The sequence below is a fragment of the Sphingobium sp. 15-1 genome (assembly GCF_013375535.1).
Taxonomy (GTDB): Bacteria; Pseudomonadota; Alphaproteobacteria; order Sphingomonadales; family Sphingomonadaceae; genus Sphingobium; species Sphingobium aromaticivastans.
The window spans coordinates 2157894-2212181 of the sequence record NZ_JABXJG010000001.1; the positions used below are offsets into that span (position 1 = coordinate 2157894).

The 54288-nt window shown below is 64.4% G+C and carries 60 protein-coding genes (1 of these 60 cut by a window edge); 22 read left to right on the top strand and 38 right to left on the bottom strand.

Annotation, left to right across the window (positions count from 1 at the left end):
- On the bottom strand, nucleotides 1–476 hold the 5' end (the start) of the coding sequence (locus HUK72_RS10205) for a sigma-54-dependent Fis family transcriptional regulator (protein ID WP_176596690.1). Its footprint begins 796 nt before the window's first position; only the first 476 of its 1272 coding nucleotides appear in the window; it begins with the start codon at nucleotides 474–476; its stop codon lies off the left edge, out of view.
- Nucleotides 477–814: 338 nt separating this feature from the next.
- Between HUK72_RS10205 and HUK72_RS10210 the strand changes: the two genes are divergently transcribed.
- The 3 genes from HUK72_RS10210 (at nucleotide 815) to mdoH (ending at nucleotide 5349) form a co-directional block, all read left to right on the top strand.
- Complete coding sequence (locus HUK72_RS10210) at nucleotides 815–1648, top strand: flagellin (protein WP_176596691.1); 834 nt, start codon at nucleotides 815–817, stop codon at nucleotides 1646–1648.
- A gap of 250 nt (nucleotides 1649–1898) precedes the next feature.
- On the top strand, nucleotides 1899–3383 hold the full coding sequence (locus tag HUK72_RS10215) for a glucan biosynthesis protein (RefSeq protein WP_176597816.1): 1485 nt from the start codon (nucleotides 1899–1901) through the stop codon (nucleotides 3381–3383).
- A 73-nt stretch (nucleotides 3384–3456) separates the two neighbouring features.
- Complete coding sequence (gene mdoH / locus HUK72_RS10220) at nucleotides 3457–5349, top strand: glucans biosynthesis glucosyltransferase MdoH (protein WP_176596692.1); 1893 nt, start codon at nucleotides 3457–3459, stop codon at nucleotides 5347–5349.
- Nucleotides 5350–5495: 146 nt separating this feature from the next.
- Here the strand turns inward: mdoH and HUK72_RS10225 are convergent, their stop codons facing one another.
- The 8 genes from HUK72_RS10225 to HUK72_RS10260 form a co-directional block, all read right to left on the bottom strand.
- The gene (locus HUK72_RS10225) at nucleotides 5496–6233 is read right to left on the bottom strand and encodes a sigma-70 family RNA polymerase sigma factor (protein WP_176596693.1); all 738 of its coding nucleotides are present in this window, start codon (nucleotides 6231–6233) and stop codon (nucleotides 5496–5498) included.
- A gap of 12 nt (nucleotides 6234–6245) precedes the next feature.
- Nucleotides 6246–8366: a flagellar biosynthesis protein FlhA gene (gene flhA, locus HUK72_RS10230; RefSeq protein ID WP_176596694.1), complete on the bottom strand. Its 2121-nt coding sequence runs from the start codon at nucleotides 8364–8366 to the stop codon at nucleotides 6246–6248.
- Between the two features lie 9 nt (nucleotides 8367–8375).
- Nucleotides 8376–9197, bottom strand: coding sequence for a lytic transglycosylase domain-containing protein (locus HUK72_RS10235; protein WP_176596695.1), 822 nt, complete (start codon nucleotides 9195–9197; stop codon nucleotides 8376–8378).
- 285 nt (nucleotides 9198–9482) lie between these two features.
- On the bottom strand, nucleotides 9483–9791 hold the full coding sequence (locus HUK72_RS10240) for a hypothetical protein (protein ID WP_176596696.1): 309 nt from the start codon (nucleotides 9789–9791) through the stop codon (nucleotides 9483–9485).
- Nucleotides 9792–9795: 4 nt separating this feature from the next.
- The gene (gene flgM / locus HUK72_RS10245; protein WP_176596697.1) at nucleotides 9796–10077 is read right to left on the bottom strand and encodes a flagellar biosynthesis anti-sigma factor FlgM; all 282 of its coding nucleotides are present in this window, start codon (nucleotides 10075–10077) and stop codon (nucleotides 9796–9798) included.
- A gap of 46 nt (nucleotides 10078–10123) precedes the next feature.
- Nucleotides 10124–10672 carry a flagella basal body P-ring formation protein FlgA gene (locus HUK72_RS10250; RefSeq protein WP_176596698.1) on the bottom strand — a complete coding sequence of 183 codons (549 nt, stop codon included), beginning with the start codon at nucleotides 10670–10672 and terminating at the stop codon, nucleotides 10124–10126.
- A 224-nt stretch (nucleotides 10673–10896) separates the two neighbouring features.
- Nucleotides 10897–11382, bottom strand: coding sequence for a flagellar motor protein MotB (locus tag HUK72_RS10255; RefSeq protein WP_176596699.1), 486 nt, complete (start codon nucleotides 11380–11382; stop codon nucleotides 10897–10899).
- Nucleotides 11379–12047 carry a MotA/TolQ/ExbB proton channel family protein gene (locus HUK72_RS10260; RefSeq protein WP_176596700.1) on the bottom strand — a complete coding sequence of 223 codons (669 nt, stop codon included), beginning with the start codon at nucleotides 12045–12047 and terminating at the stop codon, nucleotides 11379–11381. Before HUK72_RS10260 ends, HUK72_RS10255 begins: the two co-directional genes overlap by 4 nt.
- Before the next feature lie 261 nt (nucleotides 12048–12308).
- On the opposite strand from HUK72_RS10260, the gene flgB reads away from it, so the two are divergent.
- The 6 genes from flgB (at nucleotide 12309) to flgG (ending at nucleotide 16392) form a co-directional block, all read left to right on the top strand.
- Nucleotides 12309–12677: a flagellar basal body rod protein FlgB gene (gene flgB, locus HUK72_RS10265; RefSeq protein WP_066554657.1), complete on the top strand. Its 369-nt coding sequence runs from the start codon at nucleotides 12309–12311 to the stop codon at nucleotides 12675–12677.
- A 2-nt stretch (nucleotides 12678–12679) separates the two neighbouring features.
- Nucleotides 12680–13090, top strand: a complete 411-nt coding sequence (flgC, locus tag HUK72_RS10270; protein ID WP_013848511.1) for a flagellar basal body rod protein FlgC — start codon at nucleotides 12680–12682, stop codon at nucleotides 13088–13090.
- Nucleotides 13087–13743 (top strand): flagellar hook assembly protein FlgD, encoded by a 657-nt coding sequence (locus HUK72_RS10275; RefSeq protein WP_176596701.1) that lies wholly within the window; start codon nucleotides 13087–13089, stop codon nucleotides 13741–13743. Before flgC ends, HUK72_RS10275 begins: the two co-directional genes overlap by 4 nt.
- 64 nt (nucleotides 13744–13807) lie before the next feature.
- A complete protein-coding gene (locus tag HUK72_RS10280; RefSeq protein ID WP_176596702.1) occupies nucleotides 13808–14650 on the top strand; it encodes a flagellar hook-basal body complex protein in 843 nt (280 codons plus the stop codon).
- A gap of 149 nt (nucleotides 14651–14799) precedes the next feature.
- Nucleotides 14800–15540 carry a flagellar basal body rod protein FlgF gene (locus tag HUK72_RS10285; protein ID WP_176596703.1) on the top strand — a complete coding sequence of 247 codons (741 nt, stop codon included), beginning with the start codon at nucleotides 14800–14802 and terminating at the stop codon, nucleotides 15538–15540.
- Nucleotides 15541–15603: 63 nt separating this feature from the next.
- A complete protein-coding gene (gene flgG / locus HUK72_RS10290; protein WP_176596704.1) occupies nucleotides 15604–16392 on the top strand; it encodes a flagellar basal-body rod protein FlgG in 789 nt (262 codons plus the stop codon).
- Here flgG and HUK72_RS26985 read toward each other — a convergent pair.
- Nucleotides 16376–16561, bottom strand: coding sequence for a hypothetical protein (locus HUK72_RS26985; RefSeq protein ID WP_218036146.1), 186 nt, complete (start codon nucleotides 16559–16561; stop codon nucleotides 16376–16378). The genes flgG and HUK72_RS26985 overlap by 17 nt on opposite strands.
- Here HUK72_RS26985 and HUK72_RS10295 point away from each other — a divergent pair.
- The 7 genes from HUK72_RS10295 (at nucleotide 16560) to HUK72_RS10325 (ending at nucleotide 23145) form a co-directional block, all read left to right on the top strand.
- A complete protein-coding gene (locus tag HUK72_RS10295) occupies nucleotides 16560–17174 on the top strand; it encodes a flagellar basal body L-ring protein FlgH (RefSeq protein WP_255325661.1) in 615 nt (204 codons plus the stop codon). The two genes, HUK72_RS26985 and HUK72_RS10295, sit on opposite strands and share 2 nt — an antisense overlap.
- Nucleotides 17174–18427: a flagellar basal body P-ring protein FlgI gene (locus HUK72_RS10300; protein WP_255325662.1), complete on the top strand. Its 1254-nt coding sequence runs from the start codon at nucleotides 17174–17176 to the stop codon at nucleotides 18425–18427. The genes HUK72_RS10295 and HUK72_RS10300 overlap by 1 nt, the downstream gene beginning before the upstream one ends.
- A complete protein-coding gene (locus HUK72_RS10305; protein ID WP_176596706.1) occupies nucleotides 18427–18741 on the top strand; it encodes a rod-binding protein in 315 nt (104 codons plus the stop codon). Before HUK72_RS10300 ends, HUK72_RS10305 begins: the two co-directional genes overlap by 1 nt.
- Nucleotides 18738–20072 (top strand): flagellar hook-associated protein FlgK, encoded by a 1335-nt coding sequence (gene flgK, locus HUK72_RS10310; protein WP_176596707.1) that lies wholly within the window; start codon nucleotides 18738–18740, stop codon nucleotides 20070–20072. The genes HUK72_RS10305 and flgK overlap by 4 nt, the downstream gene beginning before the upstream one ends.
- 17 nt (nucleotides 20073–20089) lie before the next feature.
- On the top strand, nucleotides 20090–20935 hold the full coding sequence (locus tag HUK72_RS10315; protein WP_176596708.1) for a flagellin: 846 nt from the start codon (nucleotides 20090–20092) through the stop codon (nucleotides 20933–20935).
- A gap of 287 nt (nucleotides 20936–21222) precedes the next feature.
- Entirely contained in the window at nucleotides 21223–22086 is an 864-nt protein-coding gene (gene motA / locus HUK72_RS10320) for a flagellar motor stator protein MotA (RefSeq protein ID WP_176596709.1), read from the top strand.
- 3 nt (nucleotides 22087–22089) lie between these two features.
- The gene (locus HUK72_RS10325) at nucleotides 22090–23145 is read left to right on the top strand and encodes a flagellar motor protein MotB (protein WP_176596710.1); all 1056 of its coding nucleotides are present in this window, start codon (nucleotides 22090–22092) and stop codon (nucleotides 23143–23145) included.
- Between the two features lie 382 nt (nucleotides 23146–23527).
- Here the strand turns inward: HUK72_RS10325 and recA are convergent, their stop codons facing one another.
- The 6 genes from recA to dapA all read right to left on the bottom strand — a co-directional run bounded on the left by recA (nucleotide 23528) and on the right by dapA (nucleotide 29695).
- Nucleotides 23528–24601 carry a recombinase RecA gene (gene recA / locus HUK72_RS10330; protein ID WP_176596711.1) on the bottom strand — a complete coding sequence of 358 codons (1074 nt, stop codon included), beginning with the start codon at nucleotides 24599–24601 and terminating at the stop codon, nucleotides 23528–23530.
- A 99-nt stretch (nucleotides 24602–24700) separates the two neighbouring features.
- Nucleotides 24701–25060 carry a response regulator gene (locus HUK72_RS10335; protein WP_176596712.1) on the bottom strand — a complete coding sequence of 120 codons (360 nt, stop codon included), beginning with the start codon at nucleotides 25058–25060 and terminating at the stop codon, nucleotides 24701–24703.
- Nucleotides 25061–25153: 93 nt separating this feature from the next.
- A complete protein-coding gene (locus tag HUK72_RS10340; protein ID WP_176596713.1) occupies nucleotides 25154–27580 on the bottom strand; it encodes a PAS domain-containing sensor histidine kinase in 2427 nt (808 codons plus the stop codon).
- A 48-nt stretch (nucleotides 27581–27628) separates the two neighbouring features.
- Nucleotides 27629–28222, bottom strand: coding sequence for a DUF2062 domain-containing protein (locus HUK72_RS10345; RefSeq protein ID WP_087575969.1), 594 nt, complete (start codon nucleotides 28220–28222; stop codon nucleotides 27629–27631).
- The gene (gene smpB, locus HUK72_RS10350) at nucleotides 28222–28704 is read right to left on the bottom strand and encodes an SsrA-binding protein SmpB (RefSeq protein ID WP_176596714.1); all 483 of its coding nucleotides are present in this window, start codon (nucleotides 28702–28704) and stop codon (nucleotides 28222–28224) included. The genes HUK72_RS10345 and smpB overlap by 1 nt, the downstream gene beginning before the upstream one ends.
- Before the next feature lie 112 nt (nucleotides 28705–28816).
- Nucleotides 28817–29695, bottom strand: coding sequence for a 4-hydroxy-tetrahydrodipicolinate synthase (dapA, locus tag HUK72_RS10355; protein WP_176596715.1), 879 nt, complete (start codon nucleotides 29693–29695; stop codon nucleotides 28817–28819).
- A 157-nt stretch (nucleotides 29696–29852) separates the two neighbouring features.
- Between dapA and HUK72_RS10360 the strand changes: the two genes are divergently transcribed.
- Together HUK72_RS10360 and greB are read left to right on the top strand one after the other, a co-directional pair.
- Entirely contained in the window at nucleotides 29853–31889 is a 2037-nt protein-coding gene (locus tag HUK72_RS10360) for a transglycosylase SLT domain-containing protein (protein WP_369805986.1), read from the top strand.
- 106 nt (nucleotides 31890–31995) lie between these two features.
- Nucleotides 31996–32481, top strand: coding sequence for a transcription elongation factor GreB (gene greB / locus HUK72_RS10365; protein WP_176596717.1), 486 nt, complete (start codon nucleotides 31996–31998; stop codon nucleotides 32479–32481).
- A 385-nt stretch (nucleotides 32482–32866) separates the two neighbouring features.
- On the opposite strand, the gene HUK72_RS10370 is transcribed toward greB, so the two are convergent.
- The 5 genes from HUK72_RS10370 to aspS all read right to left on the bottom strand — a co-directional run bounded on the left by HUK72_RS10370 (nucleotide 32867) and on the right by aspS (nucleotide 38730).
- Complete coding sequence (locus HUK72_RS10370) at nucleotides 32867–33052, bottom strand: hypothetical protein (RefSeq protein ID WP_176596718.1); 186 nt, start codon at nucleotides 33050–33052, stop codon at nucleotides 32867–32869.
- A gap of 133 nt (nucleotides 33053–33185) precedes the next feature.
- Nucleotides 33186–34514, bottom strand: coding sequence for a methyl-accepting chemotaxis protein (locus HUK72_RS10375; protein WP_176596719.1), 1329 nt, complete (start codon nucleotides 34512–34514; stop codon nucleotides 33186–33188).
- A 73-nt stretch (nucleotides 34515–34587) separates the two neighbouring features.
- Nucleotides 34588–35373, bottom strand: coding sequence for a polyphosphate kinase 2 family protein (locus HUK72_RS10380; RefSeq protein ID WP_176596720.1), 786 nt, complete (start codon nucleotides 35371–35373; stop codon nucleotides 34588–34590).
- Nucleotides 35370–36749 (bottom strand): APC family permease, encoded by a 1380-nt coding sequence (locus HUK72_RS10385; RefSeq protein WP_255325664.1) that lies wholly within the window; start codon nucleotides 36747–36749, stop codon nucleotides 35370–35372. Before HUK72_RS10385 ends, HUK72_RS10380 begins: the two co-directional genes overlap by 4 nt.
- Nucleotides 36750–36945: 196 nt before the next feature.
- Nucleotides 36946–38730 (bottom strand): aspartate--tRNA ligase, encoded by a 1785-nt coding sequence (gene aspS, locus HUK72_RS10390; RefSeq protein ID WP_176596721.1) that lies wholly within the window; start codon nucleotides 38728–38730, stop codon nucleotides 36946–36948.
- Nucleotides 38731–38857: 127 nt separating this feature from the next.
- Here aspS and rnd point away from each other — a divergent pair, with 127 nt between their 5' ends.
- The 3 genes from rnd to HUK72_RS10405 all read left to right on the top strand — a co-directional run bounded on the left by rnd (nucleotide 38858) and on the right by HUK72_RS10405 (nucleotide 40942).
- On the top strand, nucleotides 38858–40024 hold the full coding sequence (gene rnd, locus HUK72_RS10395) for a ribonuclease D (protein WP_176597819.1): 1167 nt from the start codon (nucleotides 38858–38860) through the stop codon (nucleotides 40022–40024).
- 12 nt (nucleotides 40025–40036) lie between these two features.
- The gene (locus HUK72_RS10400) at nucleotides 40037–40327 is read left to right on the top strand and encodes an I78 family peptidase inhibitor (protein ID WP_176596722.1); all 291 of its coding nucleotides are present in this window, start codon (nucleotides 40037–40039) and stop codon (nucleotides 40325–40327) included.
- Between the two features lie 222 nt (nucleotides 40328–40549).
- A complete protein-coding gene (locus HUK72_RS10405; RefSeq protein WP_176596723.1) occupies nucleotides 40550–40942 on the top strand; it encodes a DUF1801 domain-containing protein in 393 nt (130 codons plus the stop codon).
- Between the two features lie 88 nt (nucleotides 40943–41030).
- Here HUK72_RS10405 and HUK72_RS10410 read toward each other — a convergent pair whose 3' ends face one another.
- The 3 genes from HUK72_RS10410 to lepA form a co-directional block, all read right to left on the bottom strand.
- Nucleotides 41031–41714 (bottom strand): hypothetical protein, encoded by a 684-nt coding sequence (locus HUK72_RS10410; protein ID WP_066562040.1) that lies wholly within the window; start codon nucleotides 41712–41714, stop codon nucleotides 41031–41033.
- A 171-nt stretch (nucleotides 41715–41885) separates the two neighbouring features.
- Nucleotides 41886–42272: a PH domain-containing protein gene (locus HUK72_RS10415; protein WP_176596724.1), complete on the bottom strand. Its 387-nt coding sequence runs from the start codon at nucleotides 42270–42272 to the stop codon at nucleotides 41886–41888.
- Nucleotides 42273–42358: 86 nt separating this feature from the next.
- A complete protein-coding gene (lepA, locus tag HUK72_RS10420; protein ID WP_176596725.1) occupies nucleotides 42359–44164 on the bottom strand; it encodes a translation elongation factor 4 in 1806 nt (601 codons plus the stop codon).
- A 188-nt stretch (nucleotides 44165–44352) separates the two neighbouring features.
- On the opposite strand from lepA, the gene HUK72_RS10425 reads away from it, so the two are divergent.
- On the top strand, nucleotides 44353–45123 hold the full coding sequence (locus tag HUK72_RS10425) for a CsgG/HfaB family protein (protein ID WP_176596726.1): 771 nt from the start codon (nucleotides 44353–44355) through the stop codon (nucleotides 45121–45123).
- A 176-nt stretch (nucleotides 45124–45299) separates the two neighbouring features.
- Here the strand turns inward: HUK72_RS10425 and HUK72_RS10430 are convergent, their stop codons facing one another.
- The 14 genes from HUK72_RS10430 to rplN all read right to left on the bottom strand — a co-directional run bounded on the left by HUK72_RS10430 (nucleotide 45300) and on the right by rplN (nucleotide 54202).
- A complete protein-coding gene (locus HUK72_RS10430; protein WP_176596727.1) occupies nucleotides 45300–46337 on the bottom strand; it encodes an acyltransferase in 1038 nt (345 codons plus the stop codon).
- A 476-nt stretch (nucleotides 46338–46813) separates the two neighbouring features.
- On the bottom strand, nucleotides 46814–47353 hold the full coding sequence (locus tag HUK72_RS10435; protein ID WP_176596728.1) for an ATPase: 540 nt from the start codon (nucleotides 47351–47353) through the stop codon (nucleotides 46814–46816).
- Nucleotides 47354–47447: 94 nt separating this feature from the next.
- The gene (locus HUK72_RS10440) at nucleotides 47448–48104 is read right to left on the bottom strand and encodes an adenylate kinase (RefSeq protein WP_176596729.1); all 657 of its coding nucleotides are present in this window, start codon (nucleotides 48102–48104) and stop codon (nucleotides 47448–47450) included.
- 47 nt (nucleotides 48105–48151) lie between these two features.
- Nucleotides 48152–49516 carry a preprotein translocase subunit SecY gene (gene secY / locus HUK72_RS10445; protein ID WP_176596730.1) on the bottom strand — a complete coding sequence of 455 codons (1365 nt, stop codon included), beginning with the start codon at nucleotides 49514–49516 and terminating at the stop codon, nucleotides 48152–48154.
- Between the two features lie 190 nt (nucleotides 49517–49706).
- Nucleotides 49707–50243: a 50S ribosomal protein L15 gene (gene rplO, locus HUK72_RS10450; RefSeq protein ID WP_046761667.1), complete on the bottom strand. Its 537-nt coding sequence runs from the start codon at nucleotides 50241–50243 to the stop codon at nucleotides 49707–49709.
- Between the two features lie 151 nt (nucleotides 50244–50394).
- A complete protein-coding gene (gene rpmD, locus HUK72_RS10455) occupies nucleotides 50395–50574 on the bottom strand; it encodes a 50S ribosomal protein L30 (protein WP_150291172.1) in 180 nt (59 codons plus the stop codon).
- 6 nt (nucleotides 50575–50580) lie between these two features.
- The gene (gene rpsE, locus HUK72_RS10460; RefSeq protein ID WP_176596731.1) at nucleotides 50581–51294 is read right to left on the bottom strand and encodes a 30S ribosomal protein S5; all 714 of its coding nucleotides are present in this window, start codon (nucleotides 51292–51294) and stop codon (nucleotides 50581–50583) included.
- A gap of 2 nt (nucleotides 51295–51296) precedes the next feature.
- On the bottom strand, nucleotides 51297–51650 hold the full coding sequence (gene rplR, locus HUK72_RS10465) for a 50S ribosomal protein L18 (RefSeq protein ID WP_176596732.1): 354 nt from the start codon (nucleotides 51648–51650) through the stop codon (nucleotides 51297–51299).
- A gap of 1 nt (nucleotide 51651) precedes the next feature.
- Entirely contained in the window at nucleotides 51652–52185 is a 534-nt protein-coding gene (rplF, locus tag HUK72_RS10470; protein WP_046761671.1) for a 50S ribosomal protein L6, read from the bottom strand.
- On the bottom strand, nucleotides 52185–52580 hold the full coding sequence (gene rpsH / locus HUK72_RS10475) for a 30S ribosomal protein S8 (protein WP_176596733.1): 396 nt from the start codon (nucleotides 52578–52580) through the stop codon (nucleotides 52185–52187). Before rpsH ends, rplF begins: the two co-directional genes overlap by 1 nt.
- Before the next feature lie 12 nt (nucleotides 52581–52592).
- Nucleotides 52593–52898 carry a 30S ribosomal protein S14 gene (gene rpsN, locus HUK72_RS10480; protein ID WP_007707881.1) on the bottom strand — a complete coding sequence of 102 codons (306 nt, stop codon included), beginning with the start codon at nucleotides 52896–52898 and terminating at the stop codon, nucleotides 52593–52595.
- 52 nt (nucleotides 52899–52950) lie between these two features.
- The gene (gene rplE / locus HUK72_RS10485; RefSeq protein ID WP_176596734.1) at nucleotides 52951–53523 is read right to left on the bottom strand and encodes a 50S ribosomal protein L5; all 573 of its coding nucleotides are present in this window, start codon (nucleotides 53521–53523) and stop codon (nucleotides 52951–52953) included.
- Nucleotides 53523–53834, bottom strand: coding sequence for a 50S ribosomal protein L24 (gene rplX / locus HUK72_RS10490; protein ID WP_046761674.1), 312 nt, complete (start codon nucleotides 53832–53834; stop codon nucleotides 53523–53525). The genes rplE and rplX overlap by 1 nt, the downstream gene beginning before the upstream one ends.
- A complete protein-coding gene (gene rplN, locus HUK72_RS10495) occupies nucleotides 53834–54202 on the bottom strand; it encodes a 50S ribosomal protein L14 (protein WP_007686569.1) in 369 nt (122 codons plus the stop codon). The genes rplX and rplN overlap by 1 nt, the downstream gene beginning before the upstream one ends.
- Nucleotides 54203–54288 lie beyond the last annotated feature (86 nt).

Genomic DNA, 54288 nt, shown 5'->3' on the forward strand with positions numbered 1-54288 from the left:
CGAGTCACGCGGCCGGACTGGGCGTGGAGGAAGCGCGCCATGCCTTCCTTGCCGGTGCCGGTGTCGCCCTGGATCAGCACGGTGGCGTCGCTGCGCGCCACGCGCCCGGCCAGCGTCATCAGGCGGGTGCTGGCATTGTCTCCCACCGCCGGCACGGCGACGGGGCGGGCCAGCTCCGCGATCAGCGCGAAGGCGAAGCCCATATCCTCCAGGCCGAACGCCACGCGGGCGGGCAGGCCGTTGGCTGCGGGCACCAGCGAAGGCGCGCCGTCGACCAGGTTGATCAAAATGTCGCGATGGGTCGCATGGCCGATCTCGGTCGCCAGCAGGATGCGCCGATTATCCCGTTCAGCGCCCTCGCGCTCACGCGGGCTTTGCGCGTCCACGATGCGCACGGAATAGAACGCATTCTCCAGCCAGTGCTGCAGGCCCGGAACGAGCGCGCAAACTCCTCGGCTCACGTCCAGCGATGACATGAACTTTGTCCCCATGATTTGGCAGGATTGTGCCCCCGCACTCCCCCGACCCCTTCGATGGTTTGAAACTGCCGGACTGTGGTTAGCATATGGTTAATGCGGCAAACCCCTTGCCGCATAACGGCAATTTTTTTCCGCCTTGCCGGAACTTTTCTCGTTCCGCCGCCGTAGGACGCGCCCGCGAAGGTCGATTTACCCGCGCATTTCCGGGCTTTCCGGAAAAATGTCAGAAAAAATCACGCCAGCTCTAAAAGCTTTTTTCGCCGCGCCGTTATCCCCTTTCGAGGCCGCAAGCAGCCTGATGGCAGCGACCTGATAGTGAACGGAAAGGGATTATCATGACTGTTATCGGAACCAACTCCTCGGCGCTGCGCGCTCAGAACGCTTCGGCCATGGCCAACAAGGCTCTGGGCACCGCGATGGAACGCCTGTCGACCGGCAAGCGCATCAACAGCGCGAAGGACGACGCCGCCGGCCTCGCCATCGCCTCGACCATGACCTCGCAGATCCGCGGCATGACTCAGGGCATCCGCAACGCCAATGACGGCATCTCGCTCGCCCAGACGGCGGAAGGCGCGCTGGGCGAAGTCAGCAACATGCTGCAGCGTATGCGTGAACTGACGGTCCAGGGTCTGAACGGCACCAACGACACCAAGTCGCAGGGCAACATCAAGAATGAAATCGACCAGCTCGGCAAGCAGATCGACTCGGTGCTGAGCAAGACCGAATTCAACGGCAAGAAGCTGTTCTCCGCGGCCGCCCCGGCCACGATCGACATCCAGGCCGGCGCCGGCGGCACCGACACGGTTTCCATCGCCCTGGGTCAGCTCGACCTGTCCGCCGTCGCCACCGCGGCCGGCGGCGCGCTGAGCGGCACCGTGGCCGCCCCCGCCTTCGCAGCGGCCGACCTCACCGCCTATGACACGGCGCTGGCGACCGTGGCGACCAAGCGCGCCGATCTCGGCGCGGCGCAGAACCGCCTCGAATCGACCGTCAACAACCTGACGGCCAACGTCACCAACCTGACCGACGCCCGCAGCCGCATCGAAGACGCCGACTTCTCGGCCGAAACGACCGCGCTCGCCAAGCAGCAGATTCTGAGCCAGGCTTCGACCGCGATGCTGGCCCAGGCCAATCAGAGCCAGCAGGGCGTGCTGAAGCTGATCAGCTAAGCTGCGATACAAGATTGATCGGCTGGGGTCTTGGTCACCCCGGCCGGTCATGCCGCCCCCGGCACATTATCAGTCCCCACCGTGCCGGGGGCAAAGACTTCGATGAAACGACCAGCTCAACGAAGCCTCCGTCCCCCCGGGCGGAGGCTTCATCGCATTTGTCGATCGGCCATTTTCCAGTCAATGCGGGATCGAAACACTTGCATTGGCGGTTGTCGCACCCATGATGCCCACCATGACCAAGGCTTTCATGACCAAGATGGACCGCCGCGCAATGATCGCCGCCTCCGGCGCAGCCTTGCTGGTTCCCCGCGCCCTTTTCGCCCAACCCCGCGGCGATGCCTTTTCCTGGGAGATGGTGATCGGGCGGGCGCAGCGGCTGACCCGCGCGCCCTTTGCCGTGACGCCCTTTTTCCCTGGCGCGGACAAGATCGGCTATGACGCCTTCAACCAGGCCCGCTTCCGCGACGAGCGGACGATCTGGAACGATCTGGGCGGCGACACCGGCATCCGTCTATTCCCGCTGAGCGGCACGGTGCAGCAGCCGGTCGAGATCGCGCTGGTGGACAGGGGCCGGGCGACGCCGCTCCGCTACGATCCCGACATGTTCGACGCCCCGCCGGGCAATGCGGTGCGCAATCTGGGCCCCGATGCGGGCTTTTCCGGCTTCCGCATCATGAACGAAGCGCGGGACGGCGACTGGCTGTCCTTCCTGGGCGCGACCTATTTCCGGGCGCCCGCCGAAAAGCAGTTCGGCCTGTCGGCCCGCGCCGTCGCGATCAACACCAGCATCGCGGGCAAGGAGGAATTTCCCCGCTTCACCCATTTCTGGCTGGAGCGCACCGGGCGCAGCAGCGTCACCGTCTATGCGCTGATGGACAGCGCCTCGCTGACCGGCGCCTTCCGCTTCGCCAACGAGCTGACGCCGCAGGGCGTGCGGCAGGATGTCGACGCCGTGCTGTTCGCGCGCAAGGCGATCACCGAACTGGGGCTGATGCCGATGACCAGCATGTTCTGGTACGATCAGGCCGACCGGGCCAAGCGCACCGACTGGCGGCCGGAAATCCATGACAGCGACATGCTCTCCATCGCCAGCGCCGACGGCACCGCCCATTGCCGCCCGCTGGTCAACCCCTCCGCCCCCCGCGTCGACGTCTTTGCGGAGCGCAATCCCAAGGGCTTCGGCCTGCTCCAGCGCGACCGCGATTTCGATCATTATCAGGATGATGGCGTCTTCTACGAACGGCGGCCTTCCCTGTGGGCGACCAGCCGCAAGCCGCTGGGCGCGGGGCAGGTCCGGCTCTACGCCTTCCCGACCGACAGCGAATATACCGACAATGTCGCCACTTATTGGACGCCAACCGCCCCGACCCGCGCAGGGAGCCGGATCGAAGCAAGCTATCGGCTCGACTGGTCGGCGGCGCGGGCGCCCGCCTCGACCGGTCTGGCCATAGTCGAGAATATCTGGATCGGACAATCGGGAGAAGCCGGGGTCGACCGCTTCCTCGTGGATTTCGCTGGCGTCCCGGCAAAGGCGACTCCCGACATCTGGGTCGACCTGGCGGGCGGCACGCTGGTCAAAAAGGCGGGCTATCCGGTGCTTCACCAGAAGGACATGTTCCGGATGGTCCTGGATATTCGTCGGGACCGGGGCAAGCCGACCGACATCCGCGCCCAACTCAGGGCTGGCAATCGCCCGTTCAGCGAATATGTGCATTACCCGCTGGGCGCCTGAGAGCGGGCAAAAAGGGAACCAGCCGGCGATGAGGCGGTTCTGGTGACGGGTTCGAATCCAAAATGGGTCAGGCATGAAGGCGACGGGCGGCGTGCATAGCGATAAAGCGAGCGGATCGACGCCCAGCCGGGCGTTCGAGCATCTGCCGCCGGAAAGGCGGCTGGCCATGCTCGCGCAGGATTTCGCCGCGGCCCCCCGCGACCTGCCCCATCGTCCCTTCAACATCGACCTCTGGGCCAGGCGGACGCTGGTCGTGCTGCTCGCCTTGCTCCCCGCCTCCATGGCGGCGCATGAGATGCGGCGGTCCATCGGTCTGGACGGCATTTCGACCTGGGAGGGGGTCTATCTCGCCCTGTTCATCCCGCTTTTCGCCTGGATCGCCTTCGGTTTCGCGACCAGCCTGATCGGTTTTCTGCTGCTGACCATGGGCAGGGTCCAGGGCGTCCGCCCCTATCGCGCGCGCACCGCGCCGCCTCTGCGCGGACGGACCGCCGTGCTGCTGCCGGTCTGCAACGAGGATTTCCAGGGCGTGCTGGGCCGCCTGTCGATCATGGAGCGCTCCTTGGCGCAAGTGATGGGCGGGGAACGCTTCGAATTCTTCATCCTGAGCGATTCCAACGCCGACAATGGCGAGATTGAGCGCACCGCCTATCTGAAAATGCGCAAGGGCTTCTCCCGCCCGGTCCATTACCGCCGCCGCGCCCTCAATATCGGCCGCAAGCCCGGCAATATCGCGGAATGGGTCGAACGCTTCGGCGGCGCTTACGACACTATGATCGTGCTGGATGCCGACAGCGTGATGAGCGGCCAGACCATGGCGCGCCTCGCCTCCGACATGGAGCGGCACCCCCATGTCGGGCTGATCCAGACGGTGCCGTCGATCGTCGGCGCCACGACCTTCTTCGCCCGCTGGCAGCAGTTCGCCAGCCGGCTCTTTGGGCCGATCTCCGCCGCCGGGATGATCTGGTGGGCGGGGTCGGAGGGCATGTTCTGGGGCCATAACGCCATCCTGCGGACCAAGGCCTTCGCGCAAAGCTGCGGCCTGCCCGAACTGCCCGGCCGCGCGCCCTTTGGCGGGCATATCATGAGCCATGACATGGTCGAGGCCGCGCTGCTGCGCCGTCGCGGCTGGGACGTGCATATCGTCATGGCCGACGACAGTTTCGAGGAATTTCCGCCCTCCCTGCCTGATCTCGCCACCCGCGACCGGCGCTGGTGCCAGGGCAATATCCAGCATGTGCCGCTGTTGTCGAAGATCAAGGGCATGCACCCGGTCAGCAAGTTCCAGCTTTTCGTCGGCGCGTCGGCCTATTGCACCTCGCCGCTGTGGCTGGCGCTGATGCTGGTTGTGCTGGGCGGCGCGGCGGCGGGCGTCTGGCCGCCCAGCGCGATCCTACCCTCGGGCAGCCTGCTGGCGCTGACCGCCGTGCTGCTGTTCGGGCCGAAGCTGCTGGCGCTGCTCTGGGCGCTGGCCGATCCGGCGCGACGCATCGGTTTCGGCGGCGGCGTGCGCATGGTGCGGGGCGTGCTGGCCGACATTGCGCTATCGATCCTGATGGCGCCGGTCAGCATGCTGACGCAGACCATCAACCTGTTCGGCATATTGATGGGCCGCAAGAGCAGTTGGAATGGCCAGACCCGCGACCGCGACGGCATGGCGATACTGCCCGCCATCTGGCTGTTCAAATGGCATATCTTGCTGGGCGCGGGGCTGACTCTGCTGGCGGTCAAGTCCGGCACCTCGCTCGGCTGGATCATGCCGGTGGCGGCGGGATTGGTGTTGGCGCCCTTCTTCGCGGCCTTCACGGCGCGCAAGGATTGGGGCAGCCATGTCGCGAAAAGCGGGCTGTTCCAAGTGGCGGAGCCCTGGTGGCGGATGCAGAATTATCAGAAGACGCGCTATCGGCAGCTTCAACTCGACAATGCGCCGATCAAGGACTTTTCCAACGCCGCGAATGATAGTTGAGCCGCAGAACAATGATAGTTAGGCGGCAGAACATCGTGTTCCTGCGAAGGCAGGAACCCAGTTCCGCCGCCATTCATTTACGCAACGCCTGAACTGGACTCCTGCCTTCGCAGGAGCACGGCACGCCTAAAGGAAAGCAAAGGGATTCAATCCCAATCCCGCAATTTCTCGCGCAGCTTGTCGAGCGCCGCCTTCTTGATCTGACACACCCGCGCCGCGCCGATGTCCAGCGTGGCGCCGATTTCGTCGAGATTCAGTTCCTCGACAAAATAGAGCTGAAGCACCAACGCCTCCCGCTGCGGCAATTCCCCGATGCACTTGGCGAGCGCGGCTTTAAGCGACTCCCGTTCCATCACATCGTCGGCGCGGTCCTCGACATCGGCAAACCACATGGACTGGTCGGAATAGACCTCGTCCATGCTGGTATGCTGCACCATCTCGCAACTATCCGCCACCTCACGATAGGCGGAGGCGTCCAGCCCCATCTCCACGGACATTTCCGCTTCCAGCGGCGCCCGGCCGAGCTTCTGTTCCAGCCGGTTGCGGATGGCCCCCAATTGCTTGCGCTGGGCCATGGCGGAACGAGTCATGGTCGCATGGCGGCGCAGATGGTCGATCATCGCCCCGCGCACGCGCATCTGCGCATAGGAGGCGAAGCCCAGGCCCCGATCTTCGAACCCATTGGCCGCCTCCACCAGCGCGACCATGCCGATCTGGAGCAGATCCTCGATCTCGATCGCGCTCGATACCCGGCCATGGACATGCCAAGCGGTCTTGCGCACCAGCGGCATATATTGCCGCGCCAGCCGTTCGGGCGAATTGGCATGGGCGGACCGGCCATAGGTGTTGGTATCGGAACCGGCGGCGACCCTATTCATGAACATTGGTCAGGCTCCTCAGGCAACGCGTTCGCGAGCAGGCAGGGGGTCGTGGCGCGGCGCGGGCCGCTGCTCGCCGCCGACCACCGCGACGACTTCCACGCCCTTGCCATCGGGAATTTCCAGGAAGGACAGCACCGGCGTTTCCGGCAGATGCGGCTTGAACAGCCGCGCCAGCGCCCGCCGCGCCACCGGCGAAGTGACGATGGCGAAGTTGCGCGCCTGACCCAGCAGAGGACGAGCGGCGGTCACCACCGCCTCGATGATGCGGTTGGCGAGCGCGGGCTCGATCGGGTGACGGGCATCGCCCGCAACGCGCATGGCCTGCGCCAGCAACGCTTCCAGATCGCCGTCCAGCGTGATCACCGGCAGCGGCATCTTCACCGGCACCAGCCCCTGGATGATCAGCGAACCGATCCGCTGGCGCACCGCTTCGACCAACTGGTCGAGGTTCATGTCCGGACGAGCCGCATCGACCATCGCCTCGCAGATGCGGCGGAAGTCCTTGAGCGGGATGCCCTCCGCCAGCAGGGCGCGGCAGAGCGCGCTGATCTGCGTCAGGTTCAGCAGGCCGGGCGTCAGGCCATCGACCAGTTGCGGCGCGGCGTCCTTGAGGTTGTCGAGCAGCTTGCGCGCTTCGTCCAGGCCGAACATCTCGCTCGCGTTCATCGCGATAAGCTGGTTGAGATGGGTGGCGACGACCGTCGGCGGATCGACCACCGTATAGCCCGCGACCACCGCTTCGCTGCGCTTGGCGGGCGAAATCCAGACGGCATCCAGGCCGAAGGTCGGGTCTTTCGCCTCGCGGCCGGACACCGTGCCCTCCAGCGCGCCGCTGTCGAGCGCCAGCAGATCGTCGGGGAAAATCTCGTCCTCGCCCACAACGACGCCGGCGATGGTGATGCGATATTGGTTCGGCTCCAGCGCCAGATTGTCCTTCACGCGGACCATCGGCACGACAAAGCCCAGTTCCTTGGACAACTGGCGACGAATGCCGGTGATGCGGGCCATCAGCGGCGCGCCCTTGCGTTCGTCCACCAGGCCGATCAGGCCATAGCCGATCTCCAGCCCCAGCACCGCGCCGTCGGACACGTCGTTCCATTCGATGAGCGCCGGGTTGGGCGGCGGCGCTGCGGGTTCAGGCTCGGCGGCCTTGCGCTGGCTCGACTTGCGCAGATGCCAGGCGATTCCGCCCGCGACCGCAGCGGCGGGCAGGATGATCATGTGCGGCATGCCCGGCAGCACGCCCAGGAAAGTCAGGATCGCCGCGACCGGCATCCATGCCTTGCCCGAACCGAACTGGCTGGTGATCTGGTTCGACAGATCTTCCTCGCTGCCGACGCGGGTGACGATGGCGGCGGCGGCGATGGAAAGCAGCAGCGCCGGAATCTGGGCCACCAGCGCATCGCCGATGGCCAGGATGATATAGGTCTGCGCGGCCTCGCCAATGCTCAGCTTATGGCTGACCACGCCCAATATGATGCCGCCGACGATGTTGATGGCCAGGATCAATATGCCCGCGACCGCGTCGCCCTTCACGAATTTCGACGCACCGTCCATGGAGCCGTAGAAGTCGGCTTCCGTCGCGACTTCGCGGCGGCGGACCTTGGCCTCTTCCGGGGTCAGCAGTCCGGCATTCATGTCGGCGTCGATCGCCATCTGCTTGCCGGGCAAGGCGTCCAGGGTGAAGCGCGCCGACACTTCCGACACGCGGCCCGCGCCCTTGGTGATGACCACCAGATTGATGATCATCAGGATCGCGAAGACGAAGATGCCGACGACATAATCGCCGCCGATCAGGAAGTGGCCGAACGCCTCGATGACATGGCCTGCCGAATCCGTCCCTTCATGCCCGTTCACCAGCACCACGCGGGTGGACGCCACGTTCAGCGCCAGCCGCAGCAGGGTCGCGAACAGCAGCACCGTCGGGAAGCTGGAGAAGTCGAGCGGTTTCGCGGCGTTCAGCGCCACCATCAGCACGGCCAGCGAGATCATGATGTTGGTGATGAACCCAATATCCAGCATGACCGCGGGCACCGGCACCATCATGAACAGCACGACCATCAGCGTTGCAAAGGGCAGCACCGCCCCCTTGGCGGCGCTCATCCAGATCTTCGCTTTGACTTGGGCAGGAGTCATTGTCGGCCGTTACCTTCCGAGGGTGGCGAGCATGAGATAGGCGAGGCGCGCCGTCTGCGGTTCCGGCCGGACGGTGACGTCGGCGGCGGTCGCAAGGCGCTGGGTTTCGATCCGCACATAGTCGGCGGGCTGCACGGTCTTCGCGCCGGAGGGCAAAGACGCGTCTGCATATTGAATGTCGCCGCCGCCGACCGAATCGAAGCCCTTCTGGAGCTTCGCGGCAAAGCGGTCGCGGATTTCGGCAAAGCTGCGGGCGTTGCCCTGCCTGTCGTAGAAGATGGACCGGTTGGCGCGGGCAGCGGCCGGGAACATCGACGCCGCCGTGGCATCGGGCGCGCGGTCGTTCATCGACAGGAATTTGCTCGCCCCACCGACGCCCAGAAAATGGGCCATATAGAGGTCCACCGGCTCGGCTTCGCGGCCAAGGCGCTGTTCCAGAGTGGCCTTGTTGTCGGCGGCATGCTCGGCCGCCATGACGGAGGCGGTTTCGGGATGCTTGCGCAGGTCGAGTATCTGCTGACGAAGATCGGGGTCGGACACATAATAGCGGCCGTTGCTGCCCCGGCTGATCGCGTCGGCGGCCCAGCCCAGGCCATATTCGCTGCCATGCTGGTCGATGACCGCCAGCCAGCTCTGGTCGACAAACTGGTACAGCCCGGTCGCGGAGGAGGTCGTCGCGCGGGCGGTCGGGTTCAGGCTGCTCTCGATCTTGGCCTGCCCCAGCAGATAGGCGAAGTCCACGCCCGTCCGACGGCTGGCCATGGCGATCGCGTTGGTCACGCGATCGCCCGCCGAAGCGCCCGTTGCTCTGATGTCTGCGAATGCCGACACTGGTTCGATCAATCCCCGTTGGTACCGGGGGTCATTAGAGCAAGCGACGTGCCAAGATTTGGTTAACGCGCGCTCATAATTTGCTTTTTTGAGGGTGGCAGTCTGGATCGCATCAGGGCGCGACGTGCTCCTGCGAAGGCAGGAGTCCAGTCCAAACGGCTGTGCAATAAGCAGCGGCGGCACTGGGCTCCTGCCTTCGCAGGAGCACGGTATCGCCTAGGATTTCCAATAGAACGCAAAAAGGGCGCCACTAGGGGCGCCCATATAATTTGAGGGATCAGGCTTTTAGCGGCCGTAAACCAAAGGCGCCGTTTCCGCGCCCTGCGCCGCCAAGATGGCGAGCCGCTGATTCGCATGGTCCGCGAGCAGGTTGGTGCGAATCCGCGCCGATTCCATCAGCGGTTGCAGCGCCTTCAACCGCTCCTTCACCGCTTCATCCGATCGCCACACGCCGATAGCGCGCACGGCGGACGCCGCTTTGGCGATCCGCCGGCTTGCCGATTCGATCACCGCCGGGTCCACGCCGTCCAGCGCGGCGCGCAGCTCTTCGAAAGCCGCGCTCAGTTCGTCCAGCGCTGCAAGACCGAGAGGCATGGGTTCAGCCGGCCGTCGGCAGATCGAGCGCCAGCATGCGGTCGGCAATGGCCGCCGGATCGACCGGATAATTGCCCGATGCGATGGCGGCCTTGATGGCCGCGACGCGATCCATGTCGACCGGCGCGCCTTCCGCCGCCATGCGGGCAGCGGGGCTGGCCGAACCGGCGGATGCGGACGCGCTGGCGGTCGAACCGGTCGCCGCGCTGCGCGTCGTCTTGCCGCCTTCCTTCAGGCGATTCGCCTCTATGGCGGCGCTGATATTCTGGCCGACAGACTTGATCATCGTTTCAATCCTTCATTCGTCCCGCACAGTCTATATACGGCCGGGTTCAAAAATTATTAAATCCCGGAACACGAACTATTCCCATGTCCACGACCTGCGCCAGAATCGGCGCGGCCTTCTTGTCCTCGCGCACGCGGATCGTCTGACCCACGGCGCCGTCCTCGTCCGCAACCATCATGCGCGAGACGCTGAAACTGGCATTGCCCGCCATCAATTGGACGGGGTCGCCCTTCTTCACGACGGCTTCCCTGGCGATGGGGCGTACAGCAGGCGCGTAGCGCGGAACCGGCCCGGAAGCCGCCGCGGCGCCCCCCGAGCCCAAAGGCACGCGAATCCGCCAGCCCAGTGCATCGCATTTGACGATGGCCGCGCCAAAGACCGGCCCGTCGACGCTGGGCGTCGTAGGGCAGGCGGCCAGCCGCAACCGCCGGTCCACCGGCGCGATCGGGCCGCCCGGTTCGCCCATATTGGCGCCGACGGTCATGGCGACCAGACTGTCGATACGGTCCAGATTCTCGAACTTCTGCTGCGCCAGCGCAGGATCGGATGCCGATATGGACAGCGCCAGAAGGAGGATCTTGGGCAAATTCGTCACGGTGTCTCTCCGATGATGCGGACAGGGTTAACCATGAGCTACGCAATATTCGTGCCACGTGTGTGGGGGGCTGGAGATGGAGGCGTGAGGCACGCCCAAAAACAACATCGTCATGCTGAACTTGTTTCAGCATCCATTTCTCCCCACGCGCCGAGGCTCTTGGGGCACGATGGATGCTGAAACAAGTTCAGCATGACGGAGTAGGTGTAGGGGAAACTTTCGCCCTAACGCCCCTGCGCTATCAGGATCACTTGCCCTTTGCCGCTATCGCCATCCAATTGGTCCAGCCCTCGCAACACCAGCCGGTCGCCGCCTATCCCATCCGCCTTCAGCGCCCGCGCCACCGCGCCCAGACGCGCCGCCGACAAGTCCCAGCCGTCGAAACGCTGACGCGCACCGTCCGTCCCGCGGCTGCTCACCTCCAGCCGCTCCCGGCTCAGAGCATAGCGATCCGACACAGCCTTCAGTCGCTTCCGGCCTTCCTCGGTCAGCAGCGCCTCGCCGGGCAAGAACAGTTCGGCCGCCCGCATTTCCGTGGCCTTGGCAATCGTCCGGCCGCCAAATTGCTGTCGCACCTGCGCCAGCATCGCGTCCCGGCGCTGTCCGCTGGCCTGCAGCATCACGAAGAAGCCCAGCAGCAGCAGCAGCAGATCGGCAAAGCTGAGCGCCCAGCGGCTGCGCCGGACGCCGGAGGATGTCAGGATGCTCATGCGACCTCGCGGATCGAGGCGCGGCGCATCGGCACATTTTCCCGCCGGGCAATCGCCGCCATGCGGTCCGCCGCTTCCTTCTGCCAGGCCAGTTCACGCTCCGACAGATCGGCCAGCCGCGCCGCGATGGGGGCGGCCACGATATTGGCGATCACGACGCCATAAAAGGTGGTGAGCAGGGCCAGCGCCATGGACGGCCCCAGCGTGGCCGGATCGTCCATGCCCGCGAACATGCCGACCAGCCCGATGATCGTCCCCGCCATGCCCAGAGCGGGCGCCGCGTCGGCTATGGAAAGCCAGACGTTCCGGGCGCTCGCATGCCGCTGCGCGCGGTCGACCAGGGCCTGCGCCGCCCATAGTTCGAACTGCTCGGTCTTCTCGCAATTGGCGAGCTTGCGCGCCGCCTGGGTCAGAAAGGGATTGGCGGTCTTCACCCGGTCGGTGCAGGCCAGGCCGCGCAGTTGCGCCACCTGATCGATCTTCAGCAACGCCGCCCGCGCCGCGTCGCGATCCTTGGCCGGATCGGCGCTCCACAAAGGCTGCAACGCCGCGAAGGCGCGGCCCAGCGCCCGTCCGCCATTCTGGAACAGCGCCACGATGCCGATACCCGCCACCATCGCCAGCAAGGTCAGGGGATCGAACAAATGCGCCAAGATTCCGACCATATCACCGTCCCCAAATCGCCCGTCCGGCCATGCGGCAAAGCCCTGCCACCGACCGGCAAATTTCTGCCGCCCTTGCCGCCACGCCCATGCGAACCCCCGGATTTCCGCGATTTCTGCCCTGCCGATGCGTCACCCACGCAAATTGGCACGGCTCTTGCTAATATCAGGCTGGATCACCCGCAGTTCACGCCATCAGGCCTCAGAACGGCGGCGGGATCGGAAGTTTTAGGCCCGCCGGGCGGAAAAACGGAAAGATTTGACATGTCGCTGGAAGACGGATTGTTCGGGATACATGGAAAGGCGCTGGCGCTTCGTTCGCAGCGCCTGTCCCTGCTCGCGTCCAACATCGCGAACGCCTCGACGCCCGGATACAAGGCGCGCGACATCGATTTCGAGTCCGCCCTCAAGGAAGCCACGACGCAGCAGAGCAAGTCCGCCGCCGACGTGTCGCAGGCCGTCGATGACTCGATGGGCTATCGCGTGCCGCTTCAATCCAGCCTGGACGGCAACACCGTCGAACTCAGCACCGAACAGACTTTGTTCGCGGAAAATGCCGTCAAATATCGCACGACCCTCTCCTTCCTGGAGGGCCGCATCAACACCATCACCCGCGCCTTGAAGGGAGAATGAGCATGAGCGGCTCCGGTCCCATGAACGTCTTCGACATCGCCGGCCGCGCCATGAGCGCGCAGCTCGTGCGGCTGAACGCCACCGCCTCCAACATGGCGAACGCCGGCAATGTCACCGGCAGCGCGGCGGAGGCCTATCGCGCGATCAAGCCGGTGTTCCAGTCGGTCACCGACAGCCCCGGCGTCTCGACCGTCAAGGTCCAGAATGTCGTCACCACCAATGCGCAGCCGACCAAGCGCCACGATCCCAACCATCCGCTGGCCGACAAGAATGGCGATGTCTGGGAAGCCGCCGTGGATAGCAGCGCGGAGCTGGTCGACATGATCGAGACCGCCCGCATGTACCAGAACAACGTGCAGGTGCTGAACACCGCCAAATCCCTGATGATGGAAACCATAAGGATCGGCAAATGACGACCACGACCGCCACCGACGGCGCGGGCCTGTCCGTCTATAACCCCTATGCCAATGTCGGCACGGGCAAGTCGGAAATGGGCCAGGCGGATTTCCTGCGCCTGCTGACCGCGCAGATGCAGACGCAGGACCCGTTCGAACCGATGGATAACGCCCAGATGGTCTCGCAGATGGCGACCATCACCAACAGCAGCGGCATCGCGGAAATGAACCAGACGCTGAAAAATCTGGCGTCGCAACTGACCGGATCGCGCCTTGGCGACGCGGCGAGCTGGATCGGCAAATCGATGCTGATCCAGAGCAACATCGCCGCGCCCGATGCAGCCGGCCAATATATGGGCCAGGTCAGCTTTGCCGACGCCACCAGCGGCGCCAGCGTCGACCTGATCGACGGCAGCGGCAATGTCGTCAAGACGATCGCGCTGGGCGATCAGCCCAAGGGCGACGTCAATTTCTATTGGGACGGCAAGGATGAGGCGGGAAACACCGTCGCCACCGACGCCCTCAGGATCAAGGTCAACGGCGCCAACCCCAGCCGCGTCGCGAGCTGGGCAACCATCGCCGCCGTCCAGTCACCCGCGGACGGCAGCTCGTCCAAACTCATCACCGCGCTCGGCACCTATTCGCCGTCCGACGCCATTTCCCTCGCTTAAGCCAAGTCCTTTTCACCCCCAAATCCTTTTCACCCCCAAATCCTTTCACCCAAGGAGCAACGCCATGTCCTTCTACATCTCGCTTTCCGGCCTGAAGGCCGCACAGACCGACCTGTCGACCACGGCGAACAACGTCGCCAACGTCAATTCGACCGCCTTCAAGAAGAGCAAGGCCGTGTTCGGTGACATCTTCGCCGCCGCGCCGATGCAGACCACGACGCAGGTCGCGGGCCAGGGCGTGCGCACCCAGGGCATCAGCCAGCAATTCACCCAGGGCACGATCGAAACCACCGACAAGACGCTGGACCTCGCCATCACCGGCGAAGGCTTCTTCACGGTGAAGCGCAGCGCCGACGATCAGATCGGCTATACCCGCAACGGCGCCTTCTCGGTCGAGGAGGACCGCTATGTCGTCGACACCACCGGCGCCCGGCTTCAGGTCATTCCGCTCGATCCGACGACCGGCGCGCCCACGGTGACCGGCACGCTGACCCCCACTTCGCTCACGGACCTCAAGATCCCGACCAACTGGCCCGACGGCGGCACCGGCAACCAGCTCACCAGCGTGGGCGTATCGGAAGAAGGCAAGATCACCGGCGTCTACGCCGATGGTTCCACCGTCTATCTGGGCGCGACCGCGATCGCCGCGTTCAACAGCCAGGAAGGGCTGCGCCAGAGCGGCGACGCCCACTGGACCGCCACCAACGCCAGCGGCGCGCCGATGCTGGGCACCGGCAATAGCGGCCTGTTCGGCTCGGTCCGCTCCGGCGCGCTGGAACGCTCCAACGTCGACATCACCGAGGAGCTGGTGAACCTGATCTCCGCGCAGCGCAACTTCCAGGCGAACTCGAAGGCGATCGAGGCGGCGAATACGCTGTCGACCACCATCGTCAACATGCGGACGTAAGCTTCCGCATGAATTGAACCGTCATTCCCGCGAAAGCGGGAACCCATCTCCCGACCTCGCACAAAGCGGCAACGCTGGGAGATGGATCCCCGCCTCCGCGGGGATGACGGAAATAAATCAGCGCCCGCAGTCAACAACAGGACACCCCCATGGACCGGCTCGTCAACACGGCACTCACCGCGATGCGCGGCGCGATGGCGCGGCAGGCGGCGATCTCCAACAATCTGGCGAACGTCAACACCACCGGCTTTCGCGCAGAGATCGCCAATGCCGAGACGCGCTGGATCAAGGGCGACGGCCTCAACACGCGGGCGCAGGCGTCCGAACAGGTGATCGCCGCCGACATGGCGCAAGGCGCGGTCACCGAAACCGGCAATCCGCTGGACGTGGCCATGAACGGCGATGCGATGCTCGCCGTTCAGGCCCCGGACGGCGGCGAAGCCTATACGCGCCGCGGCGACCTGAAGGTCAGCGACAGCGGCCTGCTCACCACCGGCGACGGCCTGCCCGTGCTGGGCGAGGGCGGCCCCATCACCCTGCCCCAGATGGACAGCGTGTCCATCGCGAAAGATGGCAGCATATGGGGCGTGCCGCAAGGCGGCGACCCCGCCAATCCCCAACAGATCGATAAGCTGAAGCTCGTCAGCCCGGTCGGCTCCAGCATCGCCAAGGGCACGGACGGGCTGTTCCGCGAAGTCAATGGCGGCGCCCTGCCCGACGACCCGCTCGCCAGCGTGACCGGCGGTTCGCTGGAAGGGTCGAACGTCAACGCCACATCGGCCCTCGTCCAGATGATCGAGGCGAGCCGCGCCTGGGAAACCCAGGTCAAGATGATCGACACCGCCAAGCAGTTGGACGACGGCGGCGCTTCGCTGATGCGCCTGGACTGATGGCTGATCTGGCACGGCTCTTGCTTATCATGATGCCATGAGCCTGCCTCACGGAGATAGACGATGACCAACGCCGCCCTTCATGTCGCCCGCACCGGCCTTGACGCGCAGAACACGAAGATGCGCGTGATCGCCAACAACCTGGCGAACGTCAACACCACCGCTTTCAAGCGCGACCGCGCCGATTTCGAGACGCTGGCCTATCAGCAGATCGTGGCGGCGGGCGCGAACAGCGACAGCGAGAACAAGTTCGCCACAGGCCTGAACCTGGGCTCGGGCGTCGCGATGCAGGGCACGGCCAAGATCAACACCCAGGGCACGCTGAACCAGACCGGCAACGCGCTGGACATGGCGATCGAGGGTTCGGGCTATTTCCAGGTGCAGCAGCCCGACGGCTCCATCGCCTACACCCGCGCAGGCAATTTCACGACCACGGCCGAAGGCGTCGTCGTCACCAGCGACGGCCTGCCGCTGATCCCGCAGATCACCGTGCCGGAGGGCGCGACCAGCGTCACCGTCGGCAATGACGGCACCGTGTCCGCCACGCTTCAGGGGCAGACCGAACCGACCCAGCTTGGCCAGATCGAGCTGGCGAGCTTCATGAATCCTGGCGGTCTTCAGGCGGTCGGCGGCAATCTGCTGAAGGAAAGCGCCGCCAGCGGCACGCCGCAGGTCGGCGTTGCGGGTCTGGACGGGCGCGGCGTCGTCCGCTCGGGCTATCTCGAAACCTCCAACGTCAACGTCGTGGAAGAGCTGGTCGACATGATCGAAACCCAGCGCGCCTATGAGGTCAATTCCAAGATGATCAAGGCGACCGACGAGATGCTCCAGTACGTCAACCAGCAGTTGTGAGCCGGATGATGCCTAACCCCACAAAGCCGTTCGCCCTGAGCTTGTCGACCCGAAGGGCGGCGGCAGCCAACGGCTTCTCTTCTTCAAAGAAGAAAAAGGCTTCGACAGGCTCAGCCCGAACGGTGGTTCTTGGCTTGGCTGTGCTCAGCTTCGCCGCCTCCCCGGCCATGGCCGGCAAGAAGCGCGATGCCGAGCGGCAATTTTATGCCCCCTCGGTCGTTGCCGCTCCTGCCGCTCCGGCGGCGAACGGCTCGATCTTCCAGGCGTCGATGGGCTATACGCCGCTCACCAGCGGCGCGCGGGCAACCAGCGTGGGCGACATCATCACCATCGTGCTGGTCGAACGGACCCAGGCGACCAAGAGCAACAGCGCCGACACCAGCCGCGATGGCAGCATCGCGCTGACCCCGCCCAGCACCGGGCCGCTCTCCAAGCTCTTCTCCGCCAGCGACATCGGCTCCAGCGGCAGCAACGCCTTCACCGGCAAGGGCGCCGCCACCCAATCCAACGCGCTGAACGGCGAGATCACCGTGACCATCGCGGCGACCTATCCCAACGGCACGATGCTGGTGAAGGGGGAAAAGGCGCTGACGCTCAACCGCGGCGACGAGTATATCCAGATCAGCGGCCTCGTCCGCCAGGCCGACATCGGCCCGGACAACCGCATCGCCTCGACCCGCGTGGCCGACGCCAAGATCATCTACACCGGCAAGGGGGAAATCGCCCGCGCCAGCCGCCAAGGCTGGTTGCAGCGCTTCTTCTCTATGATCAGCCCCTTCTGATGGACATGCACGCCATGACCCGCATGACCCGCTTCTTAAGCTTCGTCATTCCCGCGAAGGCGGGAATCCATCTCCTGCCGCATCCCCAGTCGATGGGTCTGGAGATGGATTCCCGCCTTCGCGGGAATGACGTTGGTGTGTGGGGCAAGCGTCCAATCCAGCGCGCTATTCTCGCCCTTCTCACCGCCCTCACCTTCCTCGCCGCCCCCGCCCATGCGGAGCGGATCAAGGACCTCGGCACCTTCCAGGGCGTCCGTCCCAACCAGCTCACCGGCTACGGCATCGTCGTCGGCCTGGCGGGCAGCGGCGACGACAGCCTCGACTATGCGACGCAGGGCATGAAGGGCGTGGTCTCGCGCTTCGGCCTCACCTTGCCGCAGGGGATCAACCCGGCGCTCAAGAACGCGGCGGCGGTGCTGGTCACCGCCGACCTGCCCGCCTTCGCCAAGCCCGGCCAGCGCCTCGACGTCACGGTCTCGGCGCTGGGCAAGGCCAAGTCGTTGCGCGGCGGCACGCTCATCCTGACCCCGCTGCGCGGCGCGGATAATGAAATCTACGGCATGGCGCAGGGCAATCTGGCCGTCGGCGGCCTGGGCGTGTCCGGCGCGGACGGCAGTCAGGTGTCGGTCAACATTCCCTCGGCGGGCCGCATTCCGGGCGGCGCGACGGTGGAGCGCGCGGTCGCGACCGGCTTCGACACGGCCCCTACCCTCACCTTCAACCTGTCCGAAGCGGACCTCACCACTGCCCTCCGGGTAGCGGACGGCATCAACCGCACCTATGGCGACCATCGCGCCAAGGCCGTGGACGCCGTGTCGGTCACGATCGACGCCGCGCCGGGCGCTTCAGACCGCATCATGATGATGGGCATGATCGAGAATATCGAGGTTTCGCCCGCCGACGCCCCCGCCAAGGTGATCGTCAACGCCCGCACCGGCACGGTCGTCATCAACGGCGCGGTGAAGATCCATCCCGCCGCCATCGCGCATGGGAAAATCACGGTCAGCGTCAATGAATCGCCCCGCGTGGTTCAGCCCGCCCCCTTCTCGCAAGGACAGACGGCGGTGGAGCAATCCAGTTCGATTTCGATCGATCAGGAAAAGAAACCGATGATTAATTTTAAAGGTGGAGCCTCTCTGGCCGATATAGTCAAAGCGGTGAACGCCATCGGCGCCTCCCCCGCGGACATGGTCGCGATCCTCGAAGCGCTCAAACAGGCGGGCGCGCTCAAGGCTGAACTGGTGGTGTTGTGATGCAGATTGGTGCGACTTCGGGAACGACAGCCCAGACGGGCGGAACCCAGAGCAAGGCGTCGCTGGAAAAAGCCGCGCAGCAGTTCGAGGCGATCTTCCTGCGCCAGATGATGGGCGCGATGCGCTCGGCCAGCCTGGCCGAGGGCATCAGCGATTCCAGCGCGACCGACCAGTTTCGCGACATGGCCGACGCCCGCACCGCCGACAGCATGGCGAGCCGGGGCACGCTGGGCATCGCGGACATGCTGATGCGCCAGTTCGGGGCCAAGGTCAGCGCAAACCCGCCCGCCAGCCCCGCGGATAAGGCCGAATGAGCGATCTCTTCATCATCGGCGCCTCGGGAACGAAGGCATATCGCACGGCGATGGCGGCGGTTTCCGAGAATATCGCCAATGCCAGCACGGAGGGCTATTCGCGCCGGTCGGTGACGACGGTGGAATCCGGCTCCTCCACCGCGACCATGGCCGTCTATATCTCCCGCGCCAATTTCGGCGGCACTGAGGTCAAGAGCGTCAACCGCTCCACCGATCCCTATCTCGACGCCACGGTCCGCTACACCAACATGCAGCTTGGCAGCGCCGTGGCGCGGATGCGCTGGCTGACCGATTCGGAAACCGCGCTCAACGACACGGAAACCGGCGTCGGCCAGCTCATGACCGGCATGTTCCAGAATATGGACAAGCTGGCGGCCAGTCCGAACGACAATTCGCTGCGGGTGACGACCCTCGACAGCATCAGCCGCGTCGCCCAAGCGTTCCAGCAGACGGCGGCGGACCTGACCCAAGTGTCGAGCGGCATCGCGACCGAGGCGCAGGCGTCGGTGACGACGATCAACCAGGCGATCTCCGCCCTGGCCGACATCAACAACAGCCTGCTGCGCGCGACGCCGGGCACGTCGGCCTATGCGCAACTGCTCGACAGCCGGGACGCGGCGCTGGGCACATTGTCGTCCAATCTCAATATCGACATCAGCTTCGGCGTCCATGATCAGGCGCAGGTCACGCTGAACGGCCAGACGCTGGTGCAGGGCAGCAGCGCCACGACCCTGGCGCTCACCAGCAACGCCAACGGCACGCTGGCGCTGGCGACGAGCGGGGGCACCGCGCTCGCCGCGCCGACCAGCGGCACGTTGGGCGGGCTGTTTTCGGCTGCCAATACCGTGGCCGACCGGCACGCCAGCCTCGACACGGTGGCGCAGCAATTCGTCACCGACATGAACGCCTGGCATGCCCAGGGGCGGACGGATGCGAACGCCGCCGGCGCCCCGCTGCTGTCCGGAACCACCGCCGCCAGCGTCACCGCGCTGATCAGCGATCCGGCCCAGCTTGCCGCGAAATCGCCCGACGGAACGCCGAACGGCAATCTGCTGACGGTATCAACGGCGCTGCGCGGCAATGGCAGCGTCGAACAGGGCTGGACCGCGCTGATCGCGACCCACGCCAACCTCCTCTCCTCCACCAAGGCGGAACAGACCACGGCGCAGAGCCGCAGCGACCAAGCCGTGGCCGCGCGCGAGGCGGTGAGCGGCGTCGACCTGGACATGGAGGCGGCCGACCTGCTGCGCATCCAGCAGGCCTATTCAGGCTGCGCGAAGATCCTTCAGGTCGCGAAGGAAACCGTCGACGCGATCCTGCAGATCATCTGAAGGCAAGGAACCGGACCATGGTAGGCATCACCAACAAGATCCTTCTGGCGGAAATCCGTCGCCAGCAGCAGCTATCCCAGGGCATCGTCGACGGCCAGACCGCCATTTCGACCGGCAAGACGCTGACCAAGCCGTCGGACAATGCGCTCGCCTGGGTGCAGGTGTCGGACATCGGCCGCGCGCAGGCGCAGCAGGCCGCCTGGCAGTCCAATGTCAGCACCGGCACCACCCGCGCCGCCACGGCCGAATCCAATCTCCAGGAGATGAACACGCTGTTGACCCGCGCACAGGAGCTATTGACGGCCGCGCGCAACGGATCGCTGAACGACGCCAGCAAGACCGCGATCGTCGAGGAAATGAAGACGATCCGCACGACGGTCGATTCGCTGCTCAACCAGAAGGATTATAACGGCATCCCGACCTTCGACGATGGGCAGAGCGTGCTCGTCCCGGTGAGCCGCGGCCTTAATCTCGCGGTGGTCGGCACCCGGCAGGAAGTGTCCGAAGGGATCGACGTGAACGGCACGCCGATGACGCTGGACGCCATATTGGGCCAGAGCATCACGGCCTTGCAAAGCGGCACCGACGCCGATGTCGTCGCCGCGCTGGACGCGATCAAGGCGGGGCAGAACCATGTCGTCCTGGAACAGACCAAGCAGGGCGTGCGCGGCGACCGGCTGGACGTGATCGGGACGCGCCTTACCGACATCGACCTCGATCTCAAGGAACGGCGGGCCGATCTGGAATCGACCGATCTGACGGAGGTGATTTCCTCGGTTTCCGCCAAGCTGCTCCAATTGGACGCCGCGCAATCGGCCTTCGCCCGGATCAACCAGCAGACGCTGTTCGACCTGATCAAATAGGGTAAGCGGCGCCCGCAATTCCCCGTCGTTCCCGCGAAGGCGGGAACCCATCTCCTGACGCTGCGCCGAGCGCATTCTTGTGAGAGATGGATCCCCGCCTCCGCGGGGATGACGAGAATAAGGATCCACCGTCCAAAACCGCGCCTTTCCGGACAAAAACATCCTTACCGTTTTTTCGACGGGCGCCCTAAATCACAAGATAACCAAGCCGTATTAACCAATCGAGAGCGTCTTCATGCGATGCTTCGATCAAGACGGCGCCTTCGGGCAGAATTTCGGGGATAATCATGTTCGCAATCATCGGCCTGGTCGTGCTGCTCGCCATGGTGTTCGGCGGCTTCATCTTTACAGGCGGCGACATCGGCCCGGTTCTGCACGCCCTGCCCCATGAAATGATCATCATCGGCGGCGCGGCCGTCGGCGCGCTGATCATCGGCAATTCGGGCTCGGACCTGAAGGCGCTGGGCGGCGGGCTTGGCAAAGTGTTCAAGGGGCCGAAATATAAGAAGCAGGATTTTCTCGACTGCATCTTCCTCGTCTCCAAGCTGATGAAGACGCTGCGCGTCGAGGGACCGGTGGCGCTGGAACCGCATATCGAGGACCCGGCCAGCTCGACCATCTTCTCCGAATATCCGCGCCTGATGGGCGACAAGACCCTGATCCACCTGATCAGCGACACGCTGCGGCTGGTGGTCGTGTCCTCCGGCACGCTCGATCCCCATGCGGTCGAGGAGGTCATGGATAATGCGCTCAAGACCCATCATCATGAATCGCTGAAGCCCGCCGACAATCTTCAGGGACTGGCCGACGCGCTGCCCGCGCTGGGCATCGTCGCGGCGGTGCTGGGCGTGGTCAAGACTATGGGTTCGATCGACCAGCCCCCGGCGATCCTGGGCGGCATGATCGGTTCGGCGCTGGTCGGCACCTTCCTGGGCGTGCTGCTCGCTTACGGCATGGTCAATCCCTTCGCCAATCGCTGCCGCGCAGTGATCGAGGCAGACGGCTCCATGTACCATGTCGTCAAGCAGATCATCGTCGCCTCGCTGCACGGCCATCCGCAGCCGCTGGTGATCGAGGCGGCGCGCTCCAGCCTCACCCATGCGAACCAGCCGGCCTTTGCCGAAGTGTTCGACGGCATGCGGGGCAAATAAGCCATGGCCGAGAAGAAACGCGGGGCGAACGAGCCTGAACCCCGGCCGATCATCGTCAAGAAGATCATCGTCGAGGGCCATGGCGGCCATCATGGCGGTGCGTGGAAGGTGGCCTATGCCGACTTTGTGACGGCGATGATGGCCTTCTTCCTGCTGATGTGGCTGCTGGGCGCGACCACGGAAAAGCAGCGCAAGGGGCTGGCGGACTATTTCACGCCGACGCTGGTGCAGATGAAGGAGAATTCGGCCGGCTCCAACGGCATGTTCGGCGGCGACAGCATGATGGGCAAGGAAAATTACCCGACCACCGGCGGTCAGGGGAACCTGGCCATCACCATGCCGCGCGACGCGTCGGGCACGAAGGATCAGGGCGGCAAGGCCACCAAGGCGGCCGACCGCGCCAAGTTCGAATCGATCAAGAAGGAGCTGGAGGCGCGCATGGCCCGCCGCCAGGGCATCAACAAGCTGCGCAAGAATGTCCGCTTCACAGAAACGCGCGAAGGGCTGCGCATCGACCTGATCGACGAGGCCGATTTCGCCATGTTCGCCATGGGGACCGACCGGCTGCTACCGCAGGCCCGCGAACTGGTGGACGAGGTGGCGAAGACGATCCAGACCATGCCCAATCCGCTGATCGTGCGCGGGCATACGGACGGGCTGCCCTATAGCTCGGGCCAGACGATGAACAATTGGATGCTGTCCTCCGCCCGCGCCGAAGCGACCCGCAAAGCGCTCGCCGCGAGCGGCATCGGCAACGACCGCTTCGCCCGGATCGAGGGGGTGGCCGACCGCGAGCCTTTCGCGAAGGGCGACGTCTACGACCCGCGCAACCGGCGCATGTCGATCATCCTTGGATGGAGCCGTGGCGCAAGCGATGGCGATGCCGATGAACAAGCCGATGCGGAGACCAGAGCGGCGATCAAGGAACGCGACAATCCGGTAACCGTCGCTCACAGCGAAGCGCGCAAGCTCGACATGGGCGGAACCGGCCTGCCGACAGGCGCGCAGTTGATCAACCCCACGGCAAAGGGCACGTCCAGCAAACCCGGTAAGCATTAAAGGGGGCAAGTGGCGGCTGCGGGTGGGGAGCGGACGGTCTGCTTCGCACTGCTTTCCTTAAAACGCACCGTGCTCCTGCGCAGGCAGGAGCCCAGTTCAAACGGTGCGATGATCCATAGACGGCGGGACTGGGCTCCTGCCTGCGCAGGAGCATGGTGCGCTTAACGGCTGAGAATGACCGCAACTGGCCATTCCCTCCCCATATTTCTCCCACCATATCGTTTCACACCGCCAGAATTCCGACGCCTGCCGCCGCCACACCCTCCAACGGTAAAAGGCCCGCTGCGCCAGTCGCGCAGCGGGCCTTTTCAGTGCGTGAAGCAACAGGCGGGCTGTATCGCGCCAAGGCTTCCGGTTGATCTGGCCGGAAAGCCGTCAGCGCTTATTCGCCATCATCCTCCGCTTCGGGTCCGACCATCATCCCTTCAGCGACCTCCTCGGTCTTGCCGCGGATCGCCTTTTCCAGCTTGTCCGCCATTTCGGGATGTTCTTTCAGATAGGTTTTCGCATTCTCGCGACCCTGGCCAATGCGGACCGAGTCATAGGAGAACCAGGCGCCCGATTTCTCGACCAGACCGGCCTTCACGCCGATGTCGAGCAGTTCCCCGATCTTGGACACGCCCTCGCCATACATGATGTCGAATTCGACCTGCTTGAACGGCGGGGCGACCTTGTTCTTGACCACCTTCACCCGGGTCGCGTTGCCGACGATGTCCTCGCGGTCCTTGATCTGACCGGTGCGGCGGATGTCGAGACGGACCGAGGCGTAGAATTTGAGCGCATTGCCGCCGGTCGTCGTTTCCGGATTGCCGTACATGACGCCGATCTTCATGCGGACCTGGTTGATGAAGATCACCAGGCAGCGCGAGCGGGAGATGGAGCCAGTCAGCTTGCGCAGCGCCTGGCTCATCAGGCGCGCTTGCAGGCCGACATGGCTGTCGCCCATCTCGCCCTCGATTTCCGCGCGCGGCACCAGCGCGGCGACCGAGTCGATCACCAGCACGTCGATCGCGTTCGAGCGCACCAGCGTATCGACAATCTCCAGCGCCTGTTCGCCCGTGTCCGGCTGCGACACGATCAGTTCGTCAATGTCGACGCCCAGCTTCTTCGCATAGACCGGGTCGAGCGCATGTTCCGCGTCGACAAAGGCCGCGATGCCGCCGGTCTTCTGCGCCTCGGCAATGGCGTGCAGCGCCAGCGTCGTCTTGCCCGAGCTTTCCGGGCCATAAATCTCCACAATGCGCCCGCGCGGCAGGCCGCCAATGCCGAGCGCGATGTCCAGCCCCAGCGATCCGGTCGAGATCGCTTCGATCTCAAGCTTCTCGCGGCTGCCCAGCTTCATGGCCGAACCCTTGCCAAAGGCACGGTCGATCTGGGAAAGGGCCGCTTCCAATGCTTTCTGTCTGTCCATTGTCCCCGTCTTCTTGGAATCGATGAGTGAGAGCATTGCGGTCATCGGCCTATCCCCTGTCAAGCGGAACACGCCGATCGAAGTGGCGCGTGGCCACCATGTATCCTGTTTGTTCTAATGGAACAAGAGGGGAACGAAATTTTCCTATCGGACCCCCAGGGCCTTGTTCAAGGCCCGTTCGACCGCGCCGATGGTGAAAGGCTTGGCCAGCGTCGGCCGGTCCGCATGGCCGGTCGGCAGGTCGTCCGCCATGCCGCCCGTCGCAAAGACGAAGGGGATGCCGCTCTGCGCCAATATGTCCGCCACCGGCCAGCTTTTCTCGCCATGCAGATTGCAGTCGAGCAGCGCCGCGTCGAAGCCGCCCTCGCGCGCCTTGACGCAGGCTTCATCGACCGATTCGGCAATGGCGTGCAGCCGGTATCCCAGCGTGTCGAGATAATCCTCCAGCATCATGCCGATCATTGCTTCATCCTCGACGATCAGGATGGTCTTGCCGTCAGACATGCTTGCGGTCCCCAATAATGCCCATCGCTAACCCCGAATGCGATTTCCGACCAGCATAATTCCCCGGCGGCGCAGAAGTTCATTCCCTGGAACTCACTCCGGCGCCGGCCGCAACGCCAGTGCATCCCGCGCCGCTTCCGCCAACTGACTGACGGAAAAGGGTTTCGGCAGAAAAGCCACATTGGCGATGTCGATCGATTTGCGCAACTGTTCCTCGGCATAGCCCGACATGAACAGCACAGGCAGGTCGGGATGAGTGGCCCTGGCCCGCGCCACCATGGACGGGCCGTCCATGTTCGGCATCACCACGTCGGAAATGAGCAGGTCGATCTTCTCGTCCCCGTTCAGCACCTCCAGCCCCTGTTCGCCGTCATTGGCGGTCAGTACCTTATAGCCCTGCCGCGTGAGCGCCCGCTCGGCAACGGCGCGCACCATATCCTCATCCTCCACCAGCAGCACCGTGCCGGTGCCCCAGGTTTCGCTGCGGCGGACCGGCGCCTTGGGCTGGGCTGCCTGCTCCACATCGGCGCCGTGATAGACTGGCAGGTAGATGACGAAGCTCGCCCCGCGCCCCAGTTCGGACTCCGCGAAGATGAACCCGCCCGACTGCTTGACGATGCCGTAGACGGTGGAAAGGCCCAGCCCCGTGCCCTTGCCCAGTTCCTTGGTGGTGAAGAAAGGCTCGAAGATCTTCGAAAGAATATCCGGCGGAATGCCAAGCCCGGTGTCCGACACCCGAACCGCCGTATAGTCGGCCAGCGGCATGATGTCGTTGCGCATTTCCCGCACCTTGGCGGCGGGCACGGCATAGGTCTGGATGTTGAGCGTGCCGCCATCGGGCATGGCGTCGCGGGCGTTGACGGCCAGGTTGACGATCACCTGCTCCAACTGGCCGGGGTCCGCCCGGACCGCGCCCAGATTGCGGCCATGGGTGACTTCCAGCTTCACACTCTCGCCCAGCAGCCGCTTCAGCAGGTTGGAGACGTCCGCGACGATGTCCGGCAATTGCAAGATCTGCGGCCGCAACGTCTGCTGGCGCGAAAAGGCCAGCAATTGGCGCGTCAGCCCTGCCGCACGGTTGCTGTTCGACTTGATCTGCTGGATGTCGTCATAATCGCTGTCGCCCGGCGTATGGCGCATCAGCATCAGGTCGCAATGGCCGATGATCGCGGTCAGGATATTGTTGAAATCGTGCGCCACGCCGCCCGCAAGCTGGCCGATAGCCTGCATCTTGGTCGCTTGCGCCACCTGCCGCTTGAGCTTGCTCTCCTCGCTATTATCCTTGAGGGAGAGCAGCACCGCCGCTTCGCCCAGGCCCCGCACGCCCGCCAGGCTGAGCGCGATCGGCTCGTCCGGCTGCTCGCGCATGCGCACGGCGACGTCGCCCGACATTTGCGGGCCGACGGCGAAGCGCCGCACCGCGTCGGCCACCGCCGCCTGATCCTCCCGCACGACCAGATCGCCCGGATAGCTCGGCTTGTCGCCTTCCTTGAGGCCCGCCGCCCGCGAAAAGGCCTTGTTGAGAAACAGCACCCGTCCGTCGCGATCCGCCATGGCGAGACCGAAGGGCAGCAGCGACAGCAAAGTCTCTATATAGGAAAGCGCCGAAGTGCCGCCCGCATTGCCCGCCGGCTCATCGATCAGCAGCAGCAGCATCGGCCCGTCCTGCGCGCCCGATTGCGCACCGACGGGCTGGACGGCGCGCTTCAGCGGCACTTGCAGCAGGCGCAGCGGAATGCCGCCTGATTCCTCCCGCGCCAGGAACAGCCGCGCCTTGTCGTCCACCCGCATATGCGCGGCGAAATCGCGCCCAGTGATATTGGCGTCGATCCGCCCAGCGGCGCGCAGCAGGAAAGCGCCATTGGCCGCCCGGATGCGCCCTTCGCCGCCGATCATCACCGCCATGATGCCCGCTTCGCCCAATTGCCGCCCCGCCTCCCCGGTCAGCAGGCGATGGACGTCATCCAGCGCGCTCGGCTGGCGCACCGGGGAAAAGCGCCACAGCAGATAATCTTCCGACCGCCCCGTGCGCCCGATGAAGGCGTCCAGCCGCAGCGCGCCCTGCACAATCCCCTCGACCCGCGCCTCACCGTCGCGCCAAGCGGCGCGGGCGGCGTTCCCCAGGCTGTCGGACAGGGCATTGTCGCCGGTGATGTGCGGCGGCGTGGGGAAGCCGGGAAACCATTCCCCGAACAGATCACTGGCGCAGACCAGCCGCCCGGCGCGGTCAGTGACGGCGATCGCCATGTTGGACGCATCCGCCGCAGCCCGCGCCACCGTCCAGTCGGGCACGGCCTCGCCCACCGCCACTTCCTCCGGATGGAGCTTGCGATACCAGCTCAGTAGCGCCGCCCCGGCCAGCACCGCCGCGCCGAAACCGGCGCCCAGCGCCCAGTTCCCGGCGGCATAGACGACCAGCCCCGCCGAAATCAGCGCCAGCAGGATCAGCAGAGGCAGGATCAGAGGCGACGGCCGGTCAGCCGCCCAAGCGTCTCCATCCCTGATCACACGCGCGGACACGGCCCGGCTATCCCCCTGCATTCACAATGGACTTGCCGCCCCTGCCCGTCAGGCCGAAGCGACTTCCTCCAATGCGCCGCTTTCGAGTGCCTTGCCAATCCTCAATTTGCGCGCATGCCATTTCCGGCCCATGCGATGGCGCCAGATCCAGTCGGCCAGGAAATAGCCCACCACCGCGAAAGCGAGGGAAATCAGCGCCAGCCCCAGCAACATCGCCGGCGCCGCTTCGGAAAAGAGCCAGGCGCACCAGTCGCGGATCGAGGCATGTTTGTCGACCAGCGCCATGAAGCCCGATGCGTCGGCCGTCCGCCCCAGCATCCAGTTGCCCATCCACACCGACGCCATCAGGAACAGCGGCGTCGTCGCCGGATTGGAAAGGAAGGTCATCGCCGCAGCCAGCGGGATATTCGCCCGAAACGGCAGCGCCAGCAGCGCCGCACCCGCAATCTGCACGCCGGGGATCAGCAGGAAGATGCCAACCAGCAGCCCCAGCGCCACGCCGCGCGGCACCGATCGCCGGGTAAAGCGCCACAAGGACGGCTCCAGCACCCGATGCGCCACCGGGGCCAAGAAGCGGTTATGTTCCAGCGACTCACGGGTCGGGGCATTGGCGTGCCACCAGCGGCTGAGTCTATTGTCCATCAGCGGTGCGCCTTCATGATGCGCTGCTGATCGCGCTTCCAGTCGCGTTCCTTGATCGTCTCGCGCTTGTCATGGGTCTTCTTGCCCTTGGCCAGCGCCAGTTCGACCTTCGCCTTGCCCCGGCTGTTGAAATAGATGCTCAAGGGGACCAAAGTCATGCCCTTGCGTTCCACCGCGCCGTGCATGCGGGCGATCTCCCGCTCGTGCAACAGCAGCTTGCGGGGGCGTTTCGGCTCATGGTTGAAGCGGTTGCCATGGCTGAACTCAGGGATGTTGCTGTTGACCAGCCACACCTGCTCGCCCTTCACCTCGGCATAGCTTTCCGCGATATTGCCCTCGCCAAAGCGCAGTGACTTGACCTCGGTCCCCTGCAGGGCGATGCCCGCCTCGAACACATCCTCCAGGAAATATTCGAAACGCGCGCGCCGGTTCTCGGCAACGATCTTCTTCTTGTCGAAGGCTTCGGGACGGGGGCGGGCCATCGGTCTTTTCTAAACTTCCATTCGTGTCGGGCGCAGCATCCTATACGCGCCGCGGCCGGTCCTTATTCCGGGCACGCGGCCCGAAAGGAGGGAATATGGGGTCGGCGCGGCCTTATACCAGTCCGGCGATCTCCAAGGCCCGGTCGACAGCGGCGCGGCTCGATTCCGACGGCCAGGTGATCGGCAGGCGGACGTCGCCGGGCATGTCGGGACGGACCCGCGTAAGGGCGTATTTAACCGGTCCGGGTGAAGAATCGCTGAACAGGGCATCATGCAGCGGGTAGAGACGATCCTGAAGCGCCAAGGCACCATTCCAATCGCCATCGGCAATGGCTTTCTGGAATTCGGCGCACAGGCGCGGCGCGACATTGGCCGTGACCGAAATGCAGCCCTTGCCGCCCATCGCATTGAATCCCAGCGCCGTCTCATCATTGCCGGAAAGCTGACAGAAATCGGCCCGGCAGGCGAGCCGCTGCGCGGTGACCCGCCCCAGATTCCCGGTAGCGTCCTTGATGCCGACGATGGTCTGATATTCTTCCGACAGGCGGTGGATCACCGGCACGCCGATGTCGGTGATGGTACGGCTGGGCACATTATAGAGGACGATCGGCAGCGAACAGCGCTCCGCCAGATAGGCGAAATGCTGATAGACGCCGTCCTGATTGGGCTTGTTGTAATAGGGCGCGACCACCAGCGCCGCATCGGCGCCCGCCGCCTGCGCCGCGAACATATGCTCCAGCGCGATTCGCGTATCGTTGGAGCCGCAGCCCGCGATCACCGGCACCCGGCCCGCCGCCTGGTCGACGCAGATGGCGATCACGCGGTTATGCTCCTCGACCGTCATGGTCGCGCTTTCGCCGGTCGTGCCGCAGGGCACCAGCCCGCTGCTGCCCTGCTCGATCTGCCAGTCGACGAAGGCGCGGAAAGCCGCCTCATCCACCGCCCCATCGCGGAAGGGCGTGATCAGCGCCGGAATCGACCCGGAAAACATGCAACAAACTCCTTCAATTCACCGGGATTCCGGGGCATCATAGCGTGAAACACGCGAACGGCGCGCTATAGCGCGTCATTCATGGCCTGATAAGGATGCAATTGCGATCATGTCTAGTAGGCTGTCGCCCTCCTGTTCTGAAACTGTCATGGTTCGTATGCCCCTGATCGCCCTTCTGCTTTTCACCGCCGGCGCCAGCGCCCAGACGGAAACGCCCGCGCCTCCGCCCGCTTCGGCCTATCCGGCGGGCGCCGTGGTGCAGCCGCTTCCCCGCTCCACGGAGCCGAGTCCCTGGCAGCAGGCGCAAAGCCGAATCGGCGTGGCGAGCGATCCCGCCATCTCCGGCACGATCAGCCAGTGGCGCGCCCTGCAACAGAGCGATGCGCTGGGGTCGTCTACCTATATGAGCTTCATCATGGCGAACCCCGGCTGGCCGGGCGAGGACCGGATGCGGCGGCTGGCGGAAACCGGCATCAATCCCAACAGCTACGATCCCGGGCAGGTCGTCGCCTTCTTCACCCGCTTCCCGCCGCGCACCGCCACCGGCAATGCCCGCTATGCGCTGGCGCTGATGCAGCAGAACCGCATGGGCGAAGCGCGGATTGCGGCGCGCAACGCCTGGATCGGCGGCACGCTATCGCCCGATGACGAAGCGCGGCTGCTCTCGCTCTTCGGTTCCGGCTGGACCTCGGTCGAGCATGACCTGCGCGCCGACGCCCTGCTGTGGAAGGGCGACATATTCGGCGCGCAGCGGATGCTGGCTTACGTTTCGCCCGCCCGCCGCCAGGTCTATGATGCGCGCATCGCCTTCCGCCAGAAGGCGCCCGACGCCGCGATGAAGATGCAGTTGGCCGAAGCCGTCGGCGCGACCGACGCGGGCTTCATCGCGGACAAGGCGACATGGATGCTGAACAGCGGCAACTGGATCGCAGGCCGCCAATATCTCGCCAACCGCCCGGCGCTGACCTTCCGGCCGGGCGACGCGGAAAAATGGTATGAGGTGCTGCTGACCCAGGCCCGCGCCGCCGCCAACGACAGCCAGTGGAGCTTCGCCTACGGCATCGCCAGCAAGCTGGACGACGCCTATCTGCCCGGCACCGACGTCAACACGCGGCCCATTGGCGAACGCGACGACTATACCAGCCTGGCCTGGCTGGCGGGGTCGACGGCCTTCTATAATCTGAACAAGCCGATGGATGCGGTGGAGATGTTCCGCCGCTACGCCACCGCCGCCAAATCGCCGCAGACCCAGTCCAAGGGCTTCTACTGGGCAGGCCGCGCCGCGCTCCAGGCCGGAGACGCGGCCACGGCGAACAGCTATTTCACCCGCGCAGGCGCCTTCCCGGATCAATTTTACGGCCAGCTCGCCCTGGAGCGGCTGGGCCGCCCGATCCCCGCCCCCGCCGCAGTCGAGCGCCCGGTCGAAATCTCCGCCAGCGAGCGCGCCGCCTTCGCCAGCCGCTCGGTCGTCCGCGCCGTGAAGGCGCTGGGCCAGATGGGCTATTGGGAGGATCAGAGCAAATTCGCCCGCGCCATCGCCAATAATGCCGACAGCGACGCCGACCATTATCTGGCGGTGGAACTGGCGCAGAGCATCGGCCGTCCCGACATGGGCGTGATGGTCGGCCGCCGCGCCGTGTCGAGCGGCCTCACCGGCTATGGCGAAAGCGCCTTTCCCCGCGTGCCCGTGCCGTCGGAAGCGCAATATAACTGGACCATGGTCCACGCCATCGCCCGGCAGGAAAGCCAGTTCGACCGCCAGATCGTCAGCCATGCGGGCGCTCGCGGCCTGATGCAACTCATGCCCGGCACGGCGCGGGAACAGGCCGGCAAGCTGGGGATGAGCTATGACGCGACTTCGCTCAGCGATCCCAGCTACAACATCATGCTGGGCTCCTCCTATTTCCAGCGGATGCTCGATTATTATGGCGGCAGCTATCCGCTGGCGGTGGCGGCCTATAATGCCGGGCCGGGCAATGTGAACCGCTGGATCAGCGCCAATGGCGACCCCCGCCTGCCCGGCGCCGACATGCTGCGCTGGATCGAGCAGATCCCGCTGTTCGAGACGCGCAACTATGTCCAGCGCGTGCTGGAAAATGCTGTGGTCTATGAGGCGATGAACCCTGGGCGGGCACGGTTCCGGGGCACGACGACGCCGCTGTCCAAATATCTCGGCAAGCAGACGCCCGGCTAAAGCGGCCACCCTCTCCCCGTTCGGGCTGAGCTTGTCGAAGCCCTCTTCTTTTGAGGAAGTGCTGGGCTTCGACAAGCTCAGCCCGAACGGCTAGGGAGGGTTCATCATGAGTGCCCCTTATCCCAATTACATCACCCCCGAAGGCTTCGCGAAGCTGCGCGCCGAATATGACCAGCTCCTCGGCGTCGAGCGCCCGAAGATCGTCGAGGTCGTAAGCTGGGCCGCGGGCAATGGCGACCGCAGCGAGAATGGCGATTATCTCTACGGCCGCAAGCGCATGCGCGAGATTGACGGGCAGTTGAAACGCCTCTCGCGCAAGATGAAGGACGCCAAGGTCGTCGACCCGCGCCAGCAGCCCGACAAAAGCAAGGTCTATTTCGGCGCCACCGTCACCATCGCGGACGAGGACGACAACCACCGCACCGTCACCCTGGTCGGCAATGACGAAACGGAAGCGGGCGCGGGCCGCATCGGCTGGGCCACCCCCATCGCCCGCGCCCTGCGCGGCGCGGCGGTGGGCGACCTGCGCCGGGTTATGCTCCCTGCGGGGGAGAAGGAATATGAGGTGATGGCGATCCGCTATCCGGAGTAGTCGTGGCAGCGATTGCCCGCCATTACGCGCGCCGTGCTCCTGCGAAGGCAGGAGCCCAGTTCAGACGGCGCGATGATCTACTAGTCCCCTGAATCCGAAGTTCGCCACATTAGGCTGTATCGACATACAGCTACTTCGTACGATTGGCGCGACCTTCATTCCAAATCGTCATGCTGAACTTGTTTCAGCATCCATTGTGCCTCTATGCACCTGCGGCTCCTGGGGAGAAATGGATGCTGAAACAAGTTCAGCATGACGTCGCTTATATTTTTAAGCTGAATGTCGATACAGGCCTAAGGGCGGGACTGGGCTCCTGCCTTCGCAGGAGCACGAAGTATCTCCGGGCTGGGTGTGTCCGCTCTCCACCCAAAACCGCCAACACCCCTCAATCATCCCGCCGCAATATCACGTTTAGCCGCTCCATCACCTCTGCGATCGGCTCGACCACGGTCACGCTGCGCCCTTCTCCGAAGCGGATGCGGGTGCCGTCCGTGACCGATGAAACGAAGGTGACCTGCACGGCATTGACGGCGGTTTCGGTCCGGTCGGCGCCCACGAACATGACGAGCATGCATCCTCTCCTTCTTTATGGAAGGAGAGCCTAACCCGAATTCCGCCCGAAGCCAGCCCTTTTCCCGCCAGAGCGATTTCCAGGCGACCGGAATCGATTGCCGGTCAGGCAATCGCGGCAAATATAGGAATCTCTAAGCCGCCTGAATCGCCCGGATGAAGGCGCTGGCGCGGTCGTCCAGCCGGTGCGCCTCTTCCGACAGGCGGCCTGCCGCGTCGCGCATGGCCTGCGCACCTTCCACCGCCGCGCTCGCATTGACGCTGATCCGGCTGGCGCTGGCGCGGATATGCTCGCTCGCCTCGCCCGCCTCCTCCACGCTGCCCGCAATCGCCCGGCTGAAGGCGCCATGCCGCGCCACCGCCTCGAAGACGGAAGCCGACAGCCGGTCCGCGGTCGCGATCGCCGCATCCATATGCGCATGACCCTGCGCCACATGGCCAACGGTGGTGCGGATATGGTCGATCCGCCGCGCAATCTCCGCCGCCGCGTCGCGGGTCTGCCCGGCGAGCGATTTCACTTCCCGCGCAACCACGGCAAAGCCCTGCCCCGCCGCCCCGGCACGCGCCGCCTCGATCCCGGCGTTCAGCGCCAGCGTCGTCGTCGCCCGCGCAATCGCGTCGATCAGCGCGGTCACTTCCCCGATCCCATCGGCCTGCGCGCTCAGCGTCCGTGTCTGCACCGCGCCCGATTGCGTCTGGTCGACGGCAGCGCGAATGGCCGCCCCCGCCTCCCGCACTTCCTCCTCCATCGACTGGAACAGCAGCCCCAATTCCCGTCCCGACGCCGCGATGCCCGACAGATTGTCGGCCGTCTGCGCCGCCGCGACCGCCATCCCCGCCGAGGCATGGCCGTTATGCGCCGACCGCTCCGCCGCATCCTCCGCCAGCCGCGAGAGCATGTCCGCCATCGCCACCAGGTCCGCGATCAGCGTCTGGATGTCGCCCCGGAAGGTCGCGCTCTCCCGCGTCACCAGCTCCAGCCGCTCGACCCGCGCCAGCGCCACTCGCGCATCCCGCTCCGCCGCCAGCTTGAGCAGAAGCTGCCCCCCGGCGACCCCGGCATAACGACCGCGGTCGACCACGATCAGCCCCTCGCAGCCCTGCCCCTGCGCGGCGTAAAGGTCGATCAACGCCTCTATGCTGGCGCGCCGTTCGACCGTCGCGCAGGGCCGCACATGATCGTCCAGCCGCCCGCCGAAACTGGGATTGCGCAGCAGCGCATGACCGAAGGGATTGAACAGGATGCGCCGCATGTCGCGCTCGTAGATCGCGCCCACCGGCCGGTCCGCGGCATCCAGCACCGGCAACAGCCGCAGCGCAGGATCATGCTGGAAATGGTCGACCGCCTCGCTGAGCGGCCGCCCCAATCGGATCGCCGGACTGGGCGTTACGAGGATTAGGCCCGTTCCCTGCGAAGGGATCGGCTCCGGCGAGGATCGGTCGAGCATCTGGGGCGCGTACATAAGCGCCGATTAAGCCCGCAATGGTAAACGAGCCGTTAGGATTTGATGACAGTTTTGTGACAATCGCTTGTTTTTACGATATTTTCTTGTAACCATAGGCCTTCGCCGCCAGCTTCACCACCTCTGGATCAGCTTCTGGAAAATCCATCGGCACCAGCCTTTCCAACCGCTTGGCGACATAGGCCAGCGCGGCAATCCGCCCGGCGCGGCGATGATTATTGTCGATCGCGTGCCAGGGCGCCGCTTTCGTATCCGTCTTGCGGAACATGTCGTGCATGGCATCCAGATAATCCGCCCGCTTCGCCCGGTTGCGATAATCGTCCGCGCCGGTCTTCCACCGCTTCCAGGGCGTGTCCAGCCGCTGGGCGAGTTGCTCGTCCTGCACTTCCTGCGTGATATGGACGAACAGCTTGACGATGTTGGTCCCGGCGTCGATCTGCTGCTTTTCGAAGGCGTTGATCTCCTCATAGGCGCGCTTCCACTCGCCCTTGGCGCAGAAGCCCTCCACCCGCTCGACCAGCACACGGCCATACCAGCTCCGATCGAAGATCGAGATGTTGCGCCCCGCCGGCAGCCGCGTCCAGAAACGCCAGAGGAAATGCCGGTCGCGCTCCTCCTCCGTCGGTGCGGAGATCGGGTGGACCTTGTAATAGCGCGGGTCCCAGTCGGCGGTCATGCGCTTGATGATGCCGCCCTTGCCCGCCGCGTCCCAACCTTCGAGCAGGATGACGCTGCGCCGGTCATGGATGATGTGCGCCACCTGGATCTTCGCCAGCCGCTCCTGCAATTGGGCCAGCTTCGCCTCATAATCGCCCTTGAGCTTCGCGCCCTTCTCATAATCGGCAAGGTCGATGGTCATGTCTGCACCTTCCACTGTCCCCGGCGGCAAAGCACGAGCTTATACCAAAGGATCGAACCCGCAATCTGCGCGGCGGTTGCAATCAGGCCGGGGCGCCCCTCCTCGACATCGAGCCAGCTTGTCCAGACGACATAGGCCAGCGCCAGCAGCGTCACGATGGGCGCCATCGGATAGAGCGGCATGCGATAGGGCGCATGGGCGCTCGCCCCGCTGCGACGCCCCGCCATGGCGGCGAGGGCGATACCGCCATAGATGGCGACCAGCCCGGTGCCGTTCAGCACCAGCAGCAACTGCATCGGCAGGAAACAGGCCAGCGTGCCCAGCCCGCCGACGATCAGCGTCCCGATCCAGGGCGAATCGAAGCGCGGATGGATCGCCACCAGCCAGTCGTCGATGCGCGGAATCCACGCCCGGTCCCGCCCGGTCGAATAGAAGAAGCGCGCGCAGGCCAGCACGCAGGCGATGATGGCGTTGACGATGGCCAGCACGATGCCGACCGACACCAGCGCCGACAGTCCCGCGCCTCCGCGTTGCCGCACCAGCAGGCCGAAGGGATCGTCGACGGTCAGCAGGGTCGCAAGGTCGATCTTCGCCAGCAGTAATGCGAGCAGCGGCACGCCCTCGAACAGCAGCGCCAGCCCCAATGCGGCAAGGATGGTCCGGGCGATCCGCCGAGGCGCCTCATGCATTTCCTCACCGAAATAGACCGCCATGCCATAGCCGTTGAGCGCAAAGATCGCGATAGTCGTGGCGACGCCGATGGAGGCGGCGCTGGCGGGCGCCCAGCCATTGCCCGCCACGGCGACCGGATGGGTGAGGAAATCCAGCGCGGGCCGCGCATGATCGGCAAAGCCCAGCGCCATCACCACGGCGACCGCAAGCAGCTCGACCAGCAGGAACAGGCCGGTGATGACCGCATTCACCCGGATGTTGAGGATCGCGACCAAAGTCGATCCGATCATCACCGCAACGGCGACCGGCACGGCGGGCAGTCCCGGCACCACCGTCGCCATGACGGAGGCGATGCCCAGCGCCGCGACGGGCGGGAACAGCACATTGTTGAAGACATTGACGCCCAGCATGACAAAGCCCGCCATTGGCCCCAGCGTCTGCGCCACCGCGACATATTCCCCGCCTGCGACCGGCCAGGCGGAGGAGAGTTCGGCATAGATGAAGGCGGTGGTGACGCAGATCAGGCTGGCGAGGATCATCGCCCAGATCGCGCCGGTCCCCGCCTCCTGCAACATGCCGGGGATGATGACGAAAACCGAGGAGGCCGGAGTGGTGGCGGAGAGGGTGAGGAACAGCACGCCCGCCACGCCCAGGCTGCGCGCCAAGGCGGGCGGTTTGTCCGGCAACATCTGTTCGTCGAGCATGGCCTGTCCCCCTTGCTCGCCCTTACACTCAAGAGCGAACATAAAAAATCCTCCCTACGCAAAGCGTGGGGAGGGGGACCGCCGCCAAAGGCGGTGGTGGAGGGACAAATGCGCAGGTGGTGCCATCACCCCTCCACCATTCGCTTCGCGAACGGTCCCCCTCCCCATCTTTCGATGGGGAGGATTTGGAAGGAGGTTACGCCTTAGCCTGCGGCTCCACGACCCTGATGTGCAGTTCGCGCAACTGCTTGAACTCCGCCGGCGAAGGCGCACCCATCAGCAAATCCTCCGCCCGCTGGTTCATCGGGAACAGCGTGATCTCGCGCAGATTCTGCGCCCCGCAGAGCAGCATCACGATCCGGTCCACGCCCGCCGCCATGCCGCCATGCGGCGGCGCGCCATATTGGAACGCACGATAGAGGCCACCGAAACGCTCCTCCACATCCTGTTGCGACAGGCCCACTTTCTCGAACGCCTTGACCATCAGCTCCGGCGACTGATTACGGATCGATCCCGACGCAATCTCATAACCGTTGCAGACCATGTCATATTGATAAGCGTTGATCGTCAGCGGGTCCTGATTGTTCAGCGCGTCCAACCCACCCTGCGGCATGGAGAAGGGGTTGTGCGCGAAGTCGATCGACTTCGACTCCTCATCATATTCGTAGAAGGGAAAGTCGACGATCCAGCACAGTTCGAACCGGTCCTTGTCGATCAGGTCCAACTGCTCGCCCGTGCGGATGCGCGCCAGACCGGCCAGCTTGGCCGCCTGCGACTCCTTGCCCGCCGCGAAGAACACGCCGTCATTCGGCCCCAGCCCCAGCGCGTCGATCAGCTTCGCCGTCCGCTCCTCGCCATGATTCTTGGCGATCGGACCGCCGGGCACGCCGTCCTTGATGTTGATATAGCCAAGGCCCGAATAGCCCTCGGCCCGCGCCCAGACATTCATGTCGTCGAAGAATTTGCGGCTCCCTGCGCCAGCACCCGGCGCCGGGATCGCGCGGATCACGCCACCGCTCTCCACGATCCCCGCGAAGATGCCGAAGCCCGAACCCACGAAATGCTCGGTGACGTCGGTGATCAGGATCGGATTGCGCAGATCGGGCTTGTCCGACCCATATTTCAGCATCGCCTCGGCATGGGGAATGCGTGGGAAGCTGCCCGCAGGCGTCACCGGCTTACCGTCCGCGAACTGCTCGAACAGCTGGGCGATCACCGGCTCCATCGTGTTCCACACATCTTCCTGCGTGACGAAGCTCATCTCCAGATCAAGCTGGTAGAACTCACCCGGCAGGCGGTCGGCGCGCGGGTCTTCGTCGCGGAAGCAGGGCGCGATCTGGAAATAGCGGTCGAAGCCCGCCACCATCAGCAACTGCTTGTACTGCTGCGGCGCCTGCGGCAGAGCGTAGAATTTCCCCGCATGGATGCGGCTGGGCACCAGGAAGTCACGCGCGCCTTCGGGCGACGAAGCCGTCAGGATCGGCGTCGAATATTCCGTAAAGCCAATGCCTTCCATGCGGCGGCGCATGTCGGAGATGATCTTGGTCCGCTTGACGATGTTCGCGTGCAGCGTTTCGCGCCGCAAATCGAGGAAGCGGTAACGCAGGCGAATGTCTTCCGGATATTCCTGCTCGCCCGCGACCGGCAACGGCAGGTCGGCGGCGGCGGACAGCACCACGGCGTCCAGCGCGCGAATCTCTATCTCCCCGGTCGGCAGGTTGGGGTTCACCGCTTCCTTCGCCCGCGCAACGACCTTTCCCGTCACCGTCACGACGCTTTCGGCGCGCAGCGATTCGATCACCTGGAACACCGGCCCATCGACCTCGGTGACGATCTGCACCATGCCATAATGGTCGCGCAGGTCGATGAAGACCAGATCGCCATGGTCGCGCTTGCGATGCACCCAGCCGGACACGCGCACCTCATTGCCGACTTCGGCCGAGGTCAGGGCGCCGCAGGTATGAGTGCGATAAGCATGCATGGCGATCTATTCTTTCAGCTACGTTTTACGGAAATGACAAATTGTTGCAGCGCCGCTATGGGCAGTCTTGTCAAGCATTGACGAGCCCGTGCGCGACGGGCCAGCCCATAATAAGATCGAAGACCATATGCAAATCCATCCGCTGATTACCGACAGCAAGACTCTCGCCCAATTCTGCGCCCGGATCGCCAAATCGCCCTATATTGCGGTCGATACCGAATTCATGCGCGAAAACAGCTATTGGCCCGATCTCTGTCTGGTGCAGGTCGCGGACTCGAACGAGGCCGCCGCGATCGATCCCAAGGCGCCCGGCCTTGACCTGTCGCCCCTGCTCGACCTGATGGTCGACAATGAGGATGTGCTGAAGGTCTTCCATGCGGGTGGGCAGGATCTGGAGATCATCTACAACCTGACCGGCAAGACCCCCCACCCGATGTTCGACACGCAGATCGCGGCGATGGCGCTGGGGCTGGGCGAGCAGATCGGCTACGGCAACCTCGTCGACGCATGGCTGGGCGTGCAGCTCGACAAGGGCGCCCGCTTCACCGACTGGGCGCGCCGCCCGCTCGACAAGCGGCAGATCGATTACGCCATTGGCGACGTCACTTATCTGATCCAGATTTTCCCCAAGATGCTGGAGGAACTGCGCCGCACCGGGCGCGGCGACTGGCTGGACCAGGAGATGGAACGGATCAGCGATCCCTCCAATTACGAGAACAAGCCGGAAGAAGCATGGCAGCGCGTGCGCATCGCCAGCCGCAAGGCCGATGTGCTGGGCCGCCTGAAAGCGTTGGCCGCCTGGCGCGAAATGGAGGCGCAGGACAAGAATCTGCCGCGCGGCCGCATCGTCAAGGACGAGACGCTGGCCGACATCGCCAGCCATCCACCCCGCGCGCAGGAGGATCTGGGCAAGGTGCGCGGCCTTTCCGCCACCTGGAAGACCAACGACATCGGCAACCGCCTGATGCTCGCGCTCGGCAACCACAAGCCGCTCGCCAAGGAAGAAATGCCCGAGCGCGACCCCAAGCGTCCGGGCCTGGGCAAAGACGGCGCGCTGGTGGCGGATCTTTTGAAGCTGCTGCTGAAAATCCGCTCCCGCGACATCAATGTCGCCGCCCGCCTGATCGCCCGCAGCGACGACATCGACGCGCTGGCGGCGGGCGTGCGCGAGGATCTGTCGATCCTCGAAGGCTGGCGCTATGAACAATTCGGCCGCGACGCAGTCGATCTTGTCGAAGGCCGCCTCGCCTTCGCGGTCAGGAACGGCCGCCTCAAGATGACCCGCACGCAATAGGAGCCAGGACGGATGCGGACGGCAGCGCTGATTTTCCTTCCCCTGTTGACAGGCTGCGCGGGCGGCCAGGGGGCCGCCACTCCGCCGTCCGCCCCCGAAGGCGCGTGCCGCAACGAAGGACTGGACCGCTTCGTCGGCCAGACCGCCAGCGCGGCGACCGGCGCGGAACTGCTCAAGCTGTCGGGCGCCCGCACGCTGCGCTGGGGCGCGCCCGGCATGGCGATGACCATGGATTTCCGTGCCGACCGGCTGACCGTCAGCTATGACGAGAAAATGACGATCACCTCCGCCCGCTGCGGCTGAATGAAGCGGATGCGGACCGCACTGGAATAAATCGCCCCGTCCAACCGTATTCCCCCCGGCACCGGCCGCAATCCCCCTGATCGCGACCGGTCGGCCCTAAGGGTGGTCCCCATGGGGCGGCGTAGCGGTGGCGCAAAGAGGCAGGCCCCTCCCGCACCATCGCTACGCCATTCCCGTTTCGTTGCAATCTGTTAGGGTGCCTCCGACAAGAGGAGCGGCCCGATGGACGACAATGACTCTCCCTCCGCGCTGATCGACAGGCGGATCGCGGAGCTGGGCGACTGGCGCGGCGAAACGCTTGGCCGGGTCCGCGCGCTGATCCGGGAAGCCGATCCCCAAGTGGTCGAGGAATGGAAATGGCGCGGCGTGCCGGTCTGGTCGCATGACGGCATCCTCTGCACCGGGGAAAGCTACAAGGCGGTGGTCAAGCTGACCTTCGCGAAGGGCGCGGCGTTGGAAGACCCGGCGGCCCTGTTCAACGCCAGCCTGGACGGCAATGTACGCCGCGCCATTGACTTAAGGGAGGGTGAGACGATCGATGCCGATGCGTTCAAGGCGCTGATCCGCGCCGCAGTCGCACTCAACGGGGCCAAGCCGCGGAAGAAGAAGGGCTAAGATAAAAGATCAGCGTGCTCCTGCGAAGGCAGGAGCACGCTGATCTCAAGGGCGATCACATCCTGCAAAAACACAGCCCTACACCCAATCAACACTCCAACCCAATCAACGTCCCGCTACCGATCCGGCCCACATAGCGCTTCCCGTCAATCTCTAGCCAATCCGGCGTCACCTCCAGCCGGCGTCCGCGAATGGTGGTGCGCAGATGCTCCACCGCGATCCGGTTGCGCGCCACGATCCGCAGCACCGCCAGCCCCTCGCCCCGCGCCGCCATCATCGTGTAGCGGTCGCCGCGCAGCAGGAAATGCCAGCTCCCGTCCGTCGGCATCCACTCATTGCCGTTCACGACCTGCACCGGCTCGCCATCCGGGCCGCCCATGCGCACGCTGATGCGGGTCGCGCCATTGCTCCGGCGCGGCGGGGCGAAGATCAGGATCGGCTCGCCCTCCAGCGTCAACGGGATCGGCGTGTCCCGCAGCAATTGCGAGCCGCCCATGATCAACGTCGGCAATTCCGGCGAAAAGGGCAGCCGGTCGCGCGCGAAATGGCGCTGCCGCACGACCGGATTGGCGTGGAAGCCCTGTACCTGCATCGGCGTCAGCCGCCCTTCCTCGACCAGCCCATGGCAGGTCGGGCAGAGCAGCGTCACGCCATGACTCTCCGGCAAACGCAGATAACGGTAAATCGTCACGCCGCAGCGGACACAAGCAAAACCGCAAGTCTGACGGATTTCGTCCTGCTGCTGCGCAGTCAGACCTGGCAGCGACGGCATCACGCGAAAGCCCATGCAGACGACCCCTTGCAATCACCTGCCCGCGCCACTGCGGACCGGCGTTCCTTCGGCGTCCTTCCTGCTGGCCGGGGGCGCTCCAAAGCACCCCTTCTCGCTATTGCACTATCGTTGAAATAAATGCGGACAAGTCAAGGGCTGTTCGCCATTCTCCTACCGCTGGGGCAGCAGGTCCAGGTTGCGCGATGCGGCAATCGCCCGGATGCGGTCGGGCCGCGGCATGGATTTGATAGCGATTTCCGCCATGTCGCCCGCGCTGAACAATTCCACATTGCCGACGTTGAAAATCCGCTGGCCCAGCGTCTGGGTGATGCGCACGCTGCGGATGCTGCTGAGCGCGATCTCCGTCCGCTGCTTGGCGAGCAGGCCGCGTTCGAACAACACTTCGCGGTCGGACAGCGCCAGACGCTCGCCCTTGTTCAGCACCCACCATATGCCGATGGCGACTATGCCGACGACGGAAATCAGCAGCAGGACGAACAGAAAGGGGTGTGCGCGGAACATCGCGGGATGCTCATCATACAGCCAAGTCTCGCTCATGCCGGTCCCCTGCCGCTAACCGTTTTGCATTGACCATGGACGCTCCACCGCCGTCAAGGCCGCCCAAGAGCATGATACGCTTCGGACTAGTTCTCGTCCCCCATGCGCAGCGCCGCGATGAAGGCCTCCTGCGGGATCTGCACGCTGCCATATTCGCGCATCCGCTTCTTGCCCTCTTTCTGCTTCTCCAGCAGCTTCTTCTTGCGGGTGATGTCGCCGCCATAGCATTTGGCGGTCACGTCCTTACGCATCGCCGCGATGGTCTCGCGGGCGATCACCTTGCCGCCGATCGCCGCCTGGATCGGGATCTTGAACAGATGGCGGGGGATCAGATCCTTCAGCCGCTCGCACATGCCGCGCCCGCGGGATTCGGCCGTGCCCCGGTGGACGATCATGCTGAGCGCGTCGACCGGCTCATTGTTGACGAGGATGCCCATCTTGACCAGATCGCCCTCCCGCGTGCCGATCTGATGATAGTCGAAGCTGGCATAGCCCCGCGAAATCGACTTCAGCCGGTCGTAGAAATCGAACACCACCTCGTTGAGCGGCAGTTCATAGGTCACCTGCGCCCGCCCGCCGACATAGGTCAGATTCTTCTGAATGCCGCGCCGGTCCTGGCAGAGCTTCAGGATCGACCCCAGATATTCGTCGGGGCAGTAGATCACCGCCTCGATCCACGGCTCTTCGATGAAATCGATATAATTGGCATCGGGCATGTCGGCGGGATTGTGCAGATGCCGCGTCGTCCCGTCATTCATATGGATGTCGTAAACCACCGACGGCGCCGTGGTGATGAGGTCGAGATCATATTCCCGGCTCAACCGCTCCTGGATGATCTCCAGATGCAGCAGGCCCAGGAAACCGCAGCGGAAGCCGAAACCCAGCGCCGCCGACGTCTCCATCTCGAAGGAGAAGCTGGCGTCGTTCAGCCGCAGCTTGGAGATCGATTCGCGCAGCTTCTCGAAATCATTGGCGTCGACCGGGAACAGGCCGCAGAACACCACCGGCTGCACTTCCTTGAAGCCCGGCAGGGCTTCCTTCGCGGGATTCTTGACTGTGGTGATGGTGTCGCCCACGCGGGTCTGGCTGATGTCCTTGATCTGCGCGGTGATGAAGCCAATCTCGCCGGGGCCCAGCTCGCTCAGTTGCTCGATCTTCGGCCGGAAACAGCCGACGCGGTCGATCAGATGCTCGGTGCCGCCGATCATGAACTTGATGTTCTGGCCCTTCTTGATGACGCCGTTCATGACGCGCACCAGAATCACGACGCCCAGATAGGGGTCGTACCAGCTATCGACCAGCATCGCCTCCAGCGGCGCCTCGCGGTCGCCCTTGGGCGCGGGAATCTTGGCGACCACCGCTTCCAAAATATCATCGATGCCGATCCCGGCCTTGGCGCTCGCCAACACCGCTTCCGACGCGTCGAGGCCGATCACTTCCTCGATCTCCGCCTTCACCTTCTCCGGCTCGGCGGCGGGCAGGTCGATCTTGTTGATGACGGGCACGATCTCATGGTCATGCTCGATCGACTGATAGACGTTCGCCAGCGTCTGCGCTTCCACGCCCTGCGCCGCATCCACCACCAGCAACGCCCCCTCGCAGGCGGCCAGCGACCGGCTCACCTCATAGGCGAAGTCGACATGGCCCGGCGTGTCCATCAGGTTCAGCTCATAGGTTTCGCCATTTTTCGCGACATAGTCGAGGCGCACGGTCTGCGCCTTGATGGTGATGCCACGCTCCTTCTCAATATCCATATTGTCGAGAACCTGCGCGCTCATCTCCCGGTCGGTGAGGCCTCCGGTGCGCTGGATCAGGCGATCGGCCAGGGTCGACTTGCCATGGTCGATATGGGCGATGATCGAGAAATTACGGATGTGCGAGAGATCGGTCATGGCCCGCGCCGATAGCAGCCATTTGCGGGCGTGTCAGCAGGCACGCGCATCGGTCGCCCTTTGAAGGCAATAGCGGTGATAACCATTCGCATTACTTGCGCGACCACGCGGTTGTGCTAGAGCTTGGGTCAAATATCAGGGCGCCAAAAAAGCAAAACGACTTCAGCAACTTTCAGGGGTGCATGACAATGCGTGTGTTCGCGAAATTCGTCGCTGCCGCAGCCGGCCTGGCTGTCGCGGCTTCTCCGGCGATGGCCGCCGACAAGGGCTCGTCCGCCCGGCAGCAGCAGGCCAAGAAAACCGCCGAAATTCCTCATTGCACCCGGCGCCTCGGCACGGTGGCGATCGTCGAGCCGGACAACCAGTGGTGGCGTGAGCTGAACCTGGGCAGCCCGGAGGCGATCCTCAAGGTGTTCATCCAGCAGTCGGGCTGCTTCGGCATCGTCAACCGCGGCCGCGCCATGGCCAGCCGCAATCTGGAACGCGCCATGGCGGACTCCGGCGAATTGCAGGCGGGATCGAATCTGGGCAAGGGCCAGGTGAAGGCGGCGGATTATTATCTGCAGCCCGACATCGTCTCCTCGAACAAGAATTCGGGCGGCAATGCGCTGGGCGGCATGCTCGGCGGCTTCCTGGGCGGCCGGACCTTCGGCGCGCTCGCCGGCGGCATATCGGTCAAGAAGAGCGAGGCCAATGTCACGCTCTCGATCGTCAACGCCCGCACGACCGAGGAAGAGGCGCTGACCGAGGGCTATGCCCGCAAATCGGACCTCAGCTTCGGCGGCGGCGGCGGTGCCGGCTGGTGGGGCGGTTTCGCGGCGGCTGGCGGCGGCGGCTATCAGAACACCGAAATCGGCCAGGTGATCGTGCTGGCCTATCTCGACGCCTATACCAAGTTGGTGACGCAGCTTGGCGGCCTACCCGCCAATGCAGCGGCAGCGGCTCCCCGCGCGCAGTAAAGGGCGGCTATTCGCGAAAAGGGCGCTGCCGGAGATTCCGGTGGCGCTTTTTTTTGCGGCTGGCCTTTCACCATGGGACAGTGGCTACCGTTAAGCGCGCCGTGCTCCTACGAAGGCAGGAGTACGGTGTACTTCAAGGACCGCGACTGTCCGCTTCCCACCCATTCAGGACACCCCTAGGCTTGCCCCGGCACCCCCTCGCTCGACCCGTTCCTCTCGCGACGCCGCCACCAGCCCAATATCGCCTCTCCAGCCGGCCGCTCGACTGCCCGATTGATGATCGTCCCCAAACCCAGCGCCACCGCAAAGGCCGCTGCAAAACCGGCCCACGGACCATAGCCCGCCTCCGCCATTTTCAGCATCACGACAAAGCCGACATGCTGGTGGATGAGGTAGAAGGAATAGCTGATCCCACCCATCCAGACGAGCGGGCGAAGGTTCAGAAAGCGCAACCGCCCCGCGATCAGCGCCCCGAACGCCGCCAGCAGGACAAGACCCGCCAGGCTGATGTCCCAACTGTCGACCGTCGCGATCGACAGCAGCGACAGCGCCGCATAGGGCGCCTGCTGCCGCCAGCTTCGCTGCCCCGCCCAGACGCGATAGGACAGCATGCCGATGATGAAGCAGGGCACATAGCGCAGCACCAGCAGCATCACGATCCGTTCCGGCATGCCCGGCCACAGCACATAGAGCCAACGCAAGACCAGCCAGCCAGCCAACACCGGCTCCAACCGCCTGAGACCTGTCCATTTCCAGAGCGAGAGCATGCAGAAATAAAAGGCGATCTCAACGGTCAGCGTCCAATAAGCGCCGTCGACTTCGGGCAGGAAGGCAAAGCCCTGCAACATGGTGACATTGGCCAGGATCGCGCCCGGCCCGATCAGCAGTTGCGAAACCCGCGCCAGATATTCGATCCCCAGCGTCAGCAGCATCGCGACCAGATAGGCCGGATAGAGCCGGGCGAAGCGGTTGATCAGGAAATCCGGAACCGTCCGAATGCGGTCGAGCGTGAAGAAGATCGCGAAACCGGAAATGGCGAAGAACAGCAGCACCCGATAATTGCCGCCCAGGAAGCTGAAGGGCACGTGCGCCGCCTGCGGAAACAGCTCATGGAAGCGGGTGGAATAATGGAAAGCCAACACGCACAACGCCCCCAGGCCGCGCAAGGCGTCGAGTTCCGTCAAGCGGCGGGTGGAAGGGCGCGACCCCGGCATGTCCGCGCCATAGCAACGGAACAGCAATCATTCCGTTAATATCGTGGTTAAGCGCATGGCCTGGCGCGATTTTCATCAAAGGGCGGACGCTCACCCGCTTTGGTTGCCCACTCGATCGCATGGGAAAATAGGAAGGTTTGAAATCCATCACCCCGGGCTCGACCCGGGGTCCCGCTTGTCTTGACCGACCACGCCCCAACTCCGGAGGCAGGCCCCGGAGCAAACCCAAGGTGACGAAATCAGGAACGGCTGGAATCCAATCTCCGGATTCCCCTAGCCTGTATCGACATTCAGCTTGAGAATATAAGCGACGTCATGCTGAACTTTTTTAGCTGCGTTGGCCTTCGGTTCAGCATCCATTGTGCCTCTACAGGCCTTCCGCTCTTGGGGAGAAATGGATGCTGAAACAAGTTCAGCATGACGATTTGGAATGAAGTTTCCTCTGATCCTACGAAATAGCTGAATGTCGATACAGCCTAAGGCCGCCCCGTCTCCGCCGCCCGCTTCAGCCCCTGCAATTGCTCGGCCAGAACCTTGTCGACGAGCGGCGCGATCTTGGCCGTCTCCACCCGCATATAGCCGCCGACTACATAGCTCATCCCCACCCGCACCCCCTTGCCCATTGGCGCGATGTCGAAGGTCAGCGTCCCGGTCACAGCCTCCGCCTGCAACGGCCCGAGCGCTCCGGAAAGCCGCAATTGCTTGTCGGGCGCGGCATAGATCACCCGTCCATGCTCGACGCTTCCGGCCTTCCCGTCCTTGCTCGGCACCTTTTCGCAGAAACAGCCGCCCGCCACGGGATCGAGGCTCAGATTGGCGGCATCGCCGCTATAGCTATGTTCGCCATTCCACCAACGGGCCGGTTGCCCCAACAGCCGATAAACGGTCGCCGCATCGGCCGCGACCTCGACGCTGTTCTCAACCGCAAAACCGACGCTGCTGCTGCTCGTGACAGCAGAATGGGCCGGCGCGGCCATCGCCACGCCAGCCCATATCCAAGCTATCCGCTTTTTCATCTCACCCTCCCTCCTGACAGGAAAGCGAGATTAATTCCGTTCGCCGCATTTTCCGAGTCGCCAGATTTCCGGCCGACGCGGACAATGCTGTGGCTCAGGCGCCCTTGCCGTCCAATATGGCTGCGACCGCTACGGTCACATCGTCCATGTCGGCCATGCCGTCGACCCGCGACACGATGCCGCGCGCCTCGTAGATCGGCAGGATCGGCGCGGTCTTGGCGCGATATTCGGCCATGCGCGTGCGCACGGTTTCCTCATTATCGTCCGGACGACGCTTGAACTCATGCCCGCCGCATTTGTCGCAGCTGCCCTCGACCTTCGGCTGCTTGAAGCTGTCGTGATAGCCTTCACCGCAGGTCGCGCAGGTGAAGCGGCCGGTGATGCGCTCGACCAGCGCGTCCTCGTCCACTTCCAGCTCGATCACATGGTCGAGCGTCCGGTTGCGATCCGCCAAAATGCCGTCGAGCGAATGGGCCTGCGCCTCGGTGCGCGGATAGCCGTCGAAGATCACGCCGGTTTCGGGCGACAGCGCATCCAGCGCCTCCCCAATGATGCCGGACACGATCTCGTCCGACACGAGCTCACCGGCCTCCATCACGGCCTTGGCCTTGAGACCGATCGGCGTCCCGGCCTTCACAGCCGCGCGGAGCATGTCGCCCGTCGATAGCTGCACCATGCCCCGGCTGTCCACCAGACGAGTCGCCTGGGTCCCCTTGCCGGCGCCCGGAGGGCCGAGCAGAATGATATTCATATTGCGCATTCTCCCCTGTTCTTCGCGCTTTACCTATATTGCGCCGTTCAGCGCAAACGCCCCTTCAGCTTCGCCTTCTTGATCAGATCGCCATATTGATGGGCAAGCAGGTGGCTCTGAATCTGCGTCACGGTATCGACCGTAACATTGACCACGATCAACAGGCTAGTCCCACCAAGGTAGAAGGGAATGCCCGCCCGGGCGATCACAAATTCGGGCACCAGGCAGATGAAAGCCAGATAGGCCGCGCCGATCACCGTGATACGGGTCAGCACATAATCGAGATAATTTTCGGTGTTCTTGCCCGGACGGATGCCGGGGATGAAGCCGCCATTGCGCTTGAGGTTGTCGGCCGTCTCTTCCGGATTGAACACCACGGCGGTGTAGAAGAAGCAGAAGAAGACGATGCCGAGGCCATAGAGCGCCATATAGACCGGGCTACCGTGCGACAGATATTGGTTCAGCGTCAGCACGAAATCGCCCAGCTTGCTCTCGCCCGCAACGGTCTGCCCCGCAAATTGCGAGACGGTGAGCGGCATCAGCAACAGCGACGACGCGAAGATCGGCGGGATCACGCCCGCGGTGTTTACCTTGAGCGGCAAATGGCTGCGATCGGCCTGCATCAGCCCCTGGCGCGTTTGCCGCTTGGGATATTGGATCAGCACCCGGCGCTGCGCCCGCTCCATGAAGCAGATGAAGGCGATCAGACCAAAGCCCAGCACGATCACCAGGAAGATCAGCAGGCCCGATATCGCGCCGGTGCTGCTCGACTTGAACAGGTTGCTCAGCGTCACCGGCAATTGTGCGACGATGCCCGCCATGATGATCAGCGACACGCCGTTGCCGATGCCGCGCGAAGTGATCTGCTCACCCAGCCACATCAGGAACATGGTGCCGCCGATCAGCGAGATCACAGCCGCGACGCGGAACAGGATGCCCGGATCGACCACCGCCTGCACGCCCGACTGGGCGCCGAAGCTTTCCAAGCCGACCGCGATGAAATAGCCCTGCACCGCCGTCAAACCGACCGTGCCGTAGCGGGTGTACTGGTTCAGCTTCTTGCGGCCGCTTTCGCCTTCCTTCTTGATCGCCGCGAGCTGCGGCGAGAGGGAGGCGGCGAGCTGCACCACGATCGAGGCGGTGATGTAGGGCATCACGCCGAGCGCGATCAGGCTCATGCGCGAGAGCGAACCGCCCGAAAAGGTGTTGAAGATGTCGAGGATGCCGCCATTGGTCTGCTTGTAGAGCTGCGACAGGGCCGTCGGATCGACGCCCGGCAGCGGCACGAAGCTCAGGAAGCGGAAGACGATCAGCGCGCCCAGCGTGAACCACAGGCGCTTCTTGAGGTCGGTCGCCTGGCTGAACTTCGCCAGGCTGAGATTGGATGCGAGCTGGTCGGCTCTCGATGCCATCTTGGCTGCCCTTCAAAACATCTTGCCGGGATTGGGTGCCCGGAGCGGAATCGCTAACCCCTTAGCGGGGTGATGGGGCGCTGTCGAACCGGGAATCGCCGCCGACGCGACAAAAAACTGCCCCAAAACACATGGCCCCGCTCACCCATATCGGGCAGCGGGGCCATGCTTGCAAGCTTTAGCGGCGGAATTAGGCCTTCGCTGCGGCCTTCTTGGCGGCGAGGGCAGTGCCCTTCTTAGCCTTGGCCTTCTCAGCCGCCGGAACGACTTCGATCACGTCGACCTTGCCGCCAGCCTTCTCGACAGCTTCGACCGCACCCTTCGAGGCGCCGGCAACCAGGAAGCTGACCTTCGCGGTCAGATCGCCCTTGGCCAGCAGACGCACGCCGTCCTTGCCGCCACGGGCCAGAGCAGCGGCCTTCAGCGCCGCATGGTCGATGGTCGCATTGGCGTCCAGCTTGCCGGCGTCGATCGCCTTCTGCACCGCGCCCAGGTTCACGATCGCGTAATCCTTGGCGAAGATGTTGTTGAAGCCGCGCTTCGGCAGACGCATGTGGAGCGGCATCTGGCCACCCTCGAAGCCGTTGATGGCGACGCCCGAACGCGCCTTAGCACCCTTCTGGCCGCGACCGGCGGTCTTGCCCTTGCCCGAGCCGATACCACGGCCGACGCGCATCCGGCCCTTGCGGGCACCGGCATTGTCATTGAGTTCGTTGAGCTTCGTCATTTCATGCACTCGCTTTCGCTATGTTCGCGCAGTCCCGCTCATGATTTCTCCGGCAGGACAACTAAAGAGGGCGCGCCATTAGCGCCCTTTCCCAAAAAACGAAAGAGGGGTCGCCCCCTCTCCCGCCTCATTCCTTGCTGGTCGGGAAGGCTCAGCCTTCGACCACCGCCACCATGTGGGGCAGCTTGGCGATGGCGCCGCGGACTTCCGCGGTGTCTTCCAGCTCCACCACGCGATGCATCTTGCCAAGGCCCAGACCGATCAGAATCTTCTTCTGAGCTTCGGGGCGGCGGATCGGTGAACCGATCTGCTTGATCTTGATCTTCGCCATATCCTGTTACTCCGCAATCGCTTCGGCATCAGCCTGCGCGACTTCGGCCGAGGCGCCACCGCGACGCAGAAGGTCAGCGACCTTCTTGCCACGACGCTGCGCCACCGACTTCGGGCTGGTCTGTTCGCCCAGTGCCGCGAAGGTCGCACGGATCATGTTATAGGGGTTCGACGTGCCGTTCGACTTGGTCACGACGTCAGCGACGCCCAGGCTTTCGAACACGGCGCGCATCGGACCACCGGCGATGATGCCCGTACCGGCAGGCGCCGAACGGACCGTCACCTTGCCCGCACCGAAATGGCCGAGGCCGTCATGGTGCAGCGTGCGGCCTTCCTTCAGCGGAACGCGAACCATCGCCTTCTTGGCCGAAGCGGTCGCCTTGCTGATGGCTTCAGGCACTTCGCGCGCCTTGCCATGGCCGAAGCCCGCACGGCCCTTGCCGTCGCCAACGACGACCAGAGCGGCGAAACCGAAGCGCTTACCGCCCTTGACGGTCTTCGAGACGCGGTTGATGTGAACCAGCTTCTCGATCAGCTCTTCGCCCTGCTCCTCATCGCGATTGCCGCCACGGCGGTCATCGCGACGGCCACGGCCACCCCGCTCGCCACGGTTGCGATCGCCGCCACGACCACGGCCACGGCCGGGACCACGACCTTCGGTCGGTGCAGCCTCGACGCCCTCGGTCGGGGCGCCGGCTTCAATGGTGTTTTCTTCAGCCATGATCAGAACTCCAGCCCGGCTTCACGGGCCGCATCGGCCAGCGCCTTGACGCGGCCATGGAACAGGAAGCCACCACGGTCGAACACGACCTGGGTGACGCCGGCGGCGGTCGCCGCAGCGGCAACGCGCTTGCCGACATCGGCAGCAGCTTCGGAAGTGGCGCCGGTCTTACCGCGCACATCCTTGTCCAGGGTCGAGGCCGATGCCAGGGTCTTGCCCTGCGCGTCGTCAATGACCTGGGCGTAGATGTGACGGCCCGAACGGTGGACGCTGAGGCGCGGACGGGTGCCCGAAACAGCCTTGAGCGCGGTGCGGACGCGGCGACGACGCCGCGCGAAGAGGGAAAGCTTTGCCATCTTACTTCTTCTTCCCTTCCTTGCGGAAGATGAACTCGCCGGCATATTTGATACCCTTGCCCTTATAGGGTTCGGGCTTGCGCCAGCGGCGGATCTCGGCGGCAACCTGACCCACCTTCTGCTTGTCGATGCCGCTGATCTCGACCGTGGTGTTATCCGGGGTCTTGATCTCGATGCCTTCCGGCACGTCGAAGTCGACGTCATGCGAATAGCCGAGCTTCAGGTTCAGAACCTTGCCCTTGGCGTCCGCACGATAACCGACGCCGGTGATCAGCAGCTTCTTGGTGTAGCCTTCGGTCACGCCCGTGATCAGGTTGGCGACCAGCGTGCGCTGCATGCCCCAGAAAGCGCGGGCGCGCTTGCTGTCATTGGCAGGCTTCACCGCGATCACACCGTCTTCGATGCTGTAGGTGACTTCGTCGGCCAGCGGCAGCGACAGGGTGCCTTTCGGCCCCTTCACCGAGAGCTGACCGCCTTCGATCGACGCGGTCACGCCCGCGGGGACGGCGACCGGCTTCTTACCAGTACGGCTCATCAGAACACCTCCGCCAGCACTTCGCCGCCGACATTCTGCTCACGCGCTTCGGCGTCGGACAGAACGCCGCGGGGCGTCGAGACAATGGTGATGCCCAGACCGTTGCGGATCACCGGCAGTTCCTTGGAACCCGAGTAAACGCGGCGGCCCGGCTTGGACACGCGGGCGACATGCTTGATCGCCGGCTGGCCTTCGAAATATTTCAGCTCAATGCGCAGGCCGGGATGCTTGCCGAGCAGTTCCTCGGAATAGCCACGGATGTAACCTTCGCGCTGCAACACGTCGAGCACGCGGGCGCGGAGCTTCGACGCGGGGGACACAACGCTGTCCTTCTTCGCCTGCTGCCCGTTGCGGATGCGGGTGAGCATATCACCCAGGGGATCGGTCAATGCCATCTCAAATGATCCTTACCAGCTCGACTTGGTGACGCCGGGGATCAGGCCCTTGTTGGCCAGATCACGCAGCTGCACGCGGCAGAGGCGGAATTTGCGGTAATAAGCGCGGGGACGCCCCGTCAGCTCGCAGCGGTTCCGAACGCGGGTCGGGTTGCCGTTGCGGGGGATCTCCGCCATCTTCAGACGCGCGATCAGACGATCGCTGTCATCGGCCGCGGTATCATTCGCGATCGCCTTGAGCTTCGCATAGCGGCCGGCATATTTCTTCACCAGCTTCTTGCGGCGCTCGTTCTTGTTGATCGAACTCAGTTTCGCCATGACTTAAGTTCTCTTCCTTAGCTTAAGCGTTTGGGAGAGAAGCGGGGCCGTTTCAGGCCGCCTGCTTCTCTTCGATCGGGAAGGGGAAGCCGAAGAGGCGCAGCAGTTCGCGCGCTTCCTCGTCCGTCTTCGCCGTGGTGGTCACGATGATGTCCATGCCACGAACCTTGTCGATCTTGTCGTAGCTGATTTCCGGGAAAATCAGCTGCTCCTTGATGCCGAAGGCATAGTTGCCACGACCGTCGAAGCTCTTGGGGTTCAGGCCACGGAAGTCGCGCACGCGGGGCAGCGCGATGTTGATCAGGCGGTCCAGGAATTCATACATGCGCTCACGGCGCAGCGTGACCTTGGCGCCGATCGGCATGCCTTCACGCAGCTTGAACTGCGCGATGGACTTGCGAGCCTTGGTGATGACCGGCTTCTGACCGGCGATCTGCTCCATTTCCTCGGCGGCCTGCGTGACCTTCTTCTTGTCCTGGGTCGCTTCGCCCACGCCCATGTTGAGCGTGATCTTTTCGATCTTGGGAACCTGCATGACGTTCTCGTAACCGAACTTCTCGGTCATCGCCTTGGCGATTTCGGCGTCATACTGCGCCTTCGAGCGCGGAGTGTACTTGTCGCTCATTACAGCACCTCACCGGACTTGACGGCGACGCGGACCTTCTTGCCGTCGCGATCCTCGAAACGGACGCGGGTCGGCTTGCCATCCTTGTCAGCGACAGCGACGTTCGAAATGTGGAGCGGCGCGGGCTTGCGCTCGATGCCACCCTGCGGGTTCGCCTGGTCGGGCTTGCGATGCTTGGCATGCACGTTGATGCCTTCGACGAGGACCTTGTCGGCCTTCGGCAGCACCTGCAGGACGGCGCCGGTGCGGCCCTTGTCCTTGCCGGCCAGGATGACGACCTTGTCGCCCTTCTTGATCTTGGCAGCGCTCATTACAGCACCTCGGGGGCGAGCGAGATGATCTTCATGTGCTTCTTGGCGCGCAGTTCGCGAACGACCGGGCCAAAGATACGGGTGCCAATCGGCTCCTCGTTCTTGTTGATGAGCACAGCGGCATTGCCGTCGAAGCGAATCACGCTGCCATCAGCGCGACGCACGTCCTTGGCGGTGCGCACGATGACGGCGCGGTGCACGTCACCCTTCTTCACCTTGCCACGAGGCGCAGCTTCCTTGATCGAGACGACGATGATGTCGCCCACGCTCGCGAAGCGACGCTTCGAGCCGCCCAGCACCTTGATGCACTGGACGCGCTTGGCGCCGCTGTTGTCAGCGACGTCAAGATTGGATTGCATCTGGATCATGGATCCGGTTCCTTCTTATTTGGCCTACCGGGGCAATTCCCGGCGGTTCCGAATTTCGTTGCCTAGAGCCCTAGGCGAGCCATTTG

Excerpts from the sequence above, each read along its gene's own strand:
- HUK72_RS10210 (WP_176596691.1), top strand. The coding sequence starts at position 815 with ATGACTGTTATCGGAACCAACTCCTCGGCGCTGCGCGCTCAGAACGCT.
- HUK72_RS10215 (WP_176597816.1), top strand. The coding sequence starts at position 1,899 with ATGACCAAGATGGACCGCCGCGCAATGATCGCCGCCTCCGGCGCAGCC.
- mdoH (WP_176596692.1), top strand. The coding sequence starts at position 3,457 with ATGAAGGCGACGGGCGGCGTGCATAGCGATAAAGCGAGCGGATCGACG.
- HUK72_RS10225 (WP_176596693.1), bottom strand. The coding sequence starts at position 6,233 with ATGTTCATGAATAGGGTCGCCGCCGGTTCCGATACCAACACCTATGGC.
- flhA (WP_176596694.1), bottom strand. The coding sequence starts at position 8,366 with ATGACTCCTGCCCAAGTCAAAGCGAAGATCTGGATGAGCGCCGCCAAG.
- HUK72_RS10240 (WP_176596696.1), bottom strand. The coding sequence starts at position 9,791 with ATGCCTCTCGGTCTTGCAGCGCTGGACGAACTGAGCGCGGCTTTCGAA.
- flgM (WP_176596697.1), bottom strand. The coding sequence starts at position 10,077 with ATGATCAAGTCTGTCGGCCAGAATATCAGCGCCGCCATAGAGGCGAAT.
- HUK72_RS10255 (WP_176596699.1), bottom strand. The coding sequence starts at position 11,382 with ATGAGCATCCTGACATCCTCCGGCGTCCGGCGCAGCCGCTGGGCGCTC.
- HUK72_RS10260 (WP_176596700.1), bottom strand. The coding sequence starts at position 12,047 with ATGGTCGGAATCTTGGCGCATTTGTTCGATCCCCTGACCTTGCTGGCG.
- flgB (WP_066554657.1), top strand. The coding sequence starts at position 12,309 with ATGTCGCTGGAAGACGGATTGTTCGGGATACATGGAAAGGCGCTGGCG.
- flgC (WP_013848511.1), top strand. The coding sequence starts at position 12,680 with ATGAGCGGCTCCGGTCCCATGAACGTCTTCGACATCGCCGGCCGCGCC.
- HUK72_RS10275 (WP_176596701.1), top strand. The coding sequence starts at position 13,087 with ATGACGACCACGACCGCCACCGACGGCGCGGGCCTGTCCGTCTATAAC.
- HUK72_RS10280 (WP_176596702.1), top strand. The coding sequence starts at position 13,808 with ATGTCCTTCTACATCTCGCTTTCCGGCCTGAAGGCCGCACAGACCGAC.
- HUK72_RS10285 (WP_176596703.1), top strand. The coding sequence starts at position 14,800 with ATGGACCGGCTCGTCAACACGGCACTCACCGCGATGCGCGGCGCGATG.
- flgG (WP_176596704.1), top strand. The coding sequence starts at position 15,604 with ATGACCAACGCCGCCCTTCATGTCGCCCGCACCGGCCTTGACGCGCAG.
- HUK72_RS10295 (WP_255325661.1), top strand. The coding sequence starts at position 16,560 with ATGGCCGGCAAGAAGCGCGATGCCGAGCGGCAATTTTATGCCCCCTCG.
- HUK72_RS26985 (WP_218036146.1), bottom strand. The coding sequence starts at position 16,561 with ATGGCCGGGGAGGCGGCGAAGCTGAGCACAGCCAAGCCAAGAACCACC.
- HUK72_RS10300 (WP_255325662.1), top strand. The coding sequence starts at position 17,174 with ATGGACATGCACGCCATGACCCGCATGACCCGCTTCTTAAGCTTCGTC.
- HUK72_RS10305 (WP_176596706.1), top strand. The coding sequence starts at position 18,427 with ATGCAGATTGGTGCGACTTCGGGAACGACAGCCCAGACGGGCGGAACC.
- flgK (WP_176596707.1), top strand. The coding sequence starts at position 18,738 with ATGAGCGATCTCTTCATCATCGGCGCCTCGGGAACGAAGGCATATCGC.
- HUK72_RS10315 (WP_176596708.1), top strand. The coding sequence starts at position 20,090 with ATGGTAGGCATCACCAACAAGATCCTTCTGGCGGAAATCCGTCGCCAG.
- motA (WP_176596709.1), top strand. The coding sequence starts at position 21,223 with ATGTTCGCAATCATCGGCCTGGTCGTGCTGCTCGCCATGGTGTTCGGC.
- HUK72_RS10325 (WP_176596710.1), top strand. The coding sequence starts at position 22,090 with ATGGCCGAGAAGAAACGCGGGGCGAACGAGCCTGAACCCCGGCCGATC.
- recA (WP_176596711.1), bottom strand. The coding sequence starts at position 24,601 with ATGACCGCAATGCTCTCACTCATCGATTCCAAGAAGACGGGGACAATG.
- HUK72_RS10335 (WP_176596712.1), bottom strand. The coding sequence starts at position 25,060 with ATGTCTGACGGCAAGACCATCCTGATCGTCGAGGATGAAGCAATGATC.
- HUK72_RS10345 (WP_087575969.1), bottom strand. The coding sequence starts at position 28,222 with ATGGACAATAGACTCAGCCGCTGGTGGCACGCCAATGCCCCGACCCGT.
- smpB (WP_176596714.1), bottom strand. The coding sequence starts at position 28,704 with ATGGCCCGCCCCCGTCCCGAAGCCTTCGACAAGAAGAAGATCGTTGCC.
- dapA (WP_176596715.1), bottom strand. The coding sequence starts at position 29,695 with ATGTTTTCCGGGTCGATTCCGGCGCTGATCACGCCCTTCCGCGATGGG.
- HUK72_RS10360 (WP_369805986.1), top strand. The coding sequence starts at position 29,853 with ATGCCCCTGATCGCCCTTCTGCTTTTCACCGCCGGCGCCAGCGCCCAG.
- greB (WP_176596717.1), top strand. The coding sequence starts at position 31,996 with ATGAGTGCCCCTTATCCCAATTACATCACCCCCGAAGGCTTCGCGAAG.
- HUK72_RS10370 (WP_176596718.1), bottom strand. The coding sequence starts at position 33,052 with ATGCTCGTCATGTTCGTGGGCGCCGACCGGACCGAAACCGCCGTCAAT.
- HUK72_RS10375 (WP_176596719.1), bottom strand. The coding sequence starts at position 34,514 with ATGTACGCGCCCCAGATGCTCGACCGATCCTCGCCGGAGCCGATCCCT.
- HUK72_RS10380 (WP_176596720.1), bottom strand. The coding sequence starts at position 35,373 with ATGACCATCGACCTTGCCGATTATGAGAAGGGCGCGAAGCTCAAGGGC.
- HUK72_RS10385 (WP_255325664.1), bottom strand. The coding sequence starts at position 36,749 with ATGCTCGACGAACAGATGTTGCCGGACAAACCGCCCGCCTTGGCGCGC.
- aspS (WP_176596721.1), bottom strand. The coding sequence starts at position 38,730 with ATGCATGCTTATCGCACTCATACCTGCGGCGCCCTGACCTCGGCCGAA.
- rnd (WP_176597819.1), top strand. The coding sequence starts at position 38,858 with ATGCAAATCCATCCGCTGATTACCGACAGCAAGACTCTCGCCCAATTC.
- HUK72_RS10400 (WP_176596722.1), top strand. The coding sequence starts at position 40,037 with ATGCGGACGGCAGCGCTGATTTTCCTTCCCCTGTTGACAGGCTGCGCG.
- HUK72_RS10405 (WP_176596723.1), top strand. The coding sequence starts at position 40,550 with ATGGACGACAATGACTCTCCCTCCGCGCTGATCGACAGGCGGATCGCG.
- HUK72_RS10410 (WP_066562040.1), bottom strand. The coding sequence starts at position 41,714 with ATGCCGTCGCTGCCAGGTCTGACTGCGCAGCAGCAGGACGAAATCCGT.
- HUK72_RS10415 (WP_176596724.1), bottom strand. The coding sequence starts at position 42,272 with ATGAGCGAGACTTGGCTGTATGATGAGCATCCCGCGATGTTCCGCGCA.
- lepA (WP_176596725.1), bottom strand. The coding sequence starts at position 44,164 with ATGACCGATCTCTCGCACATCCGTAATTTCTCGATCATCGCCCATATC.
- HUK72_RS10425 (WP_176596726.1), top strand. The coding sequence starts at position 44,353 with ATGCGTGTGTTCGCGAAATTCGTCGCTGCCGCAGCCGGCCTGGCTGTC.
- HUK72_RS10430 (WP_176596727.1), bottom strand. The coding sequence starts at position 46,337 with ATGCCGGGGTCGCGCCCTTCCACCCGCCGCTTGACGGAACTCGACGCC.
- HUK72_RS10435 (WP_176596728.1), bottom strand. The coding sequence starts at position 47,353 with ATGAAAAAGCGGATAGCTTGGATATGGGCTGGCGTGGCGATGGCCGCG.
- HUK72_RS10440 (WP_176596729.1), bottom strand. The coding sequence starts at position 48,104 with ATGAATATCATTCTGCTCGGCCCTCCGGGCGCCGGCAAGGGGACCCAG.
- secY (WP_176596730.1), bottom strand. The coding sequence starts at position 49,516 with ATGGCATCGAGAGCCGACCAGCTCGCATCCAATCTCAGCCTGGCGAAG.
- rplO (WP_046761667.1), bottom strand. The coding sequence starts at position 50,243 with ATGACGAAGCTCAACGAACTCAATGACAATGCCGGTGCCCGCAAGGGC.
- rpmD (WP_150291172.1), bottom strand. The coding sequence starts at position 50,574 with ATGGCGAAGATCAAGATCAAGCAGATCGGTTCACCGATCCGCCGCCCC.
- rpsE (WP_176596731.1), bottom strand. The coding sequence starts at position 51,294 with ATGGCTGAAGAAAACACCATTGAAGCCGGCGCCCCGACCGAGGGCGTC.
- rplR (WP_176596732.1), bottom strand. The coding sequence starts at position 51,650 with ATGGCAAAGCTTTCCCTCTTCGCGCGGCGTCGTCGCCGCGTCCGCACC.
- rplF (WP_046761671.1), bottom strand. The coding sequence starts at position 52,185 with ATGAGCCGTACTGGTAAGAAGCCGGTCGCCGTCCCCGCGGGCGTGACC.
- rpsH (WP_176596733.1), bottom strand. The coding sequence starts at position 52,580 with ATGGCATTGACCGATCCCCTGGGTGATATGCTCACCCGCATCCGCAAC.
- rpsN (WP_007707881.1), bottom strand. The coding sequence starts at position 52,898 with ATGGCGAAACTGAGTTCGATCAACAAGAACGAGCGCCGCAAGAAGCTG.
- rplE (WP_176596734.1), bottom strand. The coding sequence starts at position 53,523 with ATGAGCGACAAGTACACTCCGCGCTCGAAGGCGCAGTATGACGCCGAA.
- rplX (WP_046761674.1), bottom strand. The coding sequence starts at position 53,834 with ATGAGCGCTGCCAAGATCAAGAAGGGCGACAAGGTCGTCATCCTGGCC.
- rplN (WP_007686569.1), bottom strand. The coding sequence starts at position 54,202 with ATGATCCAGATGCAATCCAATCTTGACGTCGCTGACAACAGCGGCGCC.